Source organism: Reyranella sp. (assembly GCF_965279465.1).
GTDB lineage: Bacteria > Pseudomonadota > Alphaproteobacteria > Reyranellales > Reyranellaceae > Reyranella.
In genome coordinates this window covers 955,677-1,009,537 of sequence record NZ_OZ257242.1, presented here as the reverse complement: position 1 = coordinate 1,009,537, position 53,861 = coordinate 955,677, and the positions used below count along the sequence as shown (strand labels likewise).

Below are 53,861 nucleotides of genomic sequence, written 5' to 3'. Positions count from 1 at the left end.
TCGAAGCGATGGGCAAGCAGAACATGGCGATGTTCGAGAACGCCATGCGGCTGTTCAACCCGTTCGCCGCCGGGCAAGCCGGGATGATGCCGCCCGCCGGACAGGCCAACGGCTCCGTCGAGCCGCCCAGGCCCGACGCGCCGGCGGCGCCGGCGCCGGGCAGCGACGCGGCCATCGAGGACCTCAAGCGCAAGCTCGACGAGCTGCAGAGCCAGCTCTCGGACCTCAGCAAGAAATCCTGAGCCGATGGCCGATCCGGCGCCACAGCCTTATGCCGCCCGGCGCGTGATGTCGCCGTGCAAGAGCATCTGCATCATGGACTCCAGGAGCAACCTCTGCCTCGGCTGCAAGCGCACGATCGACGAGATCGCCCGCTGGTCGATGATGAACGACGACGAGCGCCGCACGATCGTCGCCTCGCTGAAGGCAAGGAAGCTCTGACCAGTCTCTTCTCTCCGTATTGTGCGGGGTATCGCCTGTGACCCTCCCGTCGTCTAGACTCGCGCGGGGGTAGTCCCCAGGCTTAGGAGCGCGATGCGCGGAGCGGAGAGACCTTGTGCCCACCGGTCCGCGCTTATCGGTGGAGAAATGGTCTCTCCACGCGGCCCTTCGGCCCTCGGTCGATCGTCACGACCTTCGGGAAACGTCGGGAAGGATGTTTGCACGGTCTGGCATTTTTCTTGCTGTTCGCGTCGCACCAACAGGGGGCAGATCATGGTGGTATCCCGTCGCAAGCTTCTCGTGTCGACCGCCGCAGGCGCATTCGCGGGGGTGGCATCGCCCTTTGTCATCCGCAACGCCGGCGCCGCCGATACCATCAAGATCGCAGGGATTCACGACACCTCGGGCGGCCTCGATATCTACGGCAAGCAGATGGTGGCTACCCTCGATCTCGCCGTGAAGGAGATCAACGCCGCGGGCGGCGTGCTGGGGCGCGAGATCCAGCTGATCAACTACGACCCGCAATCGAACATCCAGCTCTACACCCAATACGCGACCGAGGCGGCGACCAAGGAAAAGGTCGCCGTGGTCCATGGCGGCATCACCTCGGCATCGCGCGAGGCGATCCGGCCGCTGCTCAAGCGTTACAACACGCTGTATTTCTACAATACGCTGTATGAAGGCGGCGTGTGCGATCGCAACATCTTCTGCACGGGATCGACGCCGGCGCAGACGGTCGAGAAACTCGTGCCCTACGTCCAGAACAAGTGGGGCAAGAAGATCTACACCATCGCCGCCGACTACAACTATGGTCAGATCACGGCCAAATGGGTGAAGAAGTACGCACAGGACAATGGGGGCTCGGTCGTGCAGACCGACTTCTTCCCTCTCGACGTGACCGATTTCGGCCCGACCATCAAGAAGATACAGGCGGCAAAGCCCGATCTCGTGATGTCGGCGCTGGTCGGCGCCGCGCACATTTCCTTCTATCGCCAGTGGGCCGCCGCGGGCATGAACAAGCAGATACCGTTGGCCTCGACGACCTTCGGCAACGAGGTGGTGATCACCTCGCCCGAGGAGCATAACGGCTTCATCGTCGCCTTCGCCTATCTCGAAGGCATCGATACGCCCGCGAACAAGAAGTTCGTCGAGACCGTGCACGGCAAGTACGGCATCCCGCACATGACCGAGCTCGCGACCATGACCTATCAAGGCATGTATCTCTGGGCCGATGCCGTCAAGAAGGCCGGATCGGTCGACCGCATGAAGGTGATCCAGGCGCTCGAGGACGGCGCTTCCTATACCGGCCCGGCAGGCAAGACCACGATCGACCCGCAGACTCACCACACGGTGCTCGACGTCTATATCGGCGAGGCCAAGGACAAGAAGTTCAACGTCGTCCAGAGCTTCTCGCAGCAGACCCCGGCCGACACCGCCGCGGTCTGCGACCTCAAGAAGAATCCCAACGAGAACAAGCAGTATGTGATCGACGTGAAGACCTGACGGCCCGGCGCGAGCCGCCCGTCATGGACTACATCGTCATCCTCCTGCTGCAGATCGCCAGCGCGATCGCGAGCCTCGTGCTGCTGAGCATCGGGCTCGCGGTGATCTTCGGCATGATGCGCGTCATCAACCTCGCCCACGGCGAGTTCCTGATGCTGGGCGGCTATGCCGCGATCACCGCCTACAACAAGGGCGTCAACCTGTGGATCGCGATGGTGGTGGTGGCGCCACTCACGGTCGGGCTGTTCGGCGCGATCGTCGAGCGTCTGGTCATTCGCCATCTCTACGGCCGCCTGATCGACACCATGCTGGCCACCTGGGGCCTGAGCCTGGCCATGATCGGCTTCGTCACCGTGGTGTTCGGCAACACCGTCTCAGGCATCTCGGCGCCGCTCGGCAGCCTCGCCATCGGCAGCTACCGCACCGGCGCCTACGAGCTCTTCCTGGTTCTCGTGGCCATCGTGCTGCTCGGCGTCGGCTGGGCGACGTTGCGCCTCACCCGACTCGGCCTGATTGCGCGCGGCACCATGCAGAACGCGAGCATGGCCGCGGCGCTCGGCACCAACCCGACGGCGGTCTATGCCGTGACCTTCGCCGTCGGCTCCGCGCTGTCCGGCCTGGCCGGCGGGCTGCTGGCGCCGCTGTCGGGCGTCGTGCCGACGATCGGCGCCACCTACATCGCCAAATCCTTCATCACCGTGATCAGCGGCGGCGGCGCAATCCTGTCGGGCACCGCGGCCGCTTCGGCGCTGCTCGGCGCGATCAACACCGCCACCACCTTCGCCTTCACGCCCGTCCTGGGGGAGGTGGCGCTGCTGGTCGCGGCAGTCGTGCTTCTGCGGCTGCTGCCGCAGGGCATCACGGGTCGGTTCTTCCGGAGAGCGCTGTGAGCCGCGTCGCGCGCCACGTCGGGAATCTCGCCGCACTCGCCGTTGGGCTTGCGGTGCTGTTCGGGCTGCCCGCATACGCCGAGACCTACATGGTGATCAACGCGACGATCTTTGCCGCTTTCGCCATCCTCGCCCTGTCGCTCGCGCTGGTGTGGGGCTATGCCGGCATCCTGTGCTTCGGCCAGGCGGCGTTCTTCGGCCTTGGCGGCTACACCTACGCCGTCGCCGCCATCAACTTCGGCGAGACCACGCCGGCGGCGCTGCTCGCCGTGCTGCTGCCGACCCTTTTTGCCGGCATGCTCGGCTACTTCATGTTCTGGGGCCGCATCAGCGACGTCTATCTCGGCGTGATCACGCTTACCGTGTCGCTGATCTTCTTCCGCTTCGTCAACCAGACGGCCGGCGAGGAATGGAACATCGGCGAGGCGCCGCTCGGCGGCTTCAACGGCATCCCCGGCACGCCGATCCTGAACTGGCCGGGCCGGCCGGGCGAGCAGCTTGCCCCGGAGAATATCTTCAGCCTGTCGGTCGCGCTGCTGATCATCGTCTACTTCGCGTGCAAAGCGCTGCTGGCCACCAGGTTCGGCCGGGTGATCGTTGCGATCCGCGAGAACGAGACGCGTGCCGAGCTTCTCGGCTACGACGTGCGGCTCTACAAGCTCGCCGTCTTCATGATCGGCGGCGGCATGGCCGGCCTGTCGGGCCTGCTGTTCGCCAACTCGGTGTTCGTCAGCCCCACCATGTTCAGCCTTCCGGTCAGCGGGCAGATCATCATCTGGGTGATCGTGGGCGGCCTCGGCACGCTGATCGGGCCGGTGATCGGCTGCATCCTGATGCAGATCCTGACCAACTACCTCGGCACCTTCTCGCAGCTCAAGGGCTTCGGCTGGGTCGATCCGAACCTGGTGCTGGGCATTCTGCTGGTGGTGTTCGTGCTGCTGGTGCCCAGGGGGCTGACCGCCCTCGCGGCCGACAGCTTTCGTGCCGTCACCGGACGCCTGCGTCGACCGGCAGCCGACCCGCCACCGGTCGGCGAGCGGCGAGCCTCGACTCCATGACCGCAACGACGGGCAACCCGCCCTTGCTCGAGACGCGCGGTCTCACCATGCGCTTCGGCGGCGTGGTCGCGGTCGACGATGTGAGCTTCAGCCTGCGCGAGGTTGAGCTGCGCTGCGTGATCGGCCCCAACGGCGCGGGCAAGAGCACCTTCTTCAAGTGCCTGACCGGGCAGCTCAAGCCAAGCGCGGGCACCATCAGCTTCCGGGGCGCTTCGATCGCCGGCATCGGCAGCTCGGCGATCGCCCGGCGCGGCGTCGGCATCAAGACGCAGGTGCCGAACGTGTTCGATGGGCTGAGCGCGCGCGAGAACGTCTGGATGGCGGCGGTCCGCGTGGCGCCGGGCCGGCTTGCCGAGAAGCGCACCGACGAGGCGATGGAACGGGTCGGCATCGCGACGATCGGCGACCGCACCGTCGGCCAGCTGGCGCACGGCCAGCGGCAGCTCGTCGAGCTGGCGATGGTGATCGCCCCCGAGCCCGATCTGATCCTGCTCGACGAGCCGGCCGCAGGGATGACCGACGAGGAGGTCGATCGGCTGGTCGGGCTGATTCGCGAGCTCAACCGCAGCCACGCGCTGGTCGTGGTCGAGCACGACATGCAGTTCATCCGCCGCATCGCCAAGACCGTGACCGTCTTCCATCAGGGCGCGGTGCTGGTCGAGGGTGACGTTGCCGACATCCTGAGCAACGAGCAGGTACGCGATGTCTATCTCGGCAAGCAGGCCGCCTGATGCTCGAGCTTCGTGGCCTCGCCTCTGGCTACCAGAAGATCCCGATCATCCAGGGCGTCAGCCTCGACGTGGCCGAGGGCGAGTTCGTCGGCATCCTCGGCCACAATGGCATGGGCAAGACGACGCTGCTCAAGACCATTGTCGGCCAGCTTCCCGCCACCGCGGGTACGATCCGCTTCGGCGGCACCGAGATTCAGGCCCTGCCCTCGCATCGCCGCGCCCGGCTCGGCCTGGGATACGTGCCGCAGGGCCGGCAGATCTTTCCCGCCCTGTCGGTGCTCGACAACATGCGCATGGGGGCGGCGAGCGCCGGGCTCGGCGATTCGGTGCTCGACGAGGTGATCGAGCTGCTACCGCGGCTCAAGCCGATCCTCGGCCGTGCCGGCGGCGTGCTGTCCGGGGGCGAGCAGCAGATCCTCGCCCTGGCGCGCTGCCTGTGCGGCCATCCCCGCTTCATCCTGCTCGACGAGCCGACAGAAGGCATCCAGCCCTCGATCATCGGCGAGATCATCGACATCCTGCTGCAGCTCAAGGGCCGGCACCGGCTTACCATCGTGCTGGTCGAGCAGAATCTCGACTTCATCCGCCGGCTTTCGGAGCGGGTGCTGATCATCCAGAAGGGCCGCATCACCGGCGAGATCCCGCCCGAGCATCTGGCTGACGACGCGCTGGTCGCGGAGTTCGTCGGCACGAGCGTGCACTGACCATCGTCCAAGGGAGAAAATATCCATGGCAAGCGTGAAGATGCCGACACCGGCCGAACTGGCGGAGGTGGGCAAGCAACTCGGGATGAACCTGTCCGACAGCGACGTTGCCTTCTTCCTCGACACGATGGCGGGAAACGTCGCGGCCTACAACCTGCTGGAAACGCTGCCCGACAACCTGCCGGTCGTGAAGTATCCCCGCACGCCCGGCTACCAGCCCCAAGGCGACGAGAACAAGTTCAATCTCTGGTACTACAAGAGCGAGATCAAGGGCGCGCCGGAGGGCAAGCTCAAGGGCAAGCGCGTCGCGCTGAAGGACAATGTCTGCGTCGCCGGCGTGCCGATGATGAACGGCGCCTCGACGCTCGAGGGCTACATGCCCGATGTCGACGCCACGGTGGTGACGCGCGTGCTCGACGCGGGTGCGACGGTGGTCGGCAAGGTCCGTTGCGAGTATTTCTGCTTCTCGGGCGGCAGCCATACCTCGGCGCCCGGCCCGGTCCACAATCCGCGCAAGTACGGCTATTCCGCGGGCGGCTCGTCGTCGGGCAGCGCCGCCGTGATCGTGACCGGCGAGGCCGACATGGCGATCGGCGGCGACCAGGGCGGCTCGATCCGCATGCCGGCGGCCTATTGCGGCATCGTCGGCATGAAGCCGACCTGGGGCCTGGTGCCCTACACCGGCATCATGCCGATCGAGCTCACCCTCGACCATACCGGCCCGATGACGGCGACCGTGGAGGACAATGCGCTCATGCTCGAGGCGATCGCCGGTCCCGACGGGCTCGATCCGCGCCAGATGGGCTGCACCGTCGATGCCTACACCAAGGCGCTTACCGGCAGCGCCGCCGGCCTCAAGATCGGCGTGGTGAAGGAAGGGTTCGGCCATCCGCAGTCGGAGCCGGTGGTCGACGATCTGGTGAAGCGGGCCGCCGCGAAATTCAAGGAGCTCGGTGCGACCGTCGAAGAGGTTTCGATCCCCTGGCACATCACCGGCATGGCGGTGTGGTCGGCGATCGCCGTAGAAGGGGCGACCTGGCAGATGATGCTGGGCAACGGCTACGGCTTCAACTGGAAGGGCCTGTACGTGACCAGCCTGGTTGACGCGCACTCGGCGTGGCGCGAGCGGGCGGACGAGCTGTCCGACACGCTGAAGACCACAATCCTGTTCGGCAAGCACGCGCTGAACAAGTATCGCGGGCACTACTACGCCAAGGCCCAGAATCTCGCCCGCACCCTGAGCGCGGCCTACGATTCGGCACTTGCCAAGTACGATCTGCTGCTGATGCCGACCTTGCCGCTGCGCGCGACGAAGCTGCCCGATCCGGCCGGGCCGCGCATGGACATCATCAATCGCGCCTTCGAGATGCTGCCCAACACCGCGCCGTTCGACGTGACCGGCCATCCTGCCATCACCCTGCCCTGCGGCCTGAGCGACGGGCTGCCGGCCGGGGTCATGCTGATCGGCAAGCACTGGGATGAGTCCACGATCTACAAGGCGGCTCACGCTTACGAGACCAGCCAGGATTGGAAGAAGATCCTGGCATAGCGATCAGGGGCATCCAGCGGAACTTTGCGGGGGGCGGGGAACAGGAGTCATCGCCCCTTGAAGACCGGCTTGCGTTTCTCGCGGAAGGCCGACGTTCCCTCCTTGTAATCCTCCGTCAGGCCGGTCAGCACGTTCTGGTCGGCATCCATATGGGCGGCAAGATCGTCCAGGGCATGCGCCAGACGATTCACCGAGGCCTTGCTCATACGGACAGGGATCGGCGGCTGCAGCGCGATGCGTTCGGCGAATTCCATCGATGCCGCCAGAACCTCGCCGTCATCGACCACCTTCTCGACCAGGCCCCAGTCGAGAGCGTCGGCCGAGCCGATGCGATCCGACGCGAGGATCACCGCCTGCTTGGTTCGCGCCGGGCCCATCAGCGCCAGCAGGCGCGGGATCGAGCCCCAGCTCATGTTCATGCCGAGCTCGACCTCGGGGATGCGGAAATGCGCGCTCTTCCCGCAGAAGCGGAAGTCGAGCGCCACGACCAGGGCCGCCCCGCCGCCGATGCAATGACCCTCGACGGCGGCGATCGTCACCTGGTCCATGTCCTGCCAGGCCTTGCACATCTTCGGCCCGAGCCGCTGGCGATGGATGCGCTCGCCGACCGACAGCGTATCGCGCTGGCGGCCTTCGGGATCCTTGAGGTCGAAGCCGGCCGAGAAGGCCCTGGCCGAGCCGCTCAGGATCACGACCGATGTATCGAGATCGTCCTCGAAATCGCGCGTGACATCGCGCAGCTCTCGCATCGCCTGGTTGGACAATGCATTGATGTTGTCGCCGCGATCGAAGCGCACGACGGCGATGCGGCCCTGTGGGCCCAGCCCCTTCTCGACCTTCACGAAGCGGCGTTCCATCTCGGCATTCCTCCCCTGTTCGAGCCACGGTAGCGCCTCGGCTTTACAAGCGCGAGCCGGATGGATTGACTGCGCCCCCATGTCGAAATCGATTACATCCCTCGCCCTCGAACGCCGCATCGATGCGCTGTTCGCCCGTTACACCAAGCCCGGCTCGCCGGGTGCCGTCGTCGCCGTGATGCGTGCCGGCCAGATCGAGGTCTGCAAGGGCTACGGCCTGGCAAGCATCGAGCTCGGCGTGCCGATCACGGCCAAGACGCGCTTCCGCATCGCTTCGGTCAGCAAGCAATTCACCGTCACCGCCGCGCTGATGCTGGCGGCCGAGGGCAAGCTCGAGCTCTCCGACCCGCCGCACAAATATCTGCCCGCGCTCAAGCCGCTGCCTGTCACGATCGACCAGATGATGCGCAATTCCAGCGGCCTGCCCGACTTCCTCGAACTGCTGCGGCTGGGCGGGCACGGGCTCGACAAGCCGGCACGCGCGGTCGACTTCCTAGACGCCGCGGCGCGCAATGGCCATCTCAACTTCGAGCCGGGCAGCCGCTTCCTCTACAGCAACACCAACTTCCTGCTGCTCGGCCTGATCATCGAGACGGTGACGCAACAGAAGCTGGGCGACGTGCTGGCCCAACGCATCTTCAAGCCTCTCGGGATGACCGACACGATGCTGGCCGCCGACATCGACACCGTGATCCCGAACCTCGCCATGGCCTACCTCGGTGATGACAGCCAGGGTTTCCGCCGCGCAGGACATGCCTATCCGCAGGGCGGCGAAGGCGGTCTCACCTCGACGGTCGAGGATTTGCTGGTCTGGAGCCGGCACTTCGACGCGCCGATCCTCGGCAAGCAAATCCCGACGCAGCTCGTCGCCGCCGAGCCGCTGACCGGCGGCTACGGCAACCGCTATCGCCGAGGCGTCGGTCTCGGCGAGCTGCGCGGCCTCGAGACCGCAGGCCATGGCGGGCTGTGGCCGGGCTTCCGCACGGAGTTCCTGCGCGTGCCCGCCGCGGATCTGACCGTCATCGTGATCGCCAACCTCGCCAGCATCGATCCGTGGCGCCTGGCCCACAAGATCGCGACCGATGCGCTCGACGGCGACGAGCGGATGAAGCCCGCGCTCGAACCGATTACCTCGGCCGAGATCGAACCGATCGCCGGCACCTGGTTCAACGCCGAGGAGCCGTCTCTGTTCGACCTTGCCTGGAAGAACGGCGAGGCCACGGTGACGCAGAACGGCCTGCCCTTCGCGCTGGGCCGCCGCGCCGGCGGATGGTTCGGCGCCGAGCGCGGCTCGTTCGAGTTCATGCTGAAGCCGGACAAGGACGGGCTGAGCGTCGATCTCGGCGCAGGCCGCGTGCTTGCCTTCGCGAAGCTCGCCAAGCGCACGGAGATCCCGGCGGCGATCGTCGGCACCTATACCTCGGCCGACTCGGGCGCGGTCTGGCGGATTGGGTGGAGCGGAGAGGGCTACGCGCTCAATGTCAGCGGCCCGCTGATCGCCGGCGGCCCCACGTGGTCGATGACCGGCGTCGATTCGGGCACGGTCGAGCTCACGGGAGCTGGCGGCTGGCTGCAGACCACCCAGCTCGCCCAGCTCGTGCGCGACGGGAGCGGCAAGACGATCGTCGCGCTCGACGTCTCGACCGGTCGCATCAAGAAGATGCGGTTCGAGCGGACGTCGGGTTAGCCTTCCTATGCCCAACCTTCATATTCCTCTTCCCCTGGCGGGGGAGAGGAATATGTAGGAGAGGAGCATAATCAAGAATCACCGGAACGGGATGGCGTACATCAGGCCGCCGTTGGTCCACAGGGCGTTCTGGCCGCGCTCGAGCTTGAGCGGCGTTTTTGTGCCGACATTGCGCTCGAAGCTGTCGCCATAGTTCCCGATCTGCTTGACGATGTTGTACATCCACTTCTCGTCGACACCGACCGCCTTGCCGTAGCCCGGCGTGATGCCGAGGAAGCGCTTGATGGCGGGATCGTCGCTCTTCGCCATCTCATCGACATTGGCCTGGCTGATGCCCATCTCCTCGGCCTCGATCATGCCCATCAGGGTCCACTTCACGAGGTCGAGCCATTGGTCGTCGCCGTGGCGTACGATCGGACCGAGCGGCTCCTTGGAGATGCGCTCGGGCAGGATGGTGTGCTCGCCCTTGCCGGCGAGCTGGCCCGCCCGCACCGCGGCCAGTCCCGAGGCGTCGGTGGTGTAGGAGTCGCAGCGGCCGGAAGCGTAGGCCTGCAGCAGCTCGTCGAGCTTCTCGATCAGCACCGGCTTGAAGGTCATCTTGTTCTTGCGGAAATAATCCGCGAGGTTGAGCTCGGTGGTGGTGCCGGGCTGCACGCAGATCGTGGCGCCGCTCAGCTCCTTCGCGCTCTTCAGGTTCGACTTCGCTGGAACGATGAAGCCCTGGCCGTCATAGAAGTTGACGCCGGCGATGTTGAAGCCGAGCGAGGTGTCGCGCAGCAGGGTCTGGGTCGCGTTGCGCGTAATGACGTCGACCTCGCCCGACTGCAGCGCGACGAAGCGCTGCTGGGCCGTGGTCGGCGTGAACTTGACCTTCTCGGCGTCGCCGAACATGGCGACCGCGATCGCCTTGCAGAGATCGACGTCCAGCCCGGTCCATTTGCCCTGGCTGTCCGAGAAGGAGAAGCCCGCCAGCCCCGTGTTGACCGCGCATTGCACGAAGCCCTTGGCCTTGACCGCATCGAAGGTCTGGCCGGCCGAGGCCGGCAACGCTACTGCACAGGAAAGCGCCGCGATCGCGGCAAGAGTTTTGAATGACATTGGAGAGCCCCCTGTTGGCTTGCTCAGGTGACCATAGCAAATGCCACACCGATCCCAGAGGCTGGCCGCCTGATTGACATCTTCACATTGGCCAGGCGCGACCATCGCAGGAGTTCGGAGATGCTCGCCAAGCCGCGCAAGGGCCGGTCCCGGACTTGTGCGCGGCGACAATTCACACCTATTCAATCTCTTGCGCTTCCCAACTTCGGGTCACTTTCCCGGCGCCCAGCTCCAGAAAGCACCGGGTACCGAGTCAGGACCGCGAGGCGCGGATGAAGAGCACGTGGTTGCCGTCGGGCGATCGCGAGGGCTGCACGCATAGATCGTCGCCGCAATTGCTCAGGTTACGCTGCCTCGCGCCATCGATGAGGAAGACATCGCGGCCGCGCCCGCCGCGCTCCGAATCGCGAACCTCGAGCCGGACGCCGTCCGCGTAGCTGCGCGCACTCTGCAGCAGGAGGCCGATTAGCTTGCGCTCTTCATCGTCCTCCGGCGCGGGCAATTCGGTTCGCTGCCCATCGGGCCCAAGTATTGCCTGCCGAGGCCACGGATTGCCCTCGACAACTGCCAGCACCGTGCCGTCGGGCGCAACGCCAAGCAGCGTGCTCCATTCGGCCGGGGCACCGACCGGTGTTTCGCTGCCGTCGCCCATTGCGATGCGCACAACCTGCCCCTTGCGCACTGCAAAGACGAACAAGCCATCCGGCGAGGCCACGGGCCATGCCAAATCGTTGGCGCTGCCGATGCGCCTGCTGGCGCCGCCCCGAACATCGACGCGCCACACGGTACCTATCGCGTCCGTTCCGCTGCCGAGGCCCCCGATGCTGGTAAAGACAAGTCTCAGGCTGTCGAGTCCGGCGGAAAAGATCCGCTTCAGAGCGCTCTCTCGAGGTGCCTGAGGGGCGGCGGGAGTCTGAGCGAAAACAGCTCCCGCCAGGAGCAGGGAGCTGCTCGCCAAGACAATGTTGCAGAACCAGATCGATGCCCACGTCATGTCTTCCGGTCTCCCACTGCAGTGCCCAGATCGTCGACACTGATTGTGGCAATGCCGTCGATCTGTTCCTGTTTCAGCGTGATCAATCGGCCCTGACCGTCCGCGGCGCGCGCATACAGCACAACGCGGTCCGAGGCACCGCGATCGACCAGCCACACGGGTAGTTCGATACCGGAAACGCCATCCGGCACGCGATCGAGCCGCCGCGCGTTGCGGTCCGCGTGGAACACGCCGTGCTGCACTGGCAGCAGGATAAGCAGCAGCGCGCCGATCAACATCAGCACCATGCCAAGCCCATCGAGTCCGCCCGGATGGGTGAAGCGAGCGTAGCACCAGGACAAAAGCGCCGCGGCGAGGCCCGTAGTGAGCAGCAGGATCACTGTCCCATAGTTGTTGCGTCCGAGCGCCGCGGCGCCGAGCCAGTTGGGCGAGCGGGTGAGCAGCACGCCGCTTACGCCCAACGTTGCGACATAGGCCCAGATGGTCACGCCGCCGGCGAGGACAGCAGCCACCACTTCCACGGCATACAGGGAGCCAGGCTCGAGCCTGCTCGCCAAGCGTCCAATCATGTCGAGCACGAGCAGCAACGGTGTCATCACCAGCAACGCGAACAACAGAGCCAGCACAAAGCGAAAGCCGGCAAATACGTAGGCCTGATCGATGAGCGCAAAACCCGGGTCCGTTCCCAGTGCGTGGGCGCGGGCACGCAGGACCAGATAGCCGCAGCCATAGGCGGCACCCGACAAGGCTGCCAGCACGACGCCTGCGTCTTTGGCCGCGTCGGCAATCCCGCTGCTGATCGATGCCATGCCCGTTTACCGTCCGCTCACTTGCATCGCCGCCCAGTAGAAGGGATGCATGTTCCCCTGCCTGCGCATTTCGCGCATCGCTGCAGCCGCCGCCGTCGCGATCGATACGCCGTGACCGAGCTTTTGATAGAATACTCCCATCCATTGACCATTGCTGGCGGCATTGACGTCCCAGCGCGACAGCACTGTCGCCGCCGCGCCGCCGGCCAGCAGTGCCCAGGGAAACCCGTATAGCTCGCCCGAGATGCGCGTACCGACCTTTCCGCCCTGGCATGCGCTCAGGACGGCAAGCTGAACGCCCCGCAACGGAAGCGCCACCAGTTCGGCCGCGAGGATCGGCGGCTCGGTCGATCTGGTCCCGTCGAGGCTGGACAGCAGGGCTTCCCACGAATCGAAGTGGCCGTGCGTGAGAATGTGCAGGCCGTCGGCCTGCCAGGCACCCGCAAACAGTCCGCCGCGCGCCATGGGTTCGAGTTGGACGCCCGACGCGCGGATCGCCATGGTCTCCCCGGTATTGATATCGATCTTCGGATCGACCATGGCGACAACCGATTTGACGGGGCGCCCCTCGCTTTCGAGCGCAGCGAGCGCCATGGTCGCATTGGGCGCGTACGAGACAGCCCAGCGATCGATGACCGCGGCCCCCGAGGCGGGATCAATCAGCGCTTCGAAGGGCAGCCGTAACAGTGAGCCGTGCGGCACAATCATGATCTGGGTGGCGGCAGACGAATTTAATCGTTGTGCAAACGGCGCGAGGAGATACAGATACAACTCGCGTGCTGTCGTTTCGTCGAATTGACTTGTCGCAGCGCTGCTGCTCTTGAGCAGGCGGTCGACTTTCTCATTGAGCACATTCAATGGCAGGAAGATCGCGCGGACATCGGAACCGTCGGCTGCCACATACCACCCAATCACATTGGTAAATGTCGTCCAGTAGAGGAGCACCGGGATTCCGCTACGGGCAGCCGCTGCACGCAGCCTATCAAGGGAGGCAAAGAGCGTCGGACGGTCGGCCGAGAAACGTGCGCGCGCGGGCTGGTTGGCGCGCAGCTTGGCGCGGCGATCGCTGCGCAGACGCTCCAGCTCGCGGAGCCTCGGCTCCGGCGCGTCGAGCTTTCCGTTGGCGACAAGATCGGCGACGATATGCTGCTCGATTGCGCCGACGCGAGCGTCGAGCACCAGCAGATCGGCGAGCCAGGCCCGCTCACTCGCCGTGACGTCCGGGAGAGCGAGCACGCTCGCGAGTTCGCTGAGACCTCGGGCGCGCACCGACTCGAATGCGGCGAAGGCGTCCGCCTCGCGATCGAGAGAGAGCAAACGAAGCGCCAGGCTTTCGACCGTCTCGCCCCGGTTCTCGATCACGGTGCCACGTCGTCGTGGATCGAAATAGCCGCGGCGCTCGGTACCGAGCGTTGCTGCGGCCGCAGCGAAGTACTCCGCGGCCTCCGACGGCTGCTTGCCACGAATGTCGGCACTCAAACCACGCAGATACTTGCTGCGCGAATCGACGACGCCGGATTTTGCCTCGGTCTCGGACAGAACCGAATCGATTAGCTTGGCAAGCATGGCCGTGTCGCCCAGCAGCGAGGCGCCAGACTCGAATCTCTTGCTCACCAGCACGTCGGTCGGGGTACGTGGATTGAACGGAACCGCGGCGACCTGCGCCTCGACCCTTGCTCGCCCCTCGATCATCTGCTGCCGTACGCGAAGCGTACGCTGGAAATTTCGCGTCAGGCCGACCATGTGTCCCCAGCCGAGCGCGGCGGCCGTGGCAGCGGCCCGCTCATAGGCCATCCCTGCGGCAGCGACGGCCCGTCGGCAGGCGGCGTAAATATCAGAGCCATCGTCACTGCTCTTGGCGTCGATCAACGGCCGGTAGTCGCAGCTCTGCACCAGCTTCGTCACGCCGTCCGCAAGATCGAGCTCGGCGTAGAAGCGATCCTTTGGATCGCTGGCGAGATTGATTGCGTGCAGAGCGTCGATGATGCCGGCCTCGGTTTCGCCGCGGCCGATCTCGAGCTGGGCGCGATAGTCGGCGAGGTCCGCACTCTGTTTGGGCGTTGGCTGCTCGCCTGCCGCGTCGACGGCGCGCTCGAAAGCGATCGCCGCCGCCCCATGGTCGGACGTCCCGTACGAGTGGGCGCGCGCGATGCCGATCCACGCCGTGAATGCGACGTCCTGCAAGCCGAGAACATTGGCCGCCTCGGCGGCCTTGGAGAAAGTAGCAATGGCGCCGCGATAGTCGTCGCCCATCCGCTGCGCACCTCCGAGTTCGAGCAGGGCTCGCGCGCGTGTCTCGCCGGCGGTTTGCTGCACCAAGGTTGAAAGTCCGCGCGCCAAGGCGTCCAGCTGCTGACGATCCTTTTGCCCAGTGGTACGGAAGCCGTCCACGTAGGCGTCGCGCTGCATGCGGTAGCGATCGAGCATGTCAGCCGGCTGGGCTGCGGCGAAATCGGCAGACGCAGCCATGGTCGTCACCACAAGGATGAAAATCTTGAGACAGGCCAGAGATCTCATGGACGTCCCTCGCCACTTCGCGACGCCAGGATCCGCTCCAATAGCAGGCTACGTCCAGCCTGCACTGCATCCAATCGCAAGCCTTGCGTCGGGCAGGCTCGGCAGACAAAACAGCGTCGCACTTAATTCATATAGAATGCGATATCACTGTCAACCCCTGAGTGTATAAACTTGGTTGACTCCGCAAATGCATCTTGGGAGCAAGCGAGGGGTTCGCCGTCTGTGAGCGCGTTACGCATTCCGAGGGCGGATATGCCCGCGGCGACGTAACCACGAACACAATCTGGAGCTGGTTCTGTGTTCATATTTGCGTATCCCCCGGGCTTACGATCCGAGGCGCATGGCAAAAGGTGCGCCGCTTCAGAGCATGCCGATGAGCGGGACGGCATAGGGGAGGAGCTGCCTGTCCTGGGTCACGAGGACGAATTGCTCGATGCTCGCCTGGGCAATAAGAAGTCGGTCGAACGGATCAGCATGATGAAGCGGCAACGATCTGGCAGAAGCTGCATGTTGTGGGCTTATGTCGATCGTCTCGAAGCCATCCGCAGCGATTGCCGGGAGAACGTCGTGGCGAAACGAAAGCTTACCGATCTTGCGCATTCCACCAAATGAATGCGTGATTATCCAGCGGCAGATTCAAGTCAGGGTTTGTGGCCGAAGAGCTTGAGCAACTCGGGCGGGAGAAGAGCATCGAAGTCGTCCGCCATATAGATCACCGAGCGTGTTCGAGGTTCTCGGGGCTCCTCGCCCGAGGCAGCACGATCCACCGGCGACGAGAGCTGGTCCTTGACTTCGGAGAGGTTGAAAATCCTGGCCACGGAAGTCTGGCCAGCGTCTACAGCCTCCCGCCCAAAACGGTCAAATCGTGCGCTCGACCAGCAGCTTCTTGATCTCGGCGATCGCTTTGGCCGGATTGAGGCTCTTCGGGCAGGTCTTGGTGCAGTTCATGATCGTGTGGCAGCGGTAGAGCCGGAACGGATCCTCGAGGTTGTCGAGCCGCTCGCCCTTGGCCTCGTCGCGGCTGTCGGCGAGCCAGCGATAGGCTTGCAGCAGGATCGCCGGGCCGAGATAGCGGTCGCCGCTCCACCAGTAGCTGGGGCACGAGGTCGAGCAGCAGAAGCACAGGATGCATTCCCACAGGCCGTCGAGCTTGGCACGCTCCTCGGGCGACTGGATGCGCTCGCGCGTCGGCGGCTGGCTGGTCGATTTCAGCCACGGCTCGATCGAGGCGAGCTGCGCGTAGGGCACGGTGAGGTCGGGCACCAGGTCGCGCACCACCGGCATGTGCGGCAGCGGGTAGATCTTGATGTCGCCCTTCACGTCGGCGATGTACTTGGTGCAGGCCAGTGTGTTGGTGCCGTCGATGTTCATCGCGCACGAGCCGCATACGCCCTCGCGGCACGAGCGGCGGAAGGTGAGGGAGCTGTCGATCTCGTTCTTGATCTTGATCAGCGCGTCCAGGATCATCGGCCCGCACGTGTCCATGTCGACTTCGTAGGTGTCGACGCTCGGCTTCTTGCCGTCGTCCGGCGTCCAGCGGTAGACCTTGAACGTCTTGATGTTCTTGACCCCGGCCGCCGCCTTGTAGGTCTCGCCGACGCCGATCTTGGAATTGGCGGGCAGTGCAAACTCAGCCATCGTTATTCCTCAGTACACGCGGGCCTTGGGCGGGAACGACTGGACGTCGTTGCTCATCGGCTGGAGGTTGACCGGGCGGTAGTCGATGCGGGTCTTGCCCGTGTCGGGATCGACCCAGACGGCCGTGTGTTTCAGCCAGTTCACGTCGTCACGGTTGGGGAAGTCCTCGTGAGCGTGCGCACCGCGGCTTTCCTGCCGGTTGGCGGCCGAATAGATCGTTGCCTGCGCCTGCACGATCAGGTTCTCGAACTCCAGCGTCTCCATCAGGTCGGAGTTCCAGATCATCGAGCGGTCCTTGACCCGGATGTCGCCCTTGCCGGCGTACACCTTGTCCATGTTGGCGCAGCCCTCGGCCAGGGTCTTGGTGGTGCGGAACACCGCGCAGTCGTTCTGCATGGTCTTCTGCATCATCGCGCGCAGCTGCGCCGTCGGCGTGCCGCCGTTGGCATGGCGCGCCTTGTCGAGGCGGGCGATCGCCTCCTCGCCGGCGTTCTTCATGTCCTTGTGCGTCTCGCCCGGCTTCATCAGCTCGGCCACCCGATTGGCCGCCGAGCGGCCGAAGACCACCAGCTCGAGCAGCGAGTTCGAGCCCAGCCGGTTGGCGCCGTGCACGCCGATCGAGGCGGCCTCGCCCAGCGCCATCAGGCCCTGCACCGCGGTGAACGGGTCGCCATTCTTGATGGTCATGACCTCGCAGTGATAGTTCGCCGGGATGCCGCCCATGTTGTAATGGCAGGTCGGCAGGATCGGGATCGGCTGGCGCGTGACGTCGACGCCGGCGAAGATGCGCGCCGTCTCGGCGATGCCGGGCAAGCGCTCGTGGATCACCTTCGGGTCGAGATGCTCGACATGCAGCTCGATGTAATCCTTGTTCGGGCCGCAACCGCGACCTTCGCGGATCTCGATGGTCATCGAGCGGCTGACGACGTCGCGCGAGGCGAGGTCCTTGGCCGACGGCGCATAGCGTTCCATGAAGCGCTCGCCGTTGCCGTTGGTGACGTAGCCGCCCTCGCCGCGCACGCCCTCGGTGATCAGGCAGCCCGCGCCGAAGATGCCGGTCGGATGGAACTGCACGAACTCGAGGTCCTGCAGCGGCAGGCCGGCGCGCAACACCATGGCGCCGCCGTCGCCGGTGCAGGTGTGGGCCGACGTCGCGGTCTGGTAGACGCGGCCGTAGCCGCCGGTCGCCAGCACCACCTTGTGGGCGCGGAAACGGTGGATCGTGCCGTCATCGAGGTTCCAGGCCATCACGCCGCGGCACACGCCCTCGTCCATGATCAGGTCGAGCGCGAAGTACTCGATGAAGAACTCGGCATTGTTGCGGAGCGACTGCTGGTAGAGCGTGTGCAGGATCGCATGGCCGGTGCGGTCGGCCGCTGCGCAGGTGCGCTGGGCGATGCCCTTACCGTATTCCGTCGTCATGCCGCCGAACGGGCGCTGGTAGATCTTGCCCTCCGGCGTGCGCGAGAACGGCACGCCGAAATGCTCGAGCTCGATGATCGCCGGGATGCCGTCGCGGCACATGTATTCGATCGAGTCCTGGTCGCCCAGCCAGTCGGAGCCCTTGACCGTGTCGTACATGTGCCAGCGCCAGTCGTCCGGACCCATGTTGCCGAGCGCCGCCGAGATGCCGCCCTGCGCGGCCACGGTATGGCTGCGGGTCGGAAAGACCTTGGTGATGCAGGCCGTCTTGAAGCCCTTGTTGGCCATGCCGAAGGTGGCGCGAAGGCCCGCGCCGCCGGCGCCGACCACGACGACGTCGTATTCGTGCTCGATGATGGTGTAGGCACGGCCGCCGATAGTCACCGTGCCGGCCGCCGCTCCGTTGCTCTTGCCGTTACTGTCGGCCATGTCAGCCTCCGAGACCGATACGCAGGATCGCCACGATGGCGCCGAGGCCAAAGAGCGCTGCGAGGAACTTGGTGAAAACGATCATCACGACGCGCAAAGCGCCGTCGGTGTAATCCTCCCACACGACCTGCAGGCCGAGCTGGGCGTGATGCAGGCCGATGCCGATGGTCAGGATCAACAGCACCATGACCAGCGGCGAGCCGATCCAGGCGCGCACGACCGCATAGTCGGCGCCGCTCAGCATGACGAGCGAGATGGCGAACCACACGACGAGCGGGATCAGCGCGATGGCGGTGAGCCGCTGGGCCCACCAGTGATGCACGCCTTCCTTGGCCGAACCGAGGCCGCGGGCGCGGGCGAGAGGCGTTCTGCGATCGTCCATATCGGCCTCCCCTAGACCAGCCTGAGGCCGATGATCCACGACAGCAGCGTCGCGACGGCCGAGACACCAACGACGATCCAGCCGCTTCGGTAGGCGTCCTTCAGCTCGAAGCCGTAGCCGGCGTCCCAGAACAGATGCCGGATCCCGTTGCACAGGTGGAAGAAGGCACTGAACAGCCAGCCGCCGAGCACGAACCGGCCGACGATCGAGGCGTTGAAGCTCTGAAAGGTGGCATAGGTCTGTGGGTTGGCCGCCGCGCACATCACCCAGACCGCGAGATAGAGCGCCCCCACGGAGAGCGCGATGCCCGTGGCGCGATGCAGGATCGACAGCACCGAGGTGAGCTGTGGACGGTAGACCTGAAGGTGGGGAGAGAGCGGCCGGTGAACCGGCCGATTGGCGACGCTCATCGCGTAAGTCCTCTGTTTGACGAGCTTTTTAACCCCATGTCCCCTCAAGTCAACGACAGGGCATCAGCAGCCAGTAATCGAGGTCGAGCACGACCGCAGGATGGTATTTGCCGTCCGCTCCCTTGCCCGGAAAGTCGGCGCAGGGGCAGTCCTTGGCGGCAATGGTTCTCACTCGCAACGCGCCGATGTCGGACCGGTCCGGCAGCGGCGCCTTTTCGAGCACTTCCGACCACGCGTAGATCGTGTCGCCGCCGAAGGTTGGCCCGACATGGCTGCCGCCGTTGATGGCCGCGACGCGGAACCCGTTGGCCAGGCCGTTGAAAGAAAGCGCGCGAGCCAGCGAAATCACATGTCCGCCATACGCCAGCCGCCGGCCGAAGCGCGTGCTTTTGCCGGCATGGGCGTCGAAGTGCACGCGCGCGGTGTTCTGGTAGAGGCGCGTCGAGAACATGTGGTCGGAATCCTCGACCGTGATGCCGCTCACATGGTCGATGCGTTCTCCGGGCTCGTAGTCGTCCCAGCGATAGGGCGAACCGGCCGCTTCGTCGTCGTATCCCATCATCGCGAGATCGGGTACGACCAAGTCGGACGGCGCGACGGCCGGCGCGGTCTTCGGCACGACCGGCGCCCCCACCTCCACCGCTGAGTCGCGCTTGTGCACCATCACCCAGCGAACGTAGTCGAGCACCATCTCGGCGCGCTGATTGGTACCAACCGAGCGCACCCAGACGACGCCGCTCGCCTTGTTGGAATTCTCGCGCAAGCCCAGCACGGTCGACGTCACCGACAGCGTGTCGCCGGGGAACACGGGCACGCCCCAGCGAAATTCGGCATAGCCGAGGTTTGCAACGGCATTGACCGATATGTCGGACACCGTCTTACCGATCACGACATGGAAGACCAGCAGGTCGTCGAGCGGCGCGCGCGGCAGGCCAAGGGCCCGGGCAAACACGTCCGAGGAGTTGATCGCGAAGCGCGAGCCGTAGAGCGCGATGTTCAGCGCGGCATCGGCCTCGGTCAGCGTGCGTGGCGTGGCGTGGCGGATCTCCTGCCCGACGGTGAAGTCCTCGAAGAAATTGCCGGTTTCGGTCTTGGACTTGGTCATGCGGCTTGGAGCTCCTTGATCGCGGCCGCCATAGCGAGCGCGCGTTCGGCCTGCTCGACATGCAGGTTCTCGATCATGCGGCCGTCGACCGTGACCACGCCCTTGCCCTCGGCCTGCGCCGCCTTGAACGCGGTCACGATCTTGCCTGCCATGGCCAGCTCGGCCTCCGACGGCGCGAAGATCTCGTTGCACGGCTCGACCTGGCTGGGATGGATCAGGGTCTTGCCGTCGAAGCCCATCTCGAGCCCCTGCCGGCAAAGGTCCCTGAAGCCGTCGGTGTCCTGGATGTCGTTGTAGACGCCGTCGAGGATGGTGAGACCGTGGGCACGGGCGGCCAGCATGCCGAGCCCGAGCGCGGTGATCAGCGGCAGGCGCATCGGCGTGTGGCGCGCGCGCATGTCCTTCACAAGGTCGTTGGTGCCCATGACGAACAGGGTCAGCCGCTTATGCGACCCGGCCACTTCTTCGGCACGCAGCATGCCTTTGGGCGTCTCCATCATCGCCCACACCGCCATTGACGCCGGCGCGCCGGCCGCGTCGAGCAGCGAGACGATGGCGGCCACGTCGGCTGCGCTTTCGACCTTGGGCACCAGGATCGCGTCGGCGCCGGAGCCGGCGATCGCCGCGACATCAGCCTTGCCCCATGCCGTGCCGAGCCCGTTGCAGCGGATGACGATCTCACGCTTGCCGTAGGCCTTGCTTTTCGCCGCCGCGACGACATTGTCGCGCGCCGCTTCCTTGGCGTCGGGCGCCACGGCATCCTCGAGATCGAAGATCAGGGCGTCGGCCGGCAGGGTTCGGGCTTTTTCCAGCGCGCGCGTGTTGGCACCCGGCATGTAGAGCACACTGCGGCGTGGACGGACGTCAGGCATGGCGGAACTCCCCGAAAACGCGCCGGACTATAATGAGAGCCGTCCTTGTGGCAAGGTGACCGTGGCCATGCGCTTCCTCTCGCTTCAGAGCCATGTCGCCTACGGCTACGTCGGCAATCGGGCAGCAACCTTTCCCCTGCAACGATTGGGCCATGAGGTCTGGGCGGTGAACACGGTCGAGTTTTCGAACCATACCGGCTACGGCGTTTGGCGTGGCCGAACCGCGCCTGCCGAACAGGTCGCAGACATTGTGCAGGGCATCGAGGCCCTCGGCCTGCTGGCCAGGTGCGACGCGCTGCTCACCGGCTATGTCGGCGACGCCGCCTTGGGCGACGTCGTGCTGGAGACGGCCCGCAAGGTCCGCGCGGCCAATCCCCGGGCGATCTGGTGCTGCGATCCGGTGCTTGGCGACATCGACACGGGCATCTATGTGAAGGCCGGAATCGACAGCTTCTTCAAGGACCACGCCTTGCCGGCGGCCGACCTGATCACGCCCAACCATTTCGAGCTGGAGCATCTGACCGGCCGCACGGTCGCGACGCTCGACGATGCTCTCGAAGCGACACGCAGCCTGCTGAAAGGCCCTCGGCTCGCGCTCGTCACGAGCCTGCGCCGCGCCGATGGCGACGCCGAGCAGATCGAGATGCTGGCGGTCACCGCCGACGCAGCCTGGCGCATCGTCACGCCGTTGATCGGCTTCGAGATCATGCCCAACGGCACGGGAGACGCGGTGGCGGCCCTGTTCACGGCACACTGGCTGGAAAGCGGGGACATCGCATCCGCGCTGGGCAAGGCCGCATCCTCGATCTATGCCGTGCTGGAGGCGACACTGGCGATGGGCGAGCGCGAGTTGCAGCTCGTTGCCGCGCAGGACCGCCTCGTTTCGCCGCCGCGACGCTTCGTGCCCGAGAGACTATAGCGGCGCGATGCACGTTCCGGGCTTCGCCTACAATCCGATCATGCTGTTCGTCGAGGGTGCGATCATCGGTTTCCTGATCGCCCTCCCGGTCGGACCGGCGGCAGCGCTGTGCATCCGCCGCTCGATCACCGCCGGCGCCGTCGCGGGGTACATGACCGGTGTCGGCGCCGCGCTGGGGGACGCGGTATTCGGCGCTGTCGCTGCCTTTGGCCTCAGCTTCGTCGAGAGCTTCGTCGCCCGCAACGAAGCCTGGCTGCGCGGCATCGGCGGGCTCGTGCTCGTGGTCATGGGCTGGACGACGATGCGTCATCGCATGCGCGCGGTCGGAGATCCCGTGCCCGACGACCGCGAGCACCAGATCGCGACGCATTTCCACTTCGCCAGCTCGAGCTTCTTCATCACCGTCTTCAATCCGCTGACGGTGATGGCGTTCGGCGCAGCCTTCGCCGGGCGCGATCTGGCCGGTGTCGGTGGCAGCTTGCCCGACGCTGCCACCCTGGTCGCCGGTGTGTTCTGCGGCGCACTCGCCTGGTGGGCGATCCTGTGCACCGCCTCGGTGGCGCTGCGCCAGCATTTCACCGGCAAGGGTATCCTGTGGCTGAACCGCATCGCGGGCGCGGTGATCCTGGCCTTCGGGGTCGTGGCCTTGATCTCGCTGCTGCCGCTGCCCTGGCGCCACTGGGCCCGCGTGCTCGAGCTGACCTAGGCGAAGGTGCAGACGTCCTCGAAGTCGAACCGCGGATTCTGGTTGAACAGCTTGCCGTGGTCGCCGTAGCCGATGTTGCAGAGGAAGTTCGACTTGAAGCGGCCGTCGGGGAAGAAGGCCTGGTCGACGACGGCGTTGTTGAAGCCGCTCATGGCGCCGACATCGAGACCGATCGCGCGCGCGGCAATCATCAGATAGGCGCCCTGCAGGGTGCCGTTGCGGAAGGCGGTTCTGAGCGCCGCCTCCTCCTTGCCCGCGCCGATATAGTTGTCTTTCGCCGCCGGATTATGCGGAAAGGTCCTCGGCAGATGCTCGTAGAAGCGCGAGTCGTAGGCGACGATCGCGGTCACCGGCGCAGCCATCGTCTTGTCCAGGTTGCCGGGGCTGAGCGCGGGCTTCAGCTTCTCCTTGCCCTCCTTCGTGCGCACGAAGACGACCCGGCAGGGCTGCGAGTTCTGCGAGGTCGGGCCCCACTTCATGATCTCGTGGATCTGCCGGAGCTGCCCGTCGCTGACGGGCTTGTCCAGGAAGACGTTGTGGGTGCGGCCGGCGCGCAGGATCAGGTCGAGTGATTTATCGTCGATCATCCCGGCAGCGTAGCCAACCCCGCGGGCGCGGTCGAGTTTCGGCCTCGTAACCTCCGACCTCAGATGTAACCCTTGATCAGCTCCTCGGCGATCTGCACGGCGTTGAGCGCGGCGCCCTTGCGCAGATTGTCGCTGACGATCCACATCGAGAGGCCGTTCTCGACCGTCGGATCGGTCCGCACGCGGCTCACGAACACCGGGTCCTGACCGGTGACTTCCTTCGGCGTCACATAGCCGCCGGCCTCCCGGCGATCGATCACCAGGATGCCCGGCGCCGCCGAGAGAAGCGCGCGCGCCTCGTGCTCGTCGAGCGGCTCCTCGAGCTCGAGATTCACTGCCTCGCCATGGCCGATGAACGTAGGCACGCGCACGCAGGTCGCATGGACCTTGATCTTCGGGTCGAGGATCTTCTTGGTTTCGACCACCATCTTCCATTCTTCCTTGGTCGACCCGTCGTCCATGAACACGTCGATGTGGGGAATGACGTTGAAGGCGATGTTCTTGGTGAACTTCTTGGGCTCGAGGTCCTGATTGACGAAGAAGCTCTTGGTCTGGTTCAGCAGCTCGTCCATCGCCTCCTTGCCGGCGCCGGAGGTCGATTGATAGGTCGACACTACCACGCGCTTGATCTTCGCCGCGTCGTGGATCGGCTTCAGCGCCACCACCATCTGGATGGTCGAGCAGTTCGGATTGGCGATGATGCCGCGGCCCTTGTAGCCCTTGATGGCGGCAGCATTCACTTCCGGCACGACCAGCGGCACGTCCGGGTCCATGCGCCAATAAGAGGTGTTGTCGATCACGATGGCGCCGGCCTTGGCCGCGCGCGGGCTGTGCTCGGCCGAGACCTTGGCGCCGGGCGACGACAGGACAATATCGATGCCCTTGAAGTCGAACTTGGCGAGGTCCTGGACCTTCAGCACCTGGTTCTCGCCAAACGAGGTCTGGCGGCCGACCGAGCGCGACGAGGCGAGCGCCACGACGTCATCTGCCGGGAAATTCCGCTCGGCCAGGATCTGCAGCATTTCATGACCGACATTGCCGGTCGCGCCGACGACGGCGACTCTGTAACCCATGATTTCTGCGCCTTCGCTAGGGAGCGGAGGAGATAGGCGCTGAGGGTAGCTTTTGCAAAGATTCTTCGCCTCTCCCGTCTGACGGGGAAGGCTATTCGGCCGAAGCCCCTGACGCCTTGATGATGGGCAGCCAGAGGTCGAGGTCGTCCTTTACCACCTTTTGTGCCGCTACGGGCGGTCCAGGCGGCAGGGCTTCAATTCCCTGGGCCTGCATCTTCTCGCGGATCGGCGGCAAATAGGCGATCCGGTTCAGTTCGGCGTTCAAGCGCGCGACCACCGCGTCGGGCACGCCGGCGGGCGCAGCGAAGCCCATCCAGGTGTCGACGACGTAGTCCTTCACGCCGGCTTCGATCATGGTCGGCAGGTCGGGCAGCAGGGTCGAGCGCTTCTCGCTGGTGACGGCGAGCGCCTTGAGGCCGCCGGACCGGATCTGGCCGAGCACGGTGGGCGTGTTGAAAAGGCCCATCTGCACCTCGCCATTGACCACCGCCATGATACCGGCGGGCGTCGCGCGATAAGGCACGTGCTGCAGCTTCAGCCCGGTGCGCAGCTCGAGCAGCACGCCCGACATGTGGTGCGAGGTGCCGACACCGCCCGACGAATAGGTGTACTCGCCGGACTTGGCGCGGGCCTGCGCCAGCAGGTCGGCCACCGTTTTTGCGGGATTGGCCGGATGCACGATCAGCACGTTGGAAACGCCGCCGCTGATCGCCAGGGTCGTGAAGTTCTTCAGCGGGTCATAGCCGGGATTCTTGTAGAGCCCGATGTTGAACACCTGCGTGCCTTGCGAGACGAGGGCGACGGTGTAGCCGTCGGGCGCCGCACGCGCGGCCTCGGCGATCGCAATCGTGCCACCGGCCCCGGTCTTGTTGTCGACGACGACAGTCTGGCCGAGAGCCTTGGAAAGCTCGTCGGCGAAGAGGCGAGCCACGATGTCGGCGGTCGCGCCGGGCGCCAGCGGCACGATCAGGCGGATCGGCTTGCTCGGCCAGGTATCGGCGCGTGCAGCAACGGCCGGAAGAAGGGCAGAGCCCAGCAGCAGCGTGCGTCGTTTCATAGGCCCACCGAATTGGCGACGAGTTGCGCGAGCTGTCGGCGCAAGCGCGCGATCAGCGGCCCGGCACCACGCTGACCGAGCAGGTTCTTCATTTCGTACGGATCGCTCTTGAGATCGTAGAGCTCGTCGCACTCGACGCCGTTGAGCGACTTCTGTGTCCAGTGGATGTATTTGTGCCGCTTGGTGCGGATCGCCTTGTAGCTCATGCCGATCAGCCACGGCATGGCGTTCTCGCTGAAGTACTCGCACATGAACGACGTGCGCCAGCCGCGCTTGCTGCCGCTCTTCGACAGCGGGCGCAACGACAGGCCCTGGATGTGATCGAAGTCGTCGCCTTTGGCGCCGGCGAGGTCGAGCACGGTTGGCGCGATGTCGAGCGCCAGCACCAGATCGTCGTTCACCGTGCCCGGCTCGAACCACGCCGGGTAGCGGATCAGGAACGGCGAACGGATGCCCTCCTCGTAGGCGAAGCGGCGCTCGGGCCCGAGGCCGTGCTCGCCGAAGAAATAGCCGTTGTCGCCGAGGAACAGGATGAAAGTATTGTCGAGCTCGCCGGTCTCCTCGAGCGCCTTGAAGACATCGGCCATCCCCTCGTCGACCGAAGCCATCATCGCCGCGCGGAGACGGATCTCCTCCTCGGTACCGGCCTGCATGCCGTCGAGCAGCTTGCGCGAGGCCTTGTTGGTCCGCAGCTCGTGCGCCTCCGTCCAGGCCGGCTTCTGCTTCACGACCTCGGACGGCGCCACGGCGTTTGGCCGGCGCGGGAAATGTTCACCCTTGTAGAGATCGGCGTGGCGCGCGGCCGGCAGGTAGCCGCCGTTCTTGAAGTCGATCGTGCCGTCGGCCGCCTGGTAGGCGTCGGGATGGACCGCCTTATGGGCGAAGAACAGCGCGAACGGCTTGTCGCGCTCCTGTCGCAGGAACTCTACCGCATGCTTGTTCAGAAGATCGGTGATGTAGCCTTTGTGCTGGCGTTCCTTGCCGTCGATGTTCAGCACCGGATCGAGGATCGAGCCGTGGCCGGGGAAGCTGACCCAGCGATCGTAGCCCGGCCGTGGCCCGCCCGAGTTGCCCATGTGCCACTTGCCGACATGGGCGGTTTCGTAGCCCAAGCGCTGCAGGATCACGTGATAGTTGGGCAGGCGATGGCTGTGCGCGTCGCGCGCCACGTTGTCGATGATGCCGTGCCGGCTGGCGTACTGGCCGGTCAGGATCGAGGCGCGGTTGGGCGAGCAGAGCGGGGTCGTGTGGAAGGCGGCACTGAACATCGCGCCTTCGTGGCCGATCCGGTCGATGTTCGGCGTCTTCATGTAGGGATGGCCGCAGATCCCCAGCTCGTCGAACCTGAGATCGTCGATCAGGACGATCAGGAAATTGGGTTTGCGCTTCTTGTTCTTGGCCATCGATTTCCCCCTGCACGTCGCGTGCCGGAACGCACGCTAACGGGCGGTCTTGACGGAGACCAGAGGCCCGCGCCCTTAATCACCCGAACGCTTATCGAGGATCAGCAATGACCGACTCTGCCCTGCCTCTGGCGGGACTGCGCGTATTGGACATCAGCTCTTTCATCGCCGCACCGGCCGCCGCCGTCGTGCTCGGCGACTGGGGTGCTGAGGTGATCAAGGTCGAGGGGCCCGACGGCGATCCCAATCGCTCGATCATGCACGACTCGTCGAACTACCCGAAGGCCGAGGTCAACTATCCCTGGCAGATGGACTCGCGCAACAAGCGCTCGATCGTGCTCGATCTCAAGAAGCCCGAGGCGCGCACCGCACTCGACCGGCTGATCGAGAAATCCGACATCCTGATCTGCAACTTCCCGCCGCCGGTGCGCGACAAGCTCAGGCTCGCCTACGACGACGTGAAGGCGGTGAACCCGAAGCTGATCTATGCCTCGCTCACCGGCTATGGCGAGACAGGCCCCGACCGCGACCGGCCGGGCTTTGACGCCACCGCCTATTTCGCCCGCTCCGGCCTGCTCGACGCACAGCGCTACGAGGGCGGCCCGCCCGGCGTCCCGGGGCCGGCGCAGGGCGACCGCGCCACGGCCATGGCGCTGGTTTCCTCGATCCTGATGGCGCTGATCCATCGCATGAAGACCGGCGAGGGCTCGTGGGTCGGCACGTCGCTGCTCGGCAACGGCCTGTGGTCGTGCGGCGTGATCGCCCAGGCGGCCCTGGTCGGCGCCTTCCTGCCGCATCGCCCACCGCCCGACCGGCCGCGCTCGGCGCTGGGCAACATCTACCGCACCTCGGACGATCGCTGGCTGCAGCTCACCATCGTGCGCGCCGACAAGATGTGGCGCCCGCTGTGCGAGGCCCTGGGCCTTGCTACCTTGCCGGACGACCCGCGTTTCAGCGCGGAGACCGAGCGCCGTCTCAACTCGGCCGCCCTGGCGCAGATCATGAGCGACATCTTCGCGACCCGTCCGTACGAATACTGGCGCGAAGCGCTGGTCCGGCATGGCATCACCTTCGGCGTCATCAGCCGGCCGCAGGACGTGCCCGACGACCAGCAGGCCGTCGCCTGCGGCGCGGTGGTCGAGACCGCGATCCCCGACATGCCGCGCACGCTGGCCAATCCGATCCGGCTGAGCTTCGCCGAGCAGCGGGTCGCCCATCCGGCGCCCGCGCTGGGCCAGCACAGCGAGGAGGTCCTGCGCGAGGCGGGCATGAGTGCGGCGGAAGTCGCAGCGCTAAGGACCGCGGGAGCGATCCGATGAGCGAGCCCTTGCTGCCTCTCGCGGGGCTGCTCGTCCTCGACATCAGCACCTTCATCGCCGCGCCTGCGGCCGCTGTCGCCCTGGCCGACTACGGAGCCGATGTCATCAAGATCGAGGCGCCGGGCGAGGGCGACCCGCACCGCCACAACTACAAGCGTGCCGCCACCTATCCCCGGAGCGAGAACAACTTCCCGCTGCAGCTCGACGGCCGGCTGAAGCGCTCGCTGGCGCTCGACCTCAAGAAGCCGGAAGCACGCCCGGTGCTCGAAAGGCTGATCCGCCGCGCCGACATCATGATCGTCAACTTCCCGCCGCCGGCGCGCGAGCGCCTGCGGCTGCGCTGGGAGGATGTCGAGACATTGAACCCGCGCCTCGTCTATTGCTCGCTCACCGGCTACGGCGAGACCGGACCGGATCGCGACCGGCCGGGCTTCGACGTCACGGCCTATTTCGGCCGCTCCGGCATCCTCGACTCGGCGCGCTACGAAGACGGCCCGCCCGGCCTGTCGCTGCCCGCGCAAGGCGACCGCGCCACGGCGATGACGCTGGTGGCAGCGATCCTTCTCGGCCTGCGCCATCGCGACCAGACCGGCAAGGGCTGCTGGGTCGGCACGTCGCTCTATGCCAACGGCGCCTGGGCCAACGGCACAACGCTGGCGGGTGCCGCGATCGGCGGCACGCTGGTGACGCGCGAGCCGCCGCACAAGCCGAAGAATGCGCTGACCAACCTCTATCGCACCAGGGACGATCGCTGGCTGCAGCTCCTGATGGTGCGCGACGACCGCCTATGGCCGACTTTCTGCCAGGTGATCGGCCAACCGGAGCTCGCGAGCGATCCTCGCTTCACCGACCGGGAGGAACGCCGTCAGCGCGCGCTCGAGCTGCATGGCATCATCGAGCCGGTGTTCGCGTCCAGGACCTACGCCGAGTGGGAAGCCCTGCTCTCGACCACCGGCATTCCCTTCGGCGTGATCGGCCGGGCCGTCGACGTGGTCGACGACGAGCAAGCCAAACACGCCGGCATCTTCGCCGAGACGACCAATCCCGACGTGCCGCGCACCGTCAACAACCCCATCCGCCTGGGCTTCGCCAAGCCGCGCATCTCCGGCCGGCCATCCGCCGTCGGCGAGAACAACGAGGACGTGCTGCGCGAACTGGCTTACAGCGACGACGAGATCGAGGCGCTGAAGAAGGCTGGCGCGCTAGGCTGAGCGCCCTTGTCGTCCTGAGCGCAGCGAAGGACCTCACGCCAGCCGCAGACTCGCTGGTCGTTCGGTCAGGTCCTTCGCTACGCTCAGGACGACAGGACAATGCAGAGGGAGGTTGTCTTGGTACGCAGCGGCGAAATCGTCTTCACTGGGATGGACCGCGTGGTATTCGGCCGTCCGGCCGCCGAGGCCGTGATCCAGAGCGCGGAGCGGCTCGGCGCCAGGTGGGTGTTCCTGCTCACCAGCGGAACGCTCAACCGCACGACCGATGTGGTGCACCGGATCGCCGACGCGCTGGGATCGCGCTATGCCGGCGTGCATGACGACATGCCCGCGCACACACCGCGCGACGCGGTGGTCGCCTGCGCCAACAAGGCGCGCGAGGCCGGCTGCGACCTGCTGGTCAGCGTCGGCGGGGGCTCGACGACCGATGGCGGCAAGGCCGTCACCATCTGCCTCGAGCACGACATCCGCGAGCCGGACGGGCTCGAGCCCTTCCGCACGGTGGTCGACGAGATCACGGGCAAGCGCAGCTTTCCGGCGTACCGCGCGCCGCGGGTGCGCCAGATCTGCGTGCCGACCACCCTGAGCGGCGGCGAGTTCCATGCGCGCGCCGGCGTCACCGAGCCTCGGTTGCGGCTGAAGCAGGCCTACATCCATCCCGGCATCATCCCGCTCGCGGTGATCTTCGACCCCGCGATCACCGTGCACACGCCGGAATGGCTTTGGCTCTCCACCGGCATCCGCGCGGTCGATCATGCGGTCGAGACCTACTGCTCGATCGACGGCAACGCCTACTTCGACAGCACCTCGCTGCAGGCCCTGCGCCTGCTCGGTCGCGGCCTGCCGGCCGTGAAGCGCGACCCGGCCGATGCGGCGGCGCGGCTCGACTGCCAGATCGGCGCGTGGATCTCGATGACGGGCATCGTCAGCGGCACCCGCATGGGGGCGAGCCACGCCATCGGCCATGTGCTCGGTGGCAGCGCCGGGGTGCCGCATGGCTACACCTCCTGCGTCATGCTGCCGGCCGTGCTGGCGTTCAATTCGACAGTCAACGCCGACCGGCAGGCAGAGATCAGCGCCGCGCTCGGCGCGCCCGGAAAGCCCGCGGCCGACGTGCTCGACGGTTTCATTTCGGGTCTCGGCCTGCCGCGGAAATTGCGCGACGTCGGCGTCAAGCACGACGACCTGCAGCGCATTGCCACGAACTGCATGCTCGACGACTGGACCTTTTCGAATCCCCGCAAGATCAACGGGGCACAGGAGATCGTGCCGATCCTCGAATCGGTGTACTGACTCCTCAGTTTGTGGTGAGGATGGTCCGATGCATCGACGATTGCTGATCCGCTCCGCTGCTGCCGCAACCCTGCTGCCCGCCGCGGCGCGGGCGCAGCCGTTCCCCTCGAAGCAGTTGCGAATCCTGGTCGCCACGCCGCCGGGCGGCGGCCTCGATCTCGTGGCGCGCATCCTGGCGCAGGAGCTGACGAAGAGCGCCGGCCTGTCGATTCTGGTGGAGAACAAGGTCGGCGGTGCTGGCACCATCGCCGTACGCGAGGCGCTGCGCGCCCCACCCGACGGCTACACGATCCTCCTGGGCACGATCGGCATGCTTGCGGTCAATCCCTATGCCATGAAGGACGCGGGCTACAATCCGCCGACCGACATCACGCCGATCTGCATGGCGGTCGATTTCTCCAACGTCCTGGCGGTGCATCCCGACGTGCCGGCCCGCACGCTCGCCGACTATCTCGAGCTCGGGAGGCGGCCGGACGGCATCGACTACGGCACGGCGGGCATCGGCAGCGCCGGCCATCTCGCGGGCGAACTGCTGCGCGTGCGTAGCGGCGCGCGGCTGAACCACGTGCCGTTTCGCGGCGGCGGGCCGGCGATGAACGACCTGATGGGCGGGCACATTGCCTCGGCCATGGCGAGCGGTCCCACCGCGACCAGCGCGATCCGCGAGGGCCGTATCCGCGCGCTCGCGCTGACGGCCGCTCAGCGCACGCCGATCGATCCCGACGTTCCGACCATCGCCGAATTGGGCTTCCCCGGCTATGCCGCCACCAACTGGTATACGCTCGTGGTGTCGTCAAAAGTGCCTCGCGACATCGTCGACCGTCTCAACACGCTGATGAACGGCGCGCTCGGCGCATCGGAAGTGCGCGAGGCCTACGCCCGCCAAGGCATGATGACGCTCGGCGGCACGGTGGACGATGCTGCGGCCTACATCGCGCGCGAGACGACGGTCTGGAAGAAAGTGATCGCCGACGCCGGCATCCGAATGGAATGACGGCGAATTCCTCCCTGCGCGACGCGCGGGGAGGAACGCCAATCGTCAGACGCTGATCTCGTTCAGCTCCTTGCCGGCGTGCTCGGGCACCCAGAGCCAGACGCCGATCGCCATCAGTACCATGAACACCGGGATGCACAGGAAGGCGAGCTTGAAGGAGCCGGTCGACTGCTGTAGCGCGACCGTCGCGAACGGCCACAACACGAAGCCGACGAAATACGCGATCGCCCAGACCACGCCGTTGGCGACGCCGCGGATGCGGGTTGGAAAGATCTCCGCGGTGAGCACGGTGCTGGGCCCCCAGAAGCCCAGGAAGCCGAAGCTCCAGGCCAGGCCGAAGATCCACAGCAGCAGATGGTTGTCGGTGTAGATCCAGGCGACGAGGAACACCGCGCCCTCGAGCAGCGTGACGACGAAGCCGACCCGCCGGCCGAACCGATCGGCGAGCCAGCCGGCCAGCCACAGGCCGAAGAAGCCGACGATGCCCCAGGAGACGTAGAAGGCGCTGTATTCCGCCGTCGACCAGCCCTTCTCGCGGGCGAGGTAGAGCGGCATCCAGGCGCCGACGGTGCCGAAGATGCAGGTGCTGCAGCAGGCAACGAAGAGCGCGACGAACGTCGACGGCAGCACATCGGGCATGAAAACCTGGCGGATGCCGACCCGGTCGGCCTTGAGGAACCAGGCGCGGTCGACCTCGCTCACCGGTTCGCCCTTGCGCAACGCCGTCCCCACGCGCGTCCGGCGGTCCTGGGCCCGCACCCAGTACGGCGATTCAGGACAGGTCGCGCGCACATAGATCGCCAGCAGCGCGATGACGCCGGGCACCATCACCGCCGTCCGCCATCCCCAGTTCGCGGCGGCGATCCCCGTGATCGCACCCGCCAGCGAGGCGCCGAAGCACCACGCCGCGCGATTGATGCTGATGACCCGGCCGCGCAGGCGCGCCGGCCAGGTCTCCGCCACCAGCATCGAGCCGAGCGACCATTCCCCATTCAGCGCGAAGCCGACCAGCGACCGCGCGATCACGAACACCGCGAAAGTCGGCGACAGGGCGACGACCGGCATCAGCAGCGAGAACAGGGCAATGTTGATGGCGAGCAGGGTTCGCCTCCCGTAGCGGTCGGCCAGCCAGGGCCAGAAATAGAGGCCGGCGATGCCGACAAAGAGCGAGATCTGCAGGCCGGTCCGGTACTCCGGCACGGTGAGGTTGAAGTCCTTGATGATCAGCGGCGAGACGAGCGCGAAGATGACGCCGTCCATTCCGTCAAAGCCCCAGCCGAGTCCGTTGGCGACGGCGATGTGCTTATGCGTCGGGGTGATCGGGCCGTCGCCGGCGACGGCCCGATAGTTCGCGTTCTGCATGTGCTTTCGCTCAAGCGGGCCGACGATTGCCGGTTGAAACGAAGGCGCGTTGGGGAACCCACCCGCCCCATCGGCTGTGGTTGTGCTCATTGGCCGTTCCTCCTGTGCGGCGGGTTCGGTGCAGCCCGCTTTCTCTCTTCTTATTTTCGCTCAGCGTTGGCCCAAGGCCCCAAGTGTCATCTTTGCCGGAGCAAAGGCCGCTGCGTCATGTTCGATCATCGTCACCCATCGCGAGAAGGCTCACAAGCAAAACGCGGCATCACACTGCGGCACTGCAATCGCGATGAAGCGCTCGCCATCATTCATCTCGAGATCCTTCGCGGCGCTCAGAGCTTGTGAATGTATGTCCGTAGCTCTCTTTCCCCCTCATCCTGAGAGCTTGTGAATTTATCGGCCGGCAGTGAGGAGACGAATCTGGCTACCCCTCCGCCTCATCCTGAGGAGCGCAGCGCAGCGAAGCGTCTCGAAGGATGGCGACGCGAAGGACGCACGGAAAGTGCTGCGATCTCGGCATTTTTTCGAGGTTGTACGAGTTGCCACCCTTCGAGACGCTCCGCTGCGCTGCGCTCCTCAGGGTGAGGTAAGTGGGTGGCAAGATCGTCATTGAGTCGCGACGTCGATTTTTTCACAAGCTCTCGGGATGAGGCAGGCGTGCAGCCATCGACCGAAAGATTCACAAGCTCTCAGGACGACGGACATCAGATGAGAGCGCGAGCCGAACGTCCGGCAATCTCGCCACGCCGCCCGCCTACCAGTCGCCTACTCGCTCGCGTCGTGGATGACGATGCCGGCCAGCAGATCTGCCTGCTGCTGCCACGGCTTCTCGGCCAACACCTTGCGGGCGTGGTCGTACCCTGCCTTCCAGCGGTTCTCGATGCCGGCGCGGGTGAAGTCGATGTCCTTGGTGTGATCCTCGCCATCGAGGCGCGGCGACAGCAGGCGCACGAGATGCATCAGCGTGCCGCAACCGTATTCGGCCATGTCCTGGACCGCGGGATCCTCCCGGACATCGGGCGGGAGGCGTTTGGCGAGCTCGCGCACGACGTGGCGCAGGCGATGAATCTGCGCCTGGCGCGCGACGTGGCTCTTGCCGCGGCTGGCAAACTGGATGTCCTTGTGGCGCGCCATGACCTGCTGGATCGTGGTCGGATGGGCACCGACCGGTTGCCAGACATCGACCGCGAAGATCAGCGAGTCGCGGCGCGGCACGTCGTCGAGCACGACCTCTATCGGGGTGTTGGAATAGATGCCGCCGTCCCAGTAGGGCTCGCCGTCGATGGTCACCGCCGGGAAGGCGGGGGGCAGGGCGCCGGAGGCCATGATGTGCGCGGCGCCGAGCGGCATGTCGCGCGAATCGAAATAGCGCATCGCGCTGGTCCGCACGTTGACCGCACCGACCGACAGCCGCACGCGCCTCGCCTTCATGCAGTCGAAGTCGATCAGTCGGCCGAGCGTTTCCCGCAGCGGATCGGTCGAGTAATACGACGCTTTCTCGAGCCCGAGCGCGAAGGTCGGCCCCCAGATCGCCTGTGGGTTGGGCGTGAAGAAGCCCGGGATGCCGGACATGATCGTCGACAGGTTGGTGACCGCGTTGCCGAAAATCGACGTCGGCCAGAAATGGTCGATCGCTGCCTTTCGTGCCACGCCATCCCAGAATTCGCGAAGCCGCTCGATGCGCCGCCCCGGCTCGTTGCCGGCGATCAACGCGCCGTTGATGGCGCCGATCGAGGTGCCGATCACCCAGTCGGGCTCGATGCCGCCTTCCATCAGCGCCTGGTAGACGCCGGCCTGGTAGGCGCCGAGCGCGCCGCCGCCCTGGAGCACCAGGACCACCTGCTCCTTGATCGTGCGTTCCGCCGTCGACGGAACAGGGGCCATGGCGTTCATGGTCGGGCTCCTCAGTGGGCGGCGGTGCTGGCGGCGATCGAGGCGGCAACCTCGGAAGCCATGTGGAACTGCGCCTCGCGCGTGGTCACGCCGTGGCGATGAGCAATCCAGGCGAAGTCGGTCCAGACGACCCATACCGCGCCCTGCGCGTCGCGATAGACCAGCATGCGCACCGGCCAGTCGAGGCCGGCCTGCGGGTTGGCGGTCATGAACTGCGTGCCGAGCGGCGGGTTGCCGAAGATCAGCAGGATCGACGGCCGCAGCTCGATGCCGGCCTTGGCGGCGAGCGCCGACTGGTCGATCTCCTGAAAGAAGACGATGCCCTTGGCGGCGATGTCCTTCTTCAGGCGTGCGACCGTCTCCTCTACGCCGTAGGCGCTCTTCCGGGCGATCACGCCCGAGGTCGACGACGCGGCGGGTTTAACGCCTTCGGCGGCGACGTGCGGGGCTTGCGACAGCATCATCGCGAAGGCGAGGGCGGCAGCGGAGCAGGCTTGGGCGATGCAGTTGGGCATTGGAGTCTCCTTTGTGTGAGCGCGTTATCGCGTGACGCCAGAGTGCGGGACGCTGCTTGCGACCTGAAATGCCGTTGCGGCATCGGCTCGATGGTCTGGCGCTATGAGGCGGCGCGTGAGCAGGGCGCCGAGGCCGAGTGCCGCACCGATGCCGGCCACGCAGGCGGCCCAGCCGAAGCGATCGAAGACCAGCCCGAGCGCGGCGCTGCCCACCAGGCCGCCGAGGAAATAGCTCGCGAGATAGAGGCCGCTTGCGGCGCCGCGGTCGATCGTGGCGGCGCGTCCGACGAAGCCGGTGGCGGTCGCCTGGGCGAAGAAGGTGCCGACCGCGACCAGCGCGAGGCCGAGCAGAACGGCGGCGAAGCTCGCGCTCAGGAGCAGCGGCAGGCCCGCGGCGGCAAGGGCGAACGAGGCCCACAGCGCCGGTCGCGTGCCGATGCGGGCCACGGCCTTGCCGGCGAGCGGCGTGGTGACGATCGATGGCAGGAAGACGAAGTAGACCGTGCCCAGCATCATCATGCCGATGCCGAAACCGGGGCCGGTCAGCACGAAGTTGACATAGGTGAAGGTGCCGATGAAGGCGAACAGGATCAGGAAGCCGATCGCAAAGGCCGAGCGCAGCGCCGGCTGGCCGAGATGGCGCCGCCAACTGGTGACCGGCGAGGCGTGGCTCATGTCCGCTTGCGCCATCGGTGGCGTGCGCTCGACGGTGAACCAGACCAGCACGGCGCCGCCGAGGTTGAGCGCGGCGAAGACGGCGAAGTTGGCGGCGAGCCCCAGCTGATCGACCACGCCAGCAGCAAGCAGGCGGCCGAACAGGTTGGAGGCGACGTTGCCGGTGATATAGGCGGCAAAGGCGCTCGCAGTATCGGCCGCGCTGCTGTGCTCGCCGAGATAGGCGAGAGTGAGCGCGAAGGCGGTCGACATGCAGAGGCCCTGCGCGATGCGGAGCGCGGTGAACACCGGCAGCGGCGGCATGGTGGCCAGCAGCAGCGTCGGCAGCGACAGGATCGCGAGGCTCAACAGGATGCCGCGCCGACGATCGATCGTTCGGCCGAACAGGGCGACCGCGAGGCTGCCGACCGCCATGCCGATCGTGCTGGCGTTGACTGCGAAGCCCATCGCGCCCGGGCTCACGCCATAGGACGCGGTGAGCGAAGGCAGGATGGCCTGCGTCGCGAACAGGTCGACGACGGTCAGGAAGGCGGTGAGGCCGATCGTGAACGCGCGCAGGGCACCCGACATGGTCCGTATCCTTCGGATTACATGTTGTGGTCGTTGGGATCGTGCAGGATGTCGAACGACAGCAGCACGACCGGCGTCTTGCCCTGGTTGTTCCACCAATGGGCCGTAGCGTGCGTCTCGCGCGCCACCTCACCGGCCTTGTGCAGGATCGGCACGGCGCAGTTGCTGGCATGCTCGACGATCTCGCCCGACATGACGTAGATCAGCGCCGGCCGGTCGCCGTGGCTGTGCCACGGCACGACGCCGCCGGGCTGCACCTCGAGCTTGCGCACGCGCATCATGTGGCCGGCGAGCGCAACCTTCTCGCCGGCGAGGTCGATCTGCGCCAGCACCTTGTCGGTCACTCCCTTGGCCGCGGCCGTCGAGGGCTTGGTGGCGTCGGCACGCATCTGGCCGGCCGGGCATTCGCCGGCGAAAGCCGGACTGGTGAAGGCAAGCCCCGCGAGCAGGGCCGAGGCAACGAGAGTCCGCTTGAACATGGGTATCTCCATCCGGTGAGCGCCACGACCGGGCCGGTCGCGGGCGATGGCACCAGCATCGGAGTCCCGGCGGCCGGACAGAAATGCCGACTGCGAATGGTTTCGATAGCCTGCCTGTCAGCGGCGTGCTTCGCCGGCTCGTCCCTATGAGCTCGCGTTGAGCCAGGGAAAGGCCAGCACCTCGCGCACGAAGGCGCCGACCGACGGCACGTGCGGCCGGCCGCGCACCGTCACGACCTGGATGGTGCGCACGATCTCCGGCTCGATCAGCGGCCGCACCTTGAGGCCGGGCATGGTGACGGCGAACTCGGGGATGAAGGTGAAGCCCAGCCCGGCCATCGCCATGCTCTGCACCCAGTCGTCGCGGTCGGAACGGAAGACGATGCGCGTCTGCGCGCCCTGCTGGCGGAAGATCCTGCCGGCGTGGCCGAAGTACTCGCACTGCACCCGGTTCACATAGGCCTGCTCGTGCAGGTCTGCGCAGCGCACTGCGTTGACCTTGTCGAACGGATGGCCCGGCCCGACGCCGATCACGAAGCGCTCGTCGTAGAGGCGGCGGGCATGGAAGCGCTCGTCGATCTCCTCCGGCTGGCCATACACGGCGACGTCGAGCTCGCCCTGCGCCAGCCGCTCCTCGAGCAGGGTGTTCGAGCCGTCCTGGACCACGAGGTTGACCTTGGGATGGCGCTCGCGAAAGGCCTGGAGGAAGGGCACGAAACGGCGCGGGCCGATGGTGCACATGATGCCGAGCTTGAGCTCGACGTCGTCCAGCCGGGCGAAGCTCCTGGCCCGTTCCTTGGCGGCATCGGTCTCGATCAGCACTTGGGTGAGGTGCGGGCGCATCATCTCGCCCAGCCCGGTGAGGTGGGTGTTGTTGCGCTCGCGGCGGAACAACGGCCCGCCGAGCTCGTCCTCGAGCCCCTTGATCGCGCGCGTGAGCGACGGCTGGGAGACGTTGCAGCTCTCTGCCGCGCGGGTGAAGTTCAGCGTCTCGCAGACCGCGAGAAAGTATCGAATCTGGTGCATTTCCACGGCAACAGTCCCCCGGAAGCGCGCCTATTGTGCCTCAACTGACGATAGCTTGCGGCTATGAATTGCCAGGCCAGTGGGTATTTCCCGTCATCGGGCTGCTGCGGCAGGCTGCAATCCTGATGAGTCTCACCCAGACGCTCCGACAATTGAGCCAACGCCATACGGCCGCGCTGTCGACACGCGATCGGGCCGATTTCGAGGACGAGCTCGATCGCCTGCGCATGATGCGGCTCACGGAGGAGGGGATCGGTCTCGGCGACTATCTGCCCGACTTCGCACTGAAGGACTCCGCCGGCCGGCGCTGGGTGTCGTCCGAGCTGCTCGACCGCGGGCCGCTGGTGCTGGCGCTGTTCCGCGGCGGCTGGTGCCCCTATTGCGACCTCACCATGGTTGCGCTCGAGGAAGCGCGGCTGGCGATCGAGGCGCTGGGCGCGCAGGCTGTCGGCATCATGCCCGACATGCCCGAGCAGGTCGCCGTGACCGCCCGCCATCGCGGCATCGGCTACCTGCTGCTGAGCGACCCGGCGAATGCCTACGCACGGACGTGCGGCCTGGCCTATGAGCTGTCGCCCAACCACATCCGAATCCATCGCGAACGCGGCCGCGATTTCCCCAGGCTGCACGGCGACACCAAATGGCGCCTGCCGGTGCCCGCGGTGTTCGTCGTGCGCCCCGACGCGCGGGTTGCGTTCGCCTTTGCCGATGTCGATCCGGCGCGCTGGCCCGATCCGGAGGAGCTGATCGCCTCGCTCGACGCCTTGCGTGATGCTCACCCGCTATCGACTCGGTAGCCATCCGGCATTTCAGCGCCGCGCCGCCGAAGCGCACCCTGCGATAAACCTCAACACCAGGAGATCGCACCATGCTTCAAGGCAAGACCGCCATCGTCACCGGCTCGACCAGCGGGATCGGGCTCGGCATCGCCGAGTCCTTTGCCCGGTCGGGCGCCAATGTCGTGCTCAACGGCTTCGGCGACACGATGCAGATCGAGAAGACCCGCGCTGAGCTCGCGCATGCGACCAACGCCCGGGTGGTCTATTCGCCGGCCGACATGAGCAAGCCGCGCGCGATCGAGCACATGGTGCGTCAGACCGCCGATACGTTCGGCAGCGTCGACATCATGGTGAACAACGCCGGCATCCAGCATGTTGCGCCGATCGAGGAGTTTCCCGAAGAGAAGTGGGACGCGATCCTGGCGATCAATCTGTCGTCGGCTTTCCACGCCACGAAGCTGGTGCTGCCGATGATGCGCGCCAGGGGCTGGGGACGGGTGATCAACGTGGCCTCCGCCCATGCGCTGGTCGCGTCGCCCTACAAGGCGGCCTACGTTGCGGCCAAGCACGGCGTGCTCGGCCTCACCCGGGTGACGGCGCTCGAAGCGGCCGAGGACGGCATCACCTGCAACGCGCTCTGCCCCGGCTACGTGCGCACGCCGCTGGTCGACAAGCAGATCGACGACCAGGCTCGCGCGCACGGGATCGACCGCGAGAAGGTGATCTCAGACGTGCTGCTGAAGAACCAGCCCAACAAGCGCTTCGTCGAGGTCGCGGAACTTGCGGCGCTGGCGTTGTTCCTGTGCACGGACCACGGCGCCTCGGTAACCGGCGCGGCGCTTCCGGTCGACGGCGGCTGGACGGCACACTGAGGCCGGCAGCTCTCCCTCGTCGTACCCTTCGAGGTCTCGGCGAGGCCGGGACAAAGGGCATCGACCACGACTACGCATGACACGACATGACACGGCGCGGCCGCAAGGCTTTGCGCTGTGTCGTCGTTGGATCCGCGCCTGCGGGCCACACGCGGATCCTCTAGCGAGAGCATAGGCACCGCGCATCGATCCGATAGGGAAGCGATATTTCAGTCCGGGACGGTGCGGCGGCAGTGTGCGGCCACCCGAAAGGGCCATTCACGTAACCCAGGAGACCATCATGAAATCCACCTTCGCCGTTGCTGCCGTACTGAACGCAGCCGCCCTGTTCGCCGCCGCCATTCCGGCCAACGCCCAGGGCGGCGCTACCGAGAAGTGCTATGGCATCGCCAAGGCCGGCAAGAACGACTGCCAGACCAAGCATTCATCCTGCGCCGCAACCTCCAAGAAGGACGGGCAGGCCGATGCCTGGCTCACCGTTCCCGCCGGCACCTGCGCGAAGATCGTCGGCGGCAAGCTGACTGCGTCGCAGAGCTGATCGTCCCCATCGGCCGCCGAGTCCGGTCCCTTCGGGCCGGCACAACCCCCGCCCCAACCCCACACCGGCCCTCCGGCCGGCGGCCGTCCCTTCTTCCGAGGAATTCGCCATGACCACTGCCGCTTTGGATACCGAGCCGCGCGACATGAGCCTGATCGCCCGTCTCGACCGGCTGCGCGGCACCGCGCGCCGCTTTCCCCTGTCGCTGATCGAGCTCGGCATGCGCTTCGCCGTCGGCGCCACCTTTTTCCGCTCCGGCATGCTCAAGCTGCAGAGCTTCGACACGGCGATCGCGCTGTTCCGCGACGAGTACCGCCTGCCGCTGCTGCCGCCCGAGCTTGCCGCGTATCTCGGCACGGCGGTCGAGCTGAGCGCTCCCGTGCTGCTGGTGCTCGGCCTCTTCGCCCGCGCCGGCGCCGCGGCGCTGCTGGCGATGACGCTCACCATCCAGTTCCTGGTCTATCCCGAGAACTGGCCCGAGCACCTGATGTGGGGCTCGATCCTCGCCTATGTTCTCAGCCGCGGCGCCGGTGCACTGTCGATCGACCGCATCGTCGCTTTCAACCTCTTCGGACGCGCCTAGAAAGGAATCCGTCATGGCCCGGCCGCACATCGTCATCGTCGGCGCAGGCTTTGGCGGGCTGAGCGCCGCCAATGCGCTCGCCGGCGCGGACGCCGACGTCACCGTCATCGACCGGCGCAACTACCATCTCTTCCAGCCGCTGCTCTACCAGGTCGCGACCGCCGGCCTGTCGCCGGCGCAGATCGCCTCGCCGATCCGCGCCATCCTGCGCCGCGCCGCCAACGTCCACGTGCTGCTCGGCAAGGTGAACGGCGTCGACCGGGGGCGCCGCACCATCGCCCTCGACGATCGCACGATCTCCTACGACTATCTCGTGCTGGCCACCGGGGCGCGGCACTCCTATTTCGGCCACGACGAATGGGAGACCGTGGCGCCCGGCCTGAAGAAGATCGATGACGCCACGGCCATCCGGCGCCGCATCCTCACCGCGTTCGAGAATGCCGAGGCCGCCGACAGCCACGAGGCACGCCGGCGCTTCCTCACCTTCGTCGTGATCGGCGGCGGACCGACCGGCGTGGAGATGGCCGGCGCCATCGCCGAGCTGGCGCGCGTGGCGTTGCGCCACGACTTCCGCAACATCGATCCGCGTGAGGCGAGCGTCGTGCTGGTCGAGGCGGGCCCGCGCGTGCTCGGCGCCTTTCCGCCGGTGTTGAGCGCAGCCGCGCATCGCTCGCTCGAGAAGCTCGGAGTAGAGGTCCGTCTCGGAACGCCGGTGACGCGCTGCGACGCCGAGGGCGTCACGATCGGCGAAGACCCGCTCGCAGCCGCGACGATCGTCTGGGCCGCCGGTGTGGCAGCGTCATCGGCCGCGACGTGGCTGGGCGCGGAGAAGGACCGCGTCGGCAGGGTGATGGTCGGTCCCGACTTCTCCCTGCCGGGACATCCGGAGATCTTCTGCATCGGCGACACCGCCCATGCGCTCGATGCCGACGGCAAGCCGCTGCCCGGGCTGGCGCCGGTCGCCAAGCAGCAGGGCGCCTACGTCGCGCGCGTGCTGCGCGCCCGGCTGGGCGGCAAGCCCCCGCCGAAGCCATTCCGCTACCGCGACTTCGGCACCATGGCGACGATCGGCCGGCGTGCCGCCGTCGCCGACTTCGGCTGGCTGAGGCTCGACGGCACGCTCGCCTGGCTGCTGTGGGGCGCCGTTCACGTGTCGTTCCTGATCGGCTTCCGCAACCGGCTGGTCGTCATGCTCGACTGGTTGTGGTCCTACGCAACCTTCCAGTCCGGCGCGCGGCTGATCACCGGACCGGGCTCGCATTAGCGCGAGCTTCGTGGTCCGCGAGCGCCAGCCTTGAGCGAAGCCGAAGGTCCGGAAGAGCACGAGAGGATGCGCCACTGCTCCGGATGACAGCGCGAGCCAAACGTCCGACAATCCCGCCATGGCCGCCCGCTTCCGGACCTACGCCGACTTCTGGCCGTTCTATCTCGGCGAGCACGCCAAGCCGTCGACGCGTGCGGTGCATTATGTCGGCACCATCGCCTCGGCGCTGGCGCTGGTCGTAGCGATCGCGACCCAAAACTGGTGGTGGCTGATCGCAGTGCCGTTCTCCGGCTACGGGCCGGCGTGGTTCGGCCACTTCTTCATCGAGAAGAACAAGCCCGCGACCTTCGAGGCGCCGGTCTGGTCGCTGATCAGCGACTGGCGCATGTGCGGCCTCTGGCTGACCGGCCGGCTCGGTCGCGAATTGATGAAGCACCAAATCCGCGGCTGACCGCCCGCGTGTCAGGATGCGGGTGCCCTCTGCCGTCCTTCGCTCAGTCATCCGCTTCAGGCCATGCAAAGGCGACGGCTGCGGCGAAGGTCGCCAGGACACCGATGCCGGCGACAAAAGGCGCCCATGCCGCGGGCAGCGATAGGGCGACCAGAGGCGCGAGAACGGTGATGACGATCACGATCGCGAGGGAGATCGACGCGCGTCCCGTCCACCAGGCGATGGTGCGACGCCACAGGGATGGCGTTACCGAAGCGCCCCCGAGACGTCTGCACAAATGGGTGGCCTCGACCAGCAACAGGAGGCTGCTCCCGAAGGCGGCCAGCATCAGCACATTGGGAGATGAGGACGATAGATGCAGGGCCAGCGCCAGGGAGAAGATCGCAAGCGTGCCGCCCACGGTCGCCAGCGACAGAGAGGTCCGTAGCACCGCGATGAGACAAACAGCGCCGCTCGCCAGCGCGACGGCGGCGACAAGCCCGGACGTCTCCACCCAAAGCGGCACGCCCACGAGAATGGGGATGGCGGGCGCAGGCACGAGGCGGTTCATGGCATGCCCCGACGCACCGGCGCGCGGCGCGCCAGCGCTGCGAGAGCCGCGTCGAGGGGCTGCTCCGGTTGCCATTCGGCGACGGTGATGCCCTCGCTGCGCAACAGCCGGAGTCGGGATGACCGCTCCAGCATCCACAGCGCACAGGCGACATCGCTGAGCGGCGCATCGGGCAGCACACGCCGCGTCAGCTCGACCGGACAGACAGCGAGAAGCACCACATCGTAGCCGCGTCCTGCCAGATCGACGATCGCCCGCGTGAAGCGCTCGTCGATGACCGGGCTGATGGCAATCACCAGGGCCTGACGCGGCAAGGCCGCCGCCGGCACGTAGTCCAGCGTCCTGGCCAGGTAAGTGAAATGCTGGGAGGCCGGGAGTGCAGACCGCAGCAACCTCTCCCACTGCCGCCGGCCGGCGGCAGGCTTCAGCCATCGCAGAGTGCCGCCGAACTCCACGTAGCCCACGCGATCCTTGCGGGCGATGTACGCCGACGCCAGTGCCGTGACAGCCCGCACCGAGGCATCGAGGGTCGAATGCGGCGACGCACCGGTTTCCGCCATCGTGTCGAGCAGAAGCACCACGTCGGCGCTGCGCTCCTGTTGGAACTGGTTCACGTACAACCGGCCCAGCCGCTGCGAGGCCGGCCAGTTGATTTGACGCACGCGGTCCCCCGGCGCGAACAGCCTGGTTTCGGCGATCTCGAGCCCGGTGCCGAACTGAGCGGCAACGTAGTTCCCGAAGGATGATCGCGTGTGCCACGGTCGGGGCAACTGCCGGATCATGGTAATCCGCGGATAGGTCTCGATCTCGACGGCCGGGCCAACGCGCGCTTCGTCGACCAGCAGGCCGGCGTCGTCCGACACACGCACGTTGAAGGGTCCGAGCACGAAGCGGCCGCGTGCCGTGGAACGCACGGCAAGCCTCCATTCGAACGTCTCGTCCGCCCTCAGGCTGGTCGCCAGGTGAGGCCCGCCCTCGACGAATTCAAAGGTGTTCGGCAGGGGCAGGAAAACTTCTATCGACGGTGACGTCGCCTGGGGGCAGGCGACGACAACGACCAGATCGAGGCGGTCGCCCTCGGTCAGTCGCATCGAGGTCAGGTTGGCGGTGATCCCGATGCTCGACGCCGCGACCGGCTTGCGGGCCGACAGCAAGGCCACGACCAGCGGTACGGCCGCCAGGAAGAGCTCGAAACGACCGACGATCAGCCCCAGCACCACTGTCCAGATCGTGAAGACGGCCAGCGATGCAAGCAGGGGCGACGGGAGCATGCTCAGCTTGCTTCCACTTTCGGGGTCGGCACGCGTCTCAGCACGTCGTTGACGACCTCGACCGTCGAGAGCCGCGCGACCCAAAGCTCCGGGCGCAGGATGATGCGATGGGCAAGGACCGGCACGGCCATCGCCTTGACGTCGTCCGGCGTGACGAAATCGCGGCCCTGCAGCACAGCCTCGGCCCGCACGACGGCTTGCAACGCCAGCGCGCCGCGCGGCGAGGCGCCCAGCGCCACCCGCTCATCGCCACGGGTCGCCCGCACCAGGTCGACGATGTACTCGTCGATGGCGTCATCGATGTAGACCTCCTCGAGAGCGGCCTGCATCGCGAGAAGGGCGTCATGCGACACGATCCCCGGCACCTCGGCGACCTCCTGGCGTCGCTCGCGCCGGCGCCGCAGCACCTCCTTCTCGTCCTGGCGCTCAGGATAGCCGACGGCGACGCGCATCAGGAAGCGGTCGAGCTGGGCTTCGGGCAACGGATAAGTGCCCTCGAGCTCGATGGGATTTTGGGTGGCGATGACGAGAAACGGCGGATCGAGCGGATACGACTGCCCTTCTATGGTCACCTGCCGCTCCTGCATCGCCTCGAGCAGGGCCGATTGGGTTTTTGGCGTGGCGCGGTTGATCTCGTCGGCGAGCAGCAGATGGGCGAAGATCGGTCCGCGTCTGAACTCGAAGCGGCCCTCGCGCTGATCGTAGATCGAGCTGCCGGTGATGTCGCCCGGCAGCAGGTCCGGGGTGAACTGGATGCGGCTGAACCGAAGTTCCAGCGCCTGGCTGAACAGCCGCGCGATCAGGGTCTTGGCGAGGCCCGGATAATCCTCGATGAGGATATGCCCGTTGGCCAGGACTCCCGCCATGACCTGGCGAAGGACGTGCTCCTTCCCCACGACGATCTCCGAGAGCGCCGTGAGGACGCCCTGGCATCGCTCCTCGACCTCGGCGATTTTCATCGCTCGTCCCCGATGCGTCGCACGAGCTCGGCGATCACCGGCAGTGACGGCCCGCGCCGGCTCCACCGGCGTCCGCGTGGCTCCTGCAGGAGCCCTCCACGGCCGCGCTCCTCGCTCAGCCGCACGAGCCTGGGCCACAACGACTCCTTGAAGTAGCGCGGGCTGGCGACGGCATGTTGCACGCTCTCCCTCAGCCGCACGACCATGGGCGCGATCTTGATCTCGGCGGGTTGGCCCCGTCGTGCCTTGTCGAAGGCCGATTGCGGCGTGCTTTCGAGCCGCTCTCGCATGTGGTTGTAGGCGTGGATCAGCACGACGGCGACGAAGGCCGCCACCGCGAGCCGCACGACGGACGGCCGATCATTGGCATCGACGACCGCATAGACAGACGTCGCGATCAGACCCAGGACGATGACGAGCACGAAGTAACGGCCCAGCAGCCCGATCCACACGCGCTTACGATACCGGGGCATGGCGCTCTTCTTCCTCGAGAGCAGCCTTGACGGCCATGAGGGCCTGCCAGGCCCTCTCGCGATGTTCGGGACCCAGTTCGTGCCGGCTGAAACGAGCGATCTCGAACAGGCCTGTCAGCGTGCGCACATCCGCATCGGGCAGCCGCGGAACTTTCAGGGCCGTCCGCATGAATTCCAGCACGGTCTGCCAGGGCAGGCGGCGGACGTCGGCGGTGGCGAGGACTCTCTCGAAGCGGCCGTAGCATCGGACGATGGCGAGGCGGGCATCGGGCAGGTGCCGCAGGTCGTCGAGGCTCTCCTCGACCGCCAGCTGCAGGGCAGGACGGTCGAAGGGCAGCGGCATTCCCCGGCGCCGCTCGGGCAACAAAGCGAGGTAGAGCCACGCCATGACGCCGAACGCGATGAGGGCGAGCGCCAGCAAGAACCCTTGCATGAGCCCGCCGACCAGTTCGGACGCGACGGCCGGCGGCTGTTCGGCGTCGGAGACCGTGACCGCCGCAGGCTGGCCGGCCAGCCCCGCCAGCCGCTGCGCGACCTCGTCGAGATTGATGCCCAGATGCTCCCTCAGACCGACCATGAGCAGGATCACCGCAAGCAGCAGAACTTGCGTCGCCGCCGCCCGTTTCCGAGCCTCCTGCAACTCGCGTCGCGGCCGCACGGCAGGACCAAGCAGCAAGGCGATGAACAGCGTCGCCAGACACACCAGGACGATGAATGGAATCCCGAGCCAGGCCGGAAGTTCGAGAACGAGCCTGCCCGACAGGCTTTCGACGGCGGTCACCGTTGGCATCATCCCCGCAACGGCAAATAGCAGGCCGATCAAGGATACAGCGCCAAGCGCCACCTTCCGTCTCAAGCTCATGCTGTCAGCTTGGACTCTATGCTCCGCAGGCTCAAGCTTCTCGCGAGCATGACGGCAGGCGCCGGTCTGGTCGCTGATCAGCGACTATCGGATGTGCGGCCTCTGGCTGACCGGCCGGCTCGGTCACGAATTGATGAAGCATCAAATCCGCGGCTGACGGTCCGTCGTAGAGGAAGGCACGCGGCGCCTCCTCACCCTCCTTCTGGTCTTCATCGCGGGAACAGCGAACGCCGAGACGTCGACGCTGCCCTGGCAGTAATGGAACCCGGCGCTGCTCGACCGCGCGGACAAGGAGCATAAGTACATCCTGCTGCACATGGCGGCGGTGTGGTGCCAGTGGTGCCATGTCATGGAGGGCACGACCTATCGCGATCCCGCCATCCAGGCGGCGATCCTCGACAGGTTCATCCCGGTGCGGGTCGACCAGGACGCCGATCTCGAGCTCAGCTACCGCTACGAGGACTGGGGCTGGCCCGCGACCATCATGCTCGACAAGGACGGCAACGAGATCTTCAAGCGCCGCGACTACATCCCGCCCGAGCTGTTCGCGAAGCTGCTGGTCGCCGTGATCGACGATCCCTCGGCGCTGCCGTCCTAGGCGATGGGTGCGACTGTCGATCCCGACGCCACGGGCCTGTCCGACGAGCGGCTGGCGAAGATCGAGGCGCTCGTGCGCCAGCGCGATGCGATGCGCGCCTACGTTCTGGCCTGGCTGATCGGGCACAGCGACGCCGACCTGAAGGCGGCGAAGAACATTGGCCGCTGGCTGATGGACTTCATGCGCAGCGACAGCGGCGCCTTCTACACCAGCCAGGATGCCGACGTGAGCCACGGCGAGCACGGCGACGTCTTCTACGCCAAGCCCGACGCCGAGCGCCGTGCCGGCCCGGAACCGCCGATCGACAAGCATTCCTATGCGCGCGAGAACGGCTGGGCGATCGCGAGCCTTGCCGCCCTGTACGACATCACGGGCGACGAGGCGCTGCGCGACGCGGCGGTGAAGGCCTTCGACTGGACCCTGGCCAACCGGCGCGCACCGAACGGCGGCCTCGGCCATGGCCGCGCGCCGCTATCTCGCGCTGGCCGCCGAGCTCGCTGAGGTGATCGCGCGCGATCGTCGCGACCCGGCCGGCGGCTTCACGGTGCGCCAGCCCGAGCCGGGCGCGAAAGGCGTGCTCGCCCGGCCGGTGAAGCAGGTCGACGAGAACGTGCTGGCGACCCGCCTGTTCAACCTGCTGGCGCGCGACACCGGCCGCGCGGATTTCCACACCGCCGCCGAGCACGGCATGCGCACCCTGATCGCGCTCGCGGAGGACGACCTGGTCGTGCCCGGCGCGCTGCTGGCGAATCGCGAGCTGTCGCGCGAGCCGGCGCACGTCACCATCGTCGGCGCCAAGGACGATCCGGCGGCGCGGGCGCTCTATACCGCCGCGCGAGCCTATCCGACGCGCTACCTGCGCATCGAATGGCTCGACCGCCGAGAGGGGCCGCCGCCTTCGCCTGCGCCAACGGCGCCTGCTCGGCGCCCATGTTCAGCGCCGACAAGGTCGCGCGCATGGTCGCCAAGGTGGATGATCGGTAGAGAGCCCGTCATCCCGACCGGAGCCGAGCGCAGCGAGGCGCAGTGGAGGGATCTCGTCTTGTGCAGCCGCAGGCATGATCAGGTCCCTCGGCTTCGCTCGGGGCGACGGGTAGGATTCGGATCCGGAGGTGCCCCATGCCGATCCCTATCCTGCGCGTCGCCCGCCCGACCGACGACATCGACGCCCTGCTGCCCTTCTACGAGCGCGGCCTGGGCCTTAGCGTGCTCTACCGGTTCGAGGATCATGCGGGTTTCGACGGCGTGATGCTGGGTCACGAGAAGGCACCCTGGCATTTCGAGTTCACCCGCGCCCCTGGCCATTCCGCTGGTCGGGCGCCGACCCCGGATAACCTTCTGGTCTTCTACCTGCCGGATTCGGCCGAGTGGCAGGCTGCGGTCGATCGGATGCGCGGGGCGGGTTTCGAACCCGTTTCGGCCTTCAACCCGTACTGGGACCGCGACGGTCTGACCTTCGAGGACCCGGATGGCTATCGCGTTGTTTTCCAAGCAGCTGCCTGGGGCCGCTAAAGTCCACCCCTTGCGTCGCCGGGGGTCGGAGGCCACATTGCGGCCGACACCGAAATCCCCGATCAGAGGCCTCATGGAACCGATGCTGCAGGGCGCCGCGCCGCAGGCTGCCCCCGCCGACCTCATCAAGGACAGCGACCAGACCAAGTTCGCTAAGGACGTGCTCGAAGCCTCGCGCACGACCCCGGTCATCGTCGACTTCTGGGCGCCGTGGTGCGGGCCGTGCAAGACCTTGCAGCCGATGATCGAGAAGGTCGTCAAGGAGGCCAAGGGCGCGGTCAAGCTGGTCAAGATCAACATCGACCAGAACCAGATGCTGGCCCAGCAGCTGCGCATCCAGTCGATCCCGGCGGTCTATGCCTTCTTCGGCGGCCGCCCGGTCGACGGCTTCATGGGCGCGGTGCCGGAGACCCAGATCAAGGAATTCGTCGGCCGGTTGGTGCAGGCCGCCGGCGGCGTACCGGGCGACGGCGCCGACGATCTGACCGCCGCGCTGGAGCATGCCAAGCAGGCGGTGGACGAGAAGGATTTCGCCCTTGCTGCCCAGATTTACAACGAGCTGCTCGAGGTCGCGCCGGACAATCTGCCGGCAATGATCGGTCTTGCCCGCTGCTATGCCGAGGAGGGCGATGCCGAGCAGGCCAGGGCCGTCATCGAGCGCGTGCCGGCGAAGGACAAGGGCAATTCCGAAATCGTCGCGATCTTGGCCCAGCTCGATCTTGCCGAGTTGGCCAAGGCTGCCGGCCCGGTGGCCGAGCTGAAAGCCAAGGCCGCCGCCGATCCCAAGGACTTCCAGTCTCGCCTCGACCTCGCCATGGCCTATTGGGCCGGCAACCAGCGGCAGGAGGCGATCGACGAGCTGCTCGACATGATTAAGGCCGATCGCAACTGGAACGAGGCGGCGGCGCGCCAGCAGCTGCTGAAGTTCTTCGAGGCCTTGGGGTTCACCGATCCCCTGGCCGTGGCCGGCCGCAAGCGGCTCTCGACCATCCTGTTCTCGTGAGCCGGCAGAACCCCTTCGATCCCGTCTTCGAGCAGCTTCCCGACACGCTGCCGATCTTTCCGCTGTCGGGCGTGATGCTGCTGCCCGGCGGCAAGCTGCCGCTCAACGTGTTCGAGCCGCGCTACCTGGCGATGGTCTTCGATTCGCTGGCCGGCCATCGCCTGATCGGCATGGTCCAGCCGATGCAGCCCGGCGGCTACGCGGGCGACGGAATGCCGGTCGAGGACGGCAAGCCCAAGGTCCACAGAGTGGGCTGCGCCGGCCGAATCGTGAGCTTCAACGAGACCGAGGACGGCCGGCTGCTGCTGGCCCTCTCGGGCGTCTGCCGCTTCGAGATCGGCCGCGAACTCGACCTCGCGCAGGGCGGCTATCGCCGCGTGTCCTCGCTGTTCGCGCCCTACCGCGCCGACCTCGACCATGCCGACGAGCTGGTCGAGCTCGACCGCGAGCGGCTGATGGCGGCGCTCGCCGCCTTCTTCCGCAGCCGCGGCCTGTCGACCGACTGGGACGCGGTGAAGCAGGCCGGCGACCGTAATCTGGTGACTTCGCTGTCGATGATGCTGCCGTTCGGCCCGGCCGAGAAGCAGGCGCTGCTCGAGGCCGCCGACACCACCGCGCGCGCAAAGCTGCTGATCGCCTTCCTGGAGATGGGCGCTTTCGGCCAGCCTCCGGACTCCTCGCCGCAGCGGGCCAACTGACCGCGGTCGTGCTACACTGACGCATGTCCCAACCGGAACCCCGCCGTGGCGGCGTCGACCCGAAACTGCTGGAGATCCTGGTTTGTCCGGCCTGCCACGGACCGCTGGAGTATGATTCGGCGGCGGGCGAGCTGATCAGCCGCAAGGCAGGGCTCGCCTATCCGATCCGCGATGGCATTCCGATCATGCTGGTGAGCGAGGCGCGCGTGCTGAAGGACGTGCCATGAGCCCCGAGGACGGTTTTCCCAAGTCGGTGCCCGACGCCGGCAGCTACGAGGCCGACGGCGCACCCTGGCCGGCGGAGCTCCGCGTGTTCAAGAGCGAAGGCCGCATCGAGATCGACTTCACGGACGGCAGGAAGTGCAGCCTGCCGGCCGAGTATCTGCGGGTCGAGAGCCCCTCGGCCGAGGTCCAGGGCCATGGCGGGCCGGCGACCAAGAAGATCGTGTCGGGCCGCCGCCACGTGAAGATCGCGGAGGTCGAATCGGTTGGCCACTACGCCATCCGCATCATCTTCGACGACGCGCATGACAGCGGCATCTACAGCTGGTCCTACCTGCGCGAGCTCGGCGACACCTACGAGGAGCGCTGGGCGGCCTACCAGGCGGCGCTCCTGTCACACGGCCTCAGCCGCGATCGCTGAGCCATGAGGGCCTAAACCATGAGGATCGTAATCGCCGGCGCTGGAATCGGCGGCCTCGTCGCGGCCATGTGCCTGCATCGCGCCGGCTTCGATGTCGAGGTCTTCGAGGCGGTGGGCGAGCTGAAGCCGCTCGGCGTCGGCATCAACATCCAGGCCGGCGCGGTGCGCATCCTGTCCGGCCTCGGGCTCGAGCCGGCACTGGCCGCGACCGGCATCGAGACCCGCGAGCTGCGCTACGCAAACCGGCACGGCCAGACCATCTGGGCCGATCCGCGCGGCCGCCATGCCGGCCTGCCCTGGCCGCAGTTCTCGATCCATCGCGGCGAGCTGCAGATGATCCTGTTCGACGCCGCAAAGTCGATGCTGGGTGCGGACCGGATCAAGTTCGGCCGGCGCATCGTGGGCTTCGAGCAGTCGGGCGCCAGGGTCACCACGCGCTTCGCCGATCGCGACGGCAAGGTCGTCGAGACGGCGGAGGCCGACATCCTGGTCGGCGCCGACGGCATCCACTCCGCCGTGCGCGCGCATTTCTACCCCCACGAGGGGCCGCCCAAGTGGCAGGGCATCCTGATGTGGCGCGGCGTCACTGTCGCCAAGCCGTTCCTCGGCGGCGCCACGATGGTGCAGGCGGGCCATCACACCCAGAAGTTCGTCTGCTACCCGATCAGCCGCGCCCATGCCGAGCGCGGCGAGGCGCTGATCAACTGGATCTGCGACCTGCACATGGGCGACAAGGCGATGCTGCCGCGCGAGGACTGGAACCGGCCGGGCAAGCTCGCCGACTTCCTGCCCAGGTTCGAGAACTGGACGTTCGGCTGGCTCGACGTGCCGGGCGTGATCCAAAAGGCGCACACCATCCTGGAGTTCCCGATGGTCGACCGCGATCCGCTGCCGCGCTGGAGCCACGGCCGCATCACGCTGCTCGGCGACGCGGCGCACCCGATGTATCCGATCGGCTCGAACGGCGCGTCTCAGGCGATCATCGACGGCGAGGCGATCACGCAGGAACTGATGGCCGGGGGCGATCCTGAGGTGGCCCTGCAGCGCTACGAGCAGCGCCGCCTGCCGCCGATGGCGCGCATCGTCGAGAGCAACCGGCGCAAGGGGATCGACATCATGCTCGACATCGTGGAGGAGCGCGCGCCGCAGGGCTTCTCGAGTCTCGACAGCGTGCTGCCGGCCGACGAGCTGGAGCGCATCGTCGGCGATTACAAGAAGCTGGTCGCGCAGGACCGCGAAACGCTTCTCAAGCTGGCGCGTGCCCAATAAAAAACCGGCCCCTTGCAGGACCGGCCGTGGCAGCGGTTTATCCCGACCATTACATCGCCGGGCCGCCACCGAGAGAGAATATGGCATCTGATGATGACGCTATTGTGGCGCTGACCTCCCGTCGTCCTGAGCGCAGCGAAGGACCTCACCGAACGATCGGACACGGTCCGCATGGCTGGCGCGAGGTCCTTCGCTGCGCTCAGGACGACAAACCGTGAGTCTCGGCCGCTCGATCGCCACGGTCGGCAGCTTCACCTTGCTGTCACGGATCGTCGGCTTCGTGCGCGACATCGTCCTGTCGGCGGTGCTGGGCTCGGGGCCGGTGGCCGACGCCTTCATCGTGGCGTTCAAGCTGCCGAACTTTTTCCGCCGCCTGTTCGCCGAGGGCGCCTTCTCGGCGGCCTTCGTGCCGCTGTTCGCGCGTGCGCTGCAGGGCGAGGGCCGCGATGCCGCGCTCAGCTTCGCGCGCCAGGCGCATGCCGGCCTCCTGATCGTGCTGGTGCCGTTCTCGCTGCTGATGATGGTCGCCATGCCGATGGTGATCTGGCTGCTGGCGCCGGGCCTGTCCGACGACCAGTCGATCTTCGACCTCGCCGTCACCTTCGCCCGCATCACCTTTCCGTACCTGGTGTTCATCTCGCTGGCCTCGCTCTATGGCGGCGTGCTGAACGGCATCGATCGCTTCGCCGAGGTGGCCTTCACGCCGGTGCTGCTGAATCTCGCCATGATCGGCGCCGTGCTCGGCCTCACGCCGTTCCTGCCAGATGCGGGCTATGCCGCATCGATCGGCGTCGCGCTGGCCGGCCTCCTGCAATGGCTCTGGCTGCTGTGGTCCTGCTCGCGCGACGGCGTCGGCATGAAATGGGTCCGGCCGCGCTACACCGAGCGGGTGCGGCGGCTGGTGCAGCTCGCCACCCCGGTGGCGATCGGCGGCGGCGCGCAACAGGTCGGCTCGATGCTCGACGTGGTCTGGGCCTCGCTGCTGCCGGCCGGCTCGATCTCGGCGCTCTACTACGCCGATCGCATCATGCAGCTGCCGCTCGGTGTGATCGGCATCGCCATCGGCACGGCGCTGCTGCCGCTGCTCGCCCGCCAGCTCCGCGCCGGCGCCAACGACGCGGCGATGGCCAACCAGAACCGCGCCATCGAGTTCGGCCTGCTGTTCAGCCTGCCCTCGACCGCGGCCCTCTGGATCCTGGCGGTGCCGATGATCCGGGTGCTGTTCGAGCACGGCCGCTTCGGACCCGACGACACGATGCGCACGGCGGCCGCGCTGGCGGCCTTCGCGGTCGGCCTGCCCGCCTTCATGCTGATCAAGGCGCTGACGCCGGGCTTCTTCGCGCGCGAGGACACGCGCACGCCGC

58 protein-coding genes (2 of these 58 cut by a window edge) are annotated in these 53,861 nt (G+C 66.7%); 31 read left to right on the top strand and 27 right to left on the bottom strand.

Annotated elements, in window-relative coordinates:
* From phaR to ACQY8M_RS04875, 8 genes are all read left to right on the top strand, one after another.
* Nucleotides 1-242 carry the 3' portion of a polyhydroxyalkanoate synthesis repressor PhaR gene (gene phaR, locus ACQY8M_RS04910; protein ID WP_428669443.1) on the top strand. It extends 406 nt beyond the left edge of the window, so the window shows 242 of its 648 coding nt (coding positions 407-648); its start codon lies beyond the left edge, outside the window; it ends in the stop codon at nt 240-242.
* A 4-nt stretch (nt 243-246) separates the two neighbouring features.
* The gene (locus ACQY8M_RS04905) at nt 247-441 is read left to right on the top strand and encodes a DUF1289 domain-containing protein (protein ID WP_428669440.1); all 195 of its coding nucleotides are present in this window, start codon (nt 247-249) and stop codon (nt 439-441) included.
* Between the two features lie 273 nt (nt 442-714).
* Nucleotides 715-1,944: an urea ABC transporter substrate-binding protein gene (locus ACQY8M_RS04900; RefSeq protein ID WP_428669438.1), complete on the top strand. Its 1,230-nt coding sequence runs from the start codon at nt 715-717 to the stop codon at nt 1,942-1,944.
* 23 nt (nt 1,945-1,967) lie between these two features.
* Nucleotides 1,968-2,834 (top strand): ABC transporter permease subunit, encoded by an 867-nt coding sequence (locus tag ACQY8M_RS04895; RefSeq protein WP_428669436.1) that lies wholly within the window; start codon nt 1,968-1,970, stop codon nt 2,832-2,834.
* Nucleotides 2,831-3,892 carry a branched-chain amino acid ABC transporter permease gene (locus tag ACQY8M_RS04890; RefSeq protein ID WP_428669434.1) on the top strand — a complete coding sequence of 354 codons (1,062 nt, stop codon included), beginning with the start codon at nt 2,831-2,833 and terminating at the stop codon, nt 3,890-3,892. The genes ACQY8M_RS04895 and ACQY8M_RS04890 overlap by 4 nt, the downstream gene beginning before the upstream one ends.
* A complete protein-coding gene (locus tag ACQY8M_RS04885; RefSeq protein WP_428669432.1) occupies nt 3,889-4,623 on the top strand; it encodes an ABC transporter ATP-binding protein in 735 nt (244 codons plus the stop codon). Before ACQY8M_RS04890 ends, ACQY8M_RS04885 begins: the two co-directional genes overlap by 4 nt.
* Entirely contained in the window at nt 4,623-5,327 is a 705-nt protein-coding gene (locus ACQY8M_RS04880; protein ID WP_428669430.1) for an ABC transporter ATP-binding protein, read from the top strand. The genes ACQY8M_RS04885 and ACQY8M_RS04880 overlap by 1 nt, the downstream gene beginning before the upstream one ends.
* Before the next feature lie 25 nt (nt 5,328-5,352).
* Nucleotides 5,353-6,876, top strand: coding sequence for an amidase (locus ACQY8M_RS04875; RefSeq protein ID WP_428669428.1), 1,524 nt, complete (start codon nt 5,353-5,355; stop codon nt 6,874-6,876).
* Between the two features lie 47 nt (nt 6,877-6,923).
* Here the strand turns inward: ACQY8M_RS04875 and ACQY8M_RS04870 are convergent, their stop codons facing one another.
* Nucleotides 6,924-7,733 carry an enoyl-CoA hydratase/isomerase family protein gene (locus tag ACQY8M_RS04870; RefSeq protein WP_428669426.1) on the bottom strand — a complete coding sequence of 270 codons (810 nt, stop codon included), beginning with the start codon at nt 7,731-7,733 and terminating at the stop codon, nt 6,924-6,926.
* 79 nt (nt 7,734-7,812) lie between these two features.
* On the opposite strand from ACQY8M_RS04870, the gene ACQY8M_RS04865 reads away from it, so the two are divergent.
* Nucleotides 7,813-9,420 carry a serine hydrolase domain-containing protein gene (locus tag ACQY8M_RS04865; protein WP_428669424.1) on the top strand — a complete coding sequence of 536 codons (1,608 nt, stop codon included), beginning with the start codon at nt 7,813-7,815 and terminating at the stop codon, nt 9,418-9,420.
* Nucleotides 9,421-9,498: 78 nt separating this feature from the next.
* Here ACQY8M_RS04865 and ACQY8M_RS04860 read toward each other — a convergent pair whose 3' ends face one another.
* From ACQY8M_RS04860 to ACQY8M_RS04810, 11 genes are all read right to left on the bottom strand, one after another.
* Nucleotides 9,499-10,518 (bottom strand): amino acid ABC transporter substrate-binding protein, encoded by a 1,020-nt coding sequence (locus tag ACQY8M_RS04860; protein WP_428669422.1) that lies wholly within the window; start codon nt 10,516-10,518, stop codon nt 9,499-9,501.
* Nucleotides 10,519-10,771: 253 nt separating this feature from the next.
* Nucleotides 10,772-11,512, bottom strand: a complete 741-nt coding sequence (locus tag ACQY8M_RS04855) for a hypothetical protein (RefSeq protein ID WP_428669420.1) — start codon at nt 11,510-11,512, stop codon at nt 10,772-10,774.
* The gene (locus ACQY8M_RS04850) at nt 11,509-12,321 is read right to left on the bottom strand and encodes a hypothetical protein (protein ID WP_428669417.1); all 813 of its coding nucleotides are present in this window, start codon (nt 12,319-12,321) and stop codon (nt 11,509-11,511) included. Before ACQY8M_RS04850 ends, ACQY8M_RS04855 begins: the two co-directional genes overlap by 4 nt.
* A 6-nt stretch (nt 12,322-12,327) precedes the next feature.
* Nucleotides 12,328-14,838 (bottom strand): CHAT domain-containing protein, encoded by a 2,511-nt coding sequence (locus tag ACQY8M_RS04845; RefSeq protein ID WP_428669415.1) that lies wholly within the window; start codon nt 14,836-14,838, stop codon nt 12,328-12,330.
* Nucleotides 14,839-15,198: 360 nt separating this feature from the next.
* Nucleotides 15,199-15,438 carry a type II toxin-antitoxin system VapC family toxin gene (locus ACQY8M_RS04840; RefSeq protein ID WP_428669413.1) on the bottom strand — a complete coding sequence of 80 codons (240 nt, stop codon included), beginning with the start codon at nt 15,436-15,438 and terminating at the stop codon, nt 15,199-15,201.
* Between the two features lie 258 nt (nt 15,439-15,696).
* Nucleotides 15,697-16,476: a succinate dehydrogenase iron-sulfur subunit gene (locus ACQY8M_RS04835; RefSeq protein ID WP_428669411.1), complete on the bottom strand. Its 780-nt coding sequence runs from the start codon at nt 16,474-16,476 to the stop codon at nt 15,697-15,699.
* 9 nt (nt 16,477-16,485) lie between these two features.
* Nucleotides 16,486-18,327: a succinate dehydrogenase flavoprotein subunit gene (sdhA, locus tag ACQY8M_RS04830; RefSeq protein ID WP_428669407.1), complete on the bottom strand. Its 1,842-nt coding sequence runs from the start codon at nt 18,325-18,327 to the stop codon at nt 16,486-16,488.
* Nucleotide 18,328: 1 nt separating this feature from the next.
* Nucleotides 18,329-18,709: a succinate dehydrogenase, hydrophobic membrane anchor protein gene (gene sdhD / locus ACQY8M_RS04825; protein ID WP_428669405.1), complete on the bottom strand. Its 381-nt coding sequence runs from the start codon at nt 18,707-18,709 to the stop codon at nt 18,329-18,331.
* An 11-nt stretch (nt 18,710-18,720) separates the two neighbouring features.
* Nucleotides 18,721-19,119, bottom strand: a complete 399-nt coding sequence (gene sdhC, locus ACQY8M_RS04820; RefSeq protein ID WP_428669403.1) for a succinate dehydrogenase, cytochrome b556 subunit — start codon at nt 19,117-19,119, stop codon at nt 18,721-18,723.
* A 49-nt stretch (nt 19,120-19,168) separates the two neighbouring features.
* Complete coding sequence (locus ACQY8M_RS04815) at nt 19,169-20,224, bottom strand: MaoC family dehydratase (RefSeq protein WP_428669401.1); 1,056 nt, start codon at nt 20,222-20,224, stop codon at nt 19,169-19,171.
* Nucleotides 20,221-21,096 (bottom strand): HpcH/HpaI aldolase/citrate lyase family protein, encoded by an 876-nt coding sequence (locus ACQY8M_RS04810; protein ID WP_428669399.1) that lies wholly within the window; start codon nt 21,094-21,096, stop codon nt 20,221-20,223. Before ACQY8M_RS04810 ends, ACQY8M_RS04815 begins: the two co-directional genes overlap by 4 nt.
* Nucleotides 21,097-21,163: 67 nt before the next feature.
* Between ACQY8M_RS04810 and pdxY the strand changes: the two genes are divergently transcribed.
* Together pdxY and ACQY8M_RS04800 are read left to right on the top strand one after the other, a co-directional pair.
* Entirely contained in the window at nt 21,164-22,015 is an 852-nt protein-coding gene (gene pdxY / locus ACQY8M_RS04805) for a pyridoxal kinase PdxY (protein ID WP_428675312.1), read from the top strand.
* Between the two features lie 7 nt (nt 22,016-22,022).
* Nucleotides 22,023-22,721, top strand: a complete 699-nt coding sequence (locus ACQY8M_RS04800) for a LysE family translocator (protein WP_428669397.1) — start codon at nt 22,023-22,025, stop codon at nt 22,719-22,721.
* Here the strand turns inward: ACQY8M_RS04800 and ACQY8M_RS04795 are convergent.
* The 4 genes from ACQY8M_RS04795 to ACQY8M_RS04780 all read right to left on the bottom strand — a co-directional run bounded on the left by ACQY8M_RS04795 (nt 22,718) and on the right by ACQY8M_RS04780 (nt 26,841).
* Entirely contained in the window at nt 22,718-23,308 is a 591-nt protein-coding gene (locus ACQY8M_RS04795; protein WP_428669395.1) for a malonic semialdehyde reductase, read from the bottom strand. The genes ACQY8M_RS04800 and ACQY8M_RS04795 overlap by 4 nt on opposite strands.
* 59 nt (nt 23,309-23,367) lie before the next feature.
* A complete protein-coding gene (locus ACQY8M_RS04790) occupies nt 23,368-24,381 on the bottom strand; it encodes an aspartate-semialdehyde dehydrogenase (protein ID WP_428669393.1) in 1,014 nt (337 codons plus the stop codon).
* Between the two features lie 91 nt (nt 24,382-24,472).
* Nucleotides 24,473-25,438, bottom strand: coding sequence for a Bug family tripartite tricarboxylate transporter substrate binding protein (locus ACQY8M_RS04785; protein WP_428669391.1), 966 nt, complete (start codon nt 25,436-25,438; stop codon nt 24,473-24,475).
* The gene (locus ACQY8M_RS04780) at nt 25,435-26,841 is read right to left on the bottom strand and encodes a sulfatase-like hydrolase/transferase (RefSeq protein ID WP_428669389.1); all 1,407 of its coding nucleotides are present in this window, start codon (nt 26,839-26,841) and stop codon (nt 25,435-25,437) included. The genes ACQY8M_RS04785 and ACQY8M_RS04780 overlap by 4 nt, the downstream gene beginning before the upstream one ends.
* A 107-nt stretch (nt 26,842-26,948) precedes the next feature.
* On the opposite strand from ACQY8M_RS04780, the gene ACQY8M_RS04775 reads away from it, so the two are divergent.
* From ACQY8M_RS04775 to ACQY8M_RS04760, 4 genes are all read left to right on the top strand, one after another.
* On the top strand, nt 26,949-28,160 hold the full coding sequence (locus ACQY8M_RS04775; RefSeq protein ID WP_428669387.1) for a CaiB/BaiF CoA transferase family protein: 1,212 nt from the start codon (nt 26,949-26,951) through the stop codon (nt 28,158-28,160).
* A complete protein-coding gene (locus ACQY8M_RS04770; RefSeq protein ID WP_428669385.1) occupies nt 28,157-29,371 on the top strand; it encodes a CaiB/BaiF CoA transferase family protein in 1,215 nt (404 codons plus the stop codon). Before ACQY8M_RS04775 ends, ACQY8M_RS04770 begins: the two co-directional genes overlap by 4 nt.
* 150 nt (nt 29,372-29,521) lie before the next feature.
* The gene (locus ACQY8M_RS04765; RefSeq protein WP_428675311.1) at nt 29,522-30,664 is read left to right on the top strand and encodes an iron-containing alcohol dehydrogenase; all 1,143 of its coding nucleotides are present in this window, start codon (nt 29,522-29,524) and stop codon (nt 30,662-30,664) included.
* Between the two features lie 28 nt (nt 30,665-30,692).
* Nucleotides 30,693-31,658, top strand: a complete 966-nt coding sequence (locus ACQY8M_RS04760) for a Bug family tripartite tricarboxylate transporter substrate binding protein (protein ID WP_428669383.1) — start codon at nt 30,693-30,695, stop codon at nt 31,656-31,658.
* Between the two features lie 45 nt (nt 31,659-31,703).
* On the opposite strand, the gene ACQY8M_RS04755 is transcribed toward ACQY8M_RS04760, so the two are convergent.
* From ACQY8M_RS04755 to ACQY8M_RS04730, 6 genes are all read right to left on the bottom strand, one after another.
* Nucleotides 31,704-33,110 (bottom strand): MFS transporter, encoded by a 1,407-nt coding sequence (locus tag ACQY8M_RS04755; RefSeq protein ID WP_428669381.1) that lies wholly within the window; start codon nt 33,108-33,110, stop codon nt 31,704-31,706.
* Between the two features lie 669 nt (nt 33,111-33,779).
* Complete coding sequence (locus tag ACQY8M_RS04750; protein ID WP_428669379.1) at nt 33,780-34,907, bottom strand: patatin-like phospholipase family protein; 1,128 nt, start codon at nt 34,905-34,907, stop codon at nt 33,780-33,782.
* Between the two features lie 11 nt (nt 34,908-34,918).
* Entirely contained in the window at nt 34,919-35,422 is a 504-nt protein-coding gene (locus ACQY8M_RS04745) for a DUF302 domain-containing protein (protein ID WP_428669377.1), read from the bottom strand.
* A 24-nt stretch (nt 35,423-35,446) separates the two neighbouring features.
* Entirely contained in the window at nt 35,447-36,667 is a 1,221-nt protein-coding gene (locus tag ACQY8M_RS04740) for an MFS transporter (RefSeq protein ID WP_428669375.1), read from the bottom strand.
* Between the two features lie 17 nt (nt 36,668-36,684).
* Nucleotides 36,685-37,146 carry a cupin domain-containing protein gene (locus tag ACQY8M_RS04735; protein ID WP_428669373.1) on the bottom strand — a complete coding sequence of 154 codons (462 nt, stop codon included), beginning with the start codon at nt 37,144-37,146 and terminating at the stop codon, nt 36,685-36,687.
* Between the two features lie 144 nt (nt 37,147-37,290).
* Nucleotides 37,291-38,172, bottom strand: coding sequence for a LysR family transcriptional regulator (locus ACQY8M_RS04730; protein ID WP_428669371.1), 882 nt, complete (start codon nt 38,170-38,172; stop codon nt 37,291-37,293).
* Between the two features lie 152 nt (nt 38,173-38,324).
* Here ACQY8M_RS04730 and ACQY8M_RS04725 point away from each other — a divergent pair, with 152 nt between their 5' ends.
* From ACQY8M_RS04725 to ACQY8M_RS04700, 6 genes are all read left to right on the top strand, one after another.
* Entirely contained in the window at nt 38,325-38,969 is a 645-nt protein-coding gene (locus ACQY8M_RS04725; protein WP_428669369.1) for a peroxiredoxin-like family protein, read from the top strand.
* A 71-nt stretch (nt 38,970-39,040) separates the two neighbouring features.
* Entirely contained in the window at nt 39,041-39,823 is a 783-nt protein-coding gene (locus tag ACQY8M_RS04720) for a 3-hydroxybutyrate dehydrogenase (RefSeq protein WP_428669367.1), read from the top strand.
* A 280-nt stretch (nt 39,824-40,103) separates the two neighbouring features.
* Nucleotides 40,104-40,361, top strand: coding sequence for a DUF2282 domain-containing protein (locus tag ACQY8M_RS04715; RefSeq protein WP_428669365.1), 258 nt, complete (start codon nt 40,104-40,106; stop codon nt 40,359-40,361).
* 109 nt (nt 40,362-40,470) lie between these two features.
* The gene (locus ACQY8M_RS04710) at nt 40,471-40,944 is read left to right on the top strand and encodes a DoxX family protein (protein WP_428669363.1); all 474 of its coding nucleotides are present in this window, start codon (nt 40,471-40,473) and stop codon (nt 40,942-40,944) included.
* A gap of 13 nt (nt 40,945-40,957) precedes the next feature.
* Nucleotides 40,958-42,208: an NAD(P)/FAD-dependent oxidoreductase gene (locus tag ACQY8M_RS04705; protein WP_428669361.1), complete on the top strand. Its 1,251-nt coding sequence runs from the start codon at nt 40,958-40,960 to the stop codon at nt 42,206-42,208.
* Between the two features lie 118 nt (nt 42,209-42,326).
* Nucleotides 42,327-42,659, top strand: a complete 333-nt coding sequence (locus ACQY8M_RS04700; RefSeq protein WP_428669359.1) for an Mpo1-like protein — start codon at nt 42,327-42,329, stop codon at nt 42,657-42,659.
* Between the two features lie 43 nt (nt 42,660-42,702).
* Here the strand turns inward: ACQY8M_RS04700 and ACQY8M_RS04695 are convergent, their stop codons facing one another.
* Genes ACQY8M_RS04695 through ACQY8M_RS04675 form a run of 5 tightly spaced genes read right to left on the bottom strand, consistent with a single transcriptional unit; the run spans nt 42,703 to nt 46,693 of the window.
* Nucleotides 42,703-43,209 (bottom strand): hypothetical protein, encoded by a 507-nt coding sequence (locus ACQY8M_RS04695; RefSeq protein WP_428669357.1) that lies wholly within the window; start codon nt 43,207-43,209, stop codon nt 42,703-42,705.
* Complete coding sequence (locus ACQY8M_RS04690; protein WP_428669355.1) at nt 43,206-44,480, bottom strand: DUF58 domain-containing protein; 1,275 nt, start codon at nt 44,478-44,480, stop codon at nt 43,206-43,208. The genes ACQY8M_RS04695 and ACQY8M_RS04690 overlap by 4 nt, the downstream gene beginning before the upstream one ends.
* Nucleotides 44,481-44,482: 2 nt before the next feature.
* The gene (locus tag ACQY8M_RS04685; RefSeq protein ID WP_428669353.1) at nt 44,483-45,439 is read right to left on the bottom strand and encodes an AAA family ATPase; all 957 of its coding nucleotides are present in this window, start codon (nt 45,437-45,439) and stop codon (nt 44,483-44,485) included.
* Complete coding sequence (locus ACQY8M_RS04680; RefSeq protein ID WP_428669351.1) at nt 45,436-45,912, bottom strand: hypothetical protein; 477 nt, start codon at nt 45,910-45,912, stop codon at nt 45,436-45,438. The genes ACQY8M_RS04685 and ACQY8M_RS04680 overlap by 4 nt, the downstream gene beginning before the upstream one ends.
* Complete coding sequence (locus ACQY8M_RS04675) at nt 45,896-46,693, bottom strand: DUF4129 domain-containing protein (RefSeq protein WP_428669349.1); 798 nt, start codon at nt 46,691-46,693, stop codon at nt 45,896-45,898. Before ACQY8M_RS04675 ends, ACQY8M_RS04680 begins: the two co-directional genes overlap by 17 nt.
* Nucleotides 46,694-47,090: 397 nt before the next feature.
* Here ACQY8M_RS04675 and ACQY8M_RS04670 point away from each other — a divergent pair, with 397 nt between their 5' ends.
* From ACQY8M_RS04670 to murJ, 10 genes are all read left to right on the top strand, one after another.
* Nucleotides 47,091-47,372 (top strand): DUF255 domain-containing protein, encoded by a 282-nt coding sequence (locus tag ACQY8M_RS04670; RefSeq protein ID WP_428669345.1) that lies wholly within the window; start codon nt 47,091-47,093, stop codon nt 47,370-47,372.
* 3 nt (nt 47,373-47,375) lie between these two features.
* The gene (locus ACQY8M_RS04665) at nt 47,376-47,873 is read left to right on the top strand and encodes a hypothetical protein (RefSeq protein ID WP_428669343.1); all 498 of its coding nucleotides are present in this window, start codon (nt 47,376-47,378) and stop codon (nt 47,871-47,873) included.
* Nucleotides 47,830-48,621, top strand: coding sequence for a hypothetical protein (locus tag ACQY8M_RS04660; protein WP_428669340.1), 792 nt, complete (start codon nt 47,830-47,832; stop codon nt 48,619-48,621). The genes ACQY8M_RS04665 and ACQY8M_RS04660 overlap by 44 nt, the downstream gene beginning before the upstream one ends.
* The gene (locus ACQY8M_RS04655) at nt 48,504-48,884 is read left to right on the top strand and encodes a VOC family protein (protein WP_428675310.1); all 381 of its coding nucleotides are present in this window, start codon (nt 48,504-48,506) and stop codon (nt 48,882-48,884) included. Before ACQY8M_RS04660 ends, ACQY8M_RS04655 begins: the two co-directional genes overlap by 118 nt.
* Before the next feature lie 73 nt (nt 48,885-48,957).
* Complete coding sequence (gene trxA / locus ACQY8M_RS04650) at nt 48,958-49,887, top strand: thioredoxin (protein ID WP_428669338.1); 930 nt, start codon at nt 48,958-48,960, stop codon at nt 49,885-49,887.
* Complete coding sequence (locus tag ACQY8M_RS04645) at nt 49,884-50,585, top strand: LON peptidase substrate-binding domain-containing protein (RefSeq protein ID WP_428669336.1); 702 nt, start codon at nt 49,884-49,886, stop codon at nt 50,583-50,585. Before trxA ends, ACQY8M_RS04645 begins: the two co-directional genes overlap by 4 nt.
* 23 nt (nt 50,586-50,608) lie before the next feature.
* A complete protein-coding gene (locus ACQY8M_RS04640) occupies nt 50,609-50,812 on the top strand; it encodes a Trm112 family protein (protein ID WP_428669334.1) in 204 nt (67 codons plus the stop codon).
* Complete coding sequence (locus tag ACQY8M_RS04635; RefSeq protein ID WP_428669332.1) at nt 50,809-51,228, top strand: gamma-butyrobetaine hydroxylase-like domain-containing protein; 420 nt, start codon at nt 50,809-50,811, stop codon at nt 51,226-51,228. The genes ACQY8M_RS04640 and ACQY8M_RS04635 overlap by 4 nt, the downstream gene beginning before the upstream one ends.
* Nucleotides 51,229-51,246: 18 nt before the next feature.
* On the top strand, nt 51,247-52,497 hold the full coding sequence (locus ACQY8M_RS04630; protein WP_428669330.1) for a flavin-dependent oxidoreductase: 1,251 nt from the start codon (nt 51,247-51,249) through the stop codon (nt 52,495-52,497).
* Between the two features lie 214 nt (nt 52,498-52,711).
* A protein-coding gene (gene murJ, locus ACQY8M_RS04625; protein ID WP_428669328.1) for a murein biosynthesis integral membrane protein MurJ crosses the window boundary here: on the top strand, nt 52,712-53,861 show its 5' portion. 437 nt of this gene lie beyond the right edge of the window; only the first 1,150 of its 1,587 coding nucleotides appear in the window; the start codon lies at nt 52,712-52,714; the stop codon falls past the right edge of the window.

What these genes read in the sequence shown, in the direction of transcription:
- ACQY8M_RS04885 (WP_428669432.1), top strand. Translation starts at nt 3,889, where the DNA reads ATGACCGCAACGACGGGCAACCCGCCCTTGCTCGAGACGCGCGGTCTC.
- ACQY8M_RS04635 (WP_428669332.1), top strand. Translation starts at nt 50,809, where the DNA reads ATGAGCCCCGAGGACGGTTTTCCCAAGTCGGTGCCCGACGCCGGCAGC.
- ACQY8M_RS04815 (WP_428669401.1), bottom strand. Translation starts at nt 20,224, where the DNA reads ATGACCAAGTCCAAGACCGAAACCGGCAATTTCTTCGAGGACTTCACC.
- sdhC (WP_428669403.1), bottom strand. Translation starts at nt 19,119, where the DNA reads ATGAGCGTCGCCAATCGGCCGGTTCACCGGCCGCTCTCTCCCCACCTT.
- ACQY8M_RS04705 (WP_428669361.1), top strand. Translation starts at nt 40,958, where the DNA reads ATGGCCCGGCCGCACATCGTCATCGTCGGCGCAGGCTTTGGCGGGCTG.
- ACQY8M_RS04835 (WP_428669411.1), bottom strand. Translation starts at nt 16,476, where the DNA reads ATGGCTGAGTTTGCACTGCCCGCCAATTCCAAGATCGGCGTCGGCGAG.
- ACQY8M_RS04905 (WP_428669440.1), top strand. Translation starts at nt 247, where the DNA reads ATGGCCGATCCGGCGCCACAGCCTTATGCCGCCCGGCGCGTGATGTCG.
- trxA (WP_428669338.1), top strand. Translation starts at nt 48,958, where the DNA reads ATGGAACCGATGCTGCAGGGCGCCGCGCCGCAGGCTGCCCCCGCCGAC.
- ACQY8M_RS04840 (WP_428669413.1), bottom strand. Translation starts at nt 15,438, where the DNA reads ATGCGCAAGATCGGTAAGCTTTCGTTTCGCCACGACGTTCTCCCGGCA.
- ACQY8M_RS04700 (WP_428669359.1), top strand. Translation starts at nt 42,327, where the DNA reads ATGGCCGCCCGCTTCCGGACCTACGCCGACTTCTGGCCGTTCTATCTC.
- ACQY8M_RS04720 (WP_428669367.1), top strand. Translation starts at nt 39,041, where the DNA reads ATGCTTCAAGGCAAGACCGCCATCGTCACCGGCTCGACCAGCGGGATC.
- ACQY8M_RS04855 (WP_428669420.1), bottom strand. Translation starts at nt 11,512, where the DNA reads ATGACGTGGGCATCGATCTGGTTCTGCAACATTGTCTTGGCGAGCAGC.
- ACQY8M_RS04730 (WP_428669371.1), bottom strand. Translation starts at nt 38,172, where the DNA reads ATGCACCAGATTCGATACTTTCTCGCGGTCTGCGAGACGCTGAACTTC.
- ACQY8M_RS04860 (WP_428669422.1), bottom strand. Translation starts at nt 10,518, where the DNA reads ATGTCATTCAAAACTCTTGCCGCGATCGCGGCGCTTTCCTGTGCAGTA.
- ACQY8M_RS04810 (WP_428669399.1), bottom strand. Translation starts at nt 21,096, where the DNA reads ATGCCTGACGTCCGTCCACGCCGCAGTGTGCTCTACATGCCGGGTGCC.
- ACQY8M_RS04690 (WP_428669355.1), bottom strand. Translation starts at nt 44,480, where the DNA reads ATGCTCCCGTCGCCCCTGCTTGCATCGCTGGCCGTCTTCACGATCTGG.
- sdhA (WP_428669407.1), bottom strand. Translation starts at nt 18,327, where the DNA reads ATGGCCGACAGTAACGGCAAGAGCAACGGAGCGGCGGCCGGCACGGTG.
- ACQY8M_RS04870 (WP_428669426.1), bottom strand. Translation starts at nt 7,733, where the DNA reads ATGGAACGCCGCTTCGTGAAGGTCGAGAAGGGGCTGGGCCCACAGGGC.
- ACQY8M_RS04685 (WP_428669353.1), bottom strand. Translation starts at nt 45,439, where the DNA reads ATGAAAATCGCCGAGGTCGAGGAGCGATGCCAGGGCGTCCTCACGGCG.
- ACQY8M_RS04640 (WP_428669334.1), top strand. Translation starts at nt 50,609, where the DNA reads ATGTCCCAACCGGAACCCCGCCGTGGCGGCGTCGACCCGAAACTGCTG.
- ACQY8M_RS04715 (WP_428669365.1), top strand. Translation starts at nt 40,104, where the DNA reads ATGAAATCCACCTTCGCCGTTGCTGCCGTACTGAACGCAGCCGCCCTG.
- ACQY8M_RS04865 (WP_428669424.1), top strand. Translation starts at nt 7,813, where the DNA reads ATGTCGAAATCGATTACATCCCTCGCCCTCGAACGCCGCATCGATGCG.
- ACQY8M_RS04755 (WP_428669381.1), bottom strand. Translation starts at nt 33,110, where the DNA reads ATGAGCACAACCACAGCCGATGGGGCGGGTGGGTTCCCCAACGCGCCT.
- ACQY8M_RS04795 (WP_428669395.1), bottom strand. Translation starts at nt 23,308, where the DNA reads ATGATCGACGATAAATCACTCGACCTGATCCTGCGCGCCGGCCGCACC.
- ACQY8M_RS04845 (WP_428669415.1), bottom strand. Translation starts at nt 14,838, where the DNA reads ATGAGATCTCTGGCCTGTCTCAAGATTTTCATCCTTGTGGTGACGACC.
- ACQY8M_RS04670 (WP_428669345.1), top strand. Translation starts at nt 47,091, where the DNA reads ATGGCGGCGGTGTGGTGCCAGTGGTGCCATGTCATGGAGGGCACGACC.
- ACQY8M_RS04680 (WP_428669351.1), bottom strand. Translation starts at nt 45,912, where the DNA reads ATGCCCCGGTATCGTAAGCGCGTGTGGATCGGGCTGCTGGGCCGTTAC.
- ACQY8M_RS04660 (WP_428669340.1), top strand. Translation starts at nt 47,830, where the DNA reads ATGGCCGCGCGCCGCTATCTCGCGCTGGCCGCCGAGCTCGCTGAGGTG.
- ACQY8M_RS04850 (WP_428669417.1), bottom strand. Translation starts at nt 12,321, where the DNA reads ATGGCATCGATCAGCAGCGGGATTGCCGACGCGGCCAAAGACGCAGGC.
- ACQY8M_RS04800 (WP_428669397.1), top strand. Translation starts at nt 22,023, where the DNA reads ATGCACGTTCCGGGCTTCGCCTACAATCCGATCATGCTGTTCGTCGAG.
- ACQY8M_RS04750 (WP_428669379.1), bottom strand. Translation starts at nt 34,907, where the DNA reads ATGAACGCCATGGCCCCTGTTCCGTCGACGGCGGAACGCACGATCAAG.
- ACQY8M_RS04875 (WP_428669428.1), top strand. Translation starts at nt 5,353, where the DNA reads ATGGCAAGCGTGAAGATGCCGACACCGGCCGAACTGGCGGAGGTGGGC.
- ACQY8M_RS04765 (WP_428675311.1), top strand. Translation starts at nt 29,522, where the DNA reads ATGGACCGCGTGGTATTCGGCCGTCCGGCCGCCGAGGCCGTGATCCAG.
- ACQY8M_RS04760 (WP_428669383.1), top strand. Translation starts at nt 30,693, where the DNA reads ATGCATCGACGATTGCTGATCCGCTCCGCTGCTGCCGCAACCCTGCTG.
- ACQY8M_RS04780 (WP_428669389.1), bottom strand. Translation starts at nt 26,841, where the DNA reads ATGGCCAAGAACAAGAAGCGCAAACCCAATTTCCTGATCGTCCTGATC.
- ACQY8M_RS04710 (WP_428669363.1), top strand. Translation starts at nt 40,471, where the DNA reads ATGACCACTGCCGCTTTGGATACCGAGCCGCGCGACATGAGCCTGATC.
- ACQY8M_RS04775 (WP_428669387.1), top strand. Translation starts at nt 26,949, where the DNA reads ATGACCGACTCTGCCCTGCCTCTGGCGGGACTGCGCGTATTGGACATC.
- ACQY8M_RS04895 (WP_428669436.1), top strand. Translation starts at nt 1,968, where the DNA reads ATGGACTACATCGTCATCCTCCTGCTGCAGATCGCCAGCGCGATCGCG.
- ACQY8M_RS04740 (WP_428669375.1), bottom strand. Translation starts at nt 36,667, where the DNA reads ATGTCGGGTGCCCTGCGCGCGTTCACGATCGGCCTCACCGCCTTCCTG.
- ACQY8M_RS04900 (WP_428669438.1), top strand. Translation starts at nt 715, where the DNA reads ATGGTGGTATCCCGTCGCAAGCTTCTCGTGTCGACCGCCGCAGGCGCA.
- ACQY8M_RS04630 (WP_428669330.1), top strand. Translation starts at nt 51,247, where the DNA reads ATGAGGATCGTAATCGCCGGCGCTGGAATCGGCGGCCTCGTCGCGGCC.
- pdxY (WP_428675312.1), top strand. Translation starts at nt 21,164, where the DNA reads ATGCGCTTCCTCTCGCTTCAGAGCCATGTCGCCTACGGCTACGTCGGC.
- ACQY8M_RS04745 (WP_428669377.1), bottom strand. Translation starts at nt 35,422, where the DNA reads ATGCCCAACTGCATCGCCCAAGCCTGCTCCGCTGCCGCCCTCGCCTTC.
- ACQY8M_RS04695 (WP_428669357.1), bottom strand. Translation starts at nt 43,209, where the DNA reads ATGAACCGCCTCGTGCCTGCGCCCGCCATCCCCATTCTCGTGGGCGTG.
- ACQY8M_RS04790 (WP_428669393.1), bottom strand. Translation starts at nt 24,381, where the DNA reads ATGGGTTACAGAGTCGCCGTCGTCGGCGCGACCGGCAATGTCGGTCAT.
- ACQY8M_RS04770 (WP_428669385.1), top strand. Translation starts at nt 28,157, where the DNA reads ATGAGCGAGCCCTTGCTGCCTCTCGCGGGGCTGCTCGTCCTCGACATC.
- ACQY8M_RS04735 (WP_428669373.1), bottom strand. Translation starts at nt 37,146, where the DNA reads ATGTTCAAGCGGACTCTCGTTGCCTCGGCCCTGCTCGCGGGGCTTGCC.
- sdhD (WP_428669405.1), bottom strand. Translation starts at nt 18,709, where the DNA reads ATGGACGATCGCAGAACGCCTCTCGCCCGCGCCCGCGGCCTCGGTTCG.
- ACQY8M_RS04880 (WP_428669430.1), top strand. Translation starts at nt 4,623, where the DNA reads ATGCTCGAGCTTCGTGGCCTCGCCTCTGGCTACCAGAAGATCCCGATC.
- ACQY8M_RS04665 (WP_428669343.1), top strand. Translation starts at nt 47,376, where the DNA reads ATGGGTGCGACTGTCGATCCCGACGCCACGGGCCTGTCCGACGAGCGG.
- ACQY8M_RS04785 (WP_428669391.1), bottom strand. Translation starts at nt 25,438, where the DNA reads ATGAAACGACGCACGCTGCTGCTGGGCTCTGCCCTTCTTCCGGCCGTT.